The sequence below is a fragment of the Streptomyces sp. NPDC059255 genome (assembly GCF_042752355.1).
Taxonomy (GTDB): Bacteria; Actinomycetota; Actinomycetes; order Streptomycetales; family Streptomycetaceae; genus Streptomyces.
On record NZ_JBHYZP010000020.1, the window covers coordinates 124,669 to 172,294 of the forward strand.

General features: G+C 72.6%; 40 protein-coding genes. 27 read left to right on the plus strand and 13 right to left on the minus strand.

Annotated elements, in window-relative coordinates; translation table 11 throughout:
* Nucleotides 1-157 precede the first annotated feature (157 nt).
* Complete coding sequence (locus ACFXKG_RS23380) at nt 158-562, plus strand: VOC family protein (protein ID WP_384842261.1); 405 nt, start codon at nt 158-160, stop codon at nt 560-562.
* Here the strand turns inward: ACFXKG_RS23380 and ACFXKG_RS23385 are convergent.
* A complete protein-coding gene (locus ACFXKG_RS23385) occupies nt 502-1,317 on the minus strand; it encodes a helix-turn-helix domain-containing protein (RefSeq protein WP_384842264.1) in 816 nt (271 codons plus the stop codon). The genes ACFXKG_RS23380 and ACFXKG_RS23385 overlap by 61 nt on opposite strands.
* A gap of 106 nt (nt 1,318-1,423) precedes the next feature.
* Here ACFXKG_RS23385 and ACFXKG_RS23390 point away from each other — a divergent pair, with 106 nt between their 5' ends.
* From ACFXKG_RS23390 to ACFXKG_RS23405, 4 genes are read left to right on the plus strand one after another with little or no spacing between them, the layout of a single operon-like run.
* Nucleotides 1,424-1,810: a CU044_2847 family protein gene (locus ACFXKG_RS23390; protein WP_384842267.1), complete on the plus strand. Its 387-nt coding sequence runs from the start codon at nt 1,424-1,426 to the stop codon at nt 1,808-1,810.
* Nucleotides 1,807-3,663 (plus strand): trypsin-like peptidase domain-containing protein, encoded by a 1,857-nt coding sequence (locus ACFXKG_RS23395; RefSeq protein ID WP_384842270.1) that lies wholly within the window; start codon nt 1,807-1,809, stop codon nt 3,661-3,663. Before ACFXKG_RS23390 ends, ACFXKG_RS23395 begins: the two co-directional genes overlap by 4 nt.
* 35 nt (nt 3,664-3,698) lie before the next feature.
* Nucleotides 3,699-4,709: an AAA family ATPase gene (locus ACFXKG_RS23400; protein ID WP_384842273.1), complete on the plus strand. Its 1,011-nt coding sequence runs from the start codon at nt 3,699-3,701 to the stop codon at nt 4,707-4,709.
* Between the two features lie 15 nt (nt 4,710-4,724).
* Complete coding sequence (locus ACFXKG_RS23405) at nt 4,725-8,333, plus strand: SAV_2336 N-terminal domain-related protein (RefSeq protein WP_384842276.1); 3,609 nt, start codon at nt 4,725-4,727, stop codon at nt 8,331-8,333.
* On the opposite strand, the gene ACFXKG_RS23410 is transcribed toward ACFXKG_RS23405, so the two are convergent.
* Complete coding sequence (locus ACFXKG_RS23410) at nt 8,330-9,526, minus strand: YihY/virulence factor BrkB family protein (RefSeq protein WP_384842279.1); 1,197 nt, start codon at nt 9,524-9,526, stop codon at nt 8,330-8,332. The genes ACFXKG_RS23405 and ACFXKG_RS23410 overlap by 4 nt on opposite strands.
* 17 nt (nt 9,527-9,543) lie before the next feature.
* On the opposite strand from ACFXKG_RS23410, the gene ACFXKG_RS23415 reads away from it, so the two are divergent.
* From ACFXKG_RS23415 to ACFXKG_RS23475, 13 genes are all read left to right on the plus strand, one after another.
* Nucleotides 9,544-11,196 carry an acyl-CoA dehydrogenase family protein gene (locus tag ACFXKG_RS23415; RefSeq protein ID WP_384842282.1) on the plus strand — a complete coding sequence of 551 codons (1,653 nt, stop codon included), beginning with the start codon at nt 9,544-9,546 and terminating at the stop codon, nt 11,194-11,196.
* 224 nt (nt 11,197-11,420) lie between these two features.
* On the plus strand, nt 11,421-11,993 hold the full coding sequence (locus ACFXKG_RS23420) for a GNAT family N-acetyltransferase (RefSeq protein ID WP_384842285.1): 573 nt from the start codon (nt 11,421-11,423) through the stop codon (nt 11,991-11,993).
* A 207-nt stretch (nt 11,994-12,200) separates the two neighbouring features.
* Entirely contained in the window at nt 12,201-12,284 is an 84-nt protein-coding gene (locus ACFXKG_RS23425) for a putative leader peptide (RefSeq protein ID WP_365627905.1), read from the plus strand.
* Nucleotides 12,285-12,403: 119 nt separating this feature from the next.
* Nucleotides 12,404-14,101, plus strand: a complete 1,698-nt coding sequence (locus tag ACFXKG_RS23430) for a nitrite/sulfite reductase (protein ID WP_384842288.1) — start codon at nt 12,404-12,406, stop codon at nt 14,099-14,101.
* On the plus strand, nt 14,098-14,274 hold the full coding sequence (locus ACFXKG_RS23435; RefSeq protein ID WP_384842291.1) for a hypothetical protein: 177 nt from the start codon (nt 14,098-14,100) through the stop codon (nt 14,272-14,274). The genes ACFXKG_RS23430 and ACFXKG_RS23435 overlap by 4 nt, the downstream gene beginning before the upstream one ends.
* The gene (locus tag ACFXKG_RS23440) at nt 14,193-14,969 is read left to right on the plus strand and encodes a phosphoadenylyl-sulfate reductase (RefSeq protein ID WP_384842294.1); all 777 of its coding nucleotides are present in this window, start codon (nt 14,193-14,195) and stop codon (nt 14,967-14,969) included. The genes ACFXKG_RS23435 and ACFXKG_RS23440 overlap by 82 nt, the downstream gene beginning before the upstream one ends.
* A gap of 125 nt (nt 14,970-15,094) precedes the next feature.
* Nucleotides 15,095-15,640 carry an adenylyl-sulfate kinase gene (gene cysC, locus ACFXKG_RS23445; RefSeq protein ID WP_384842297.1) on the plus strand — a complete coding sequence of 182 codons (546 nt, stop codon included), beginning with the start codon at nt 15,095-15,097 and terminating at the stop codon, nt 15,638-15,640.
* A complete protein-coding gene (cysD, locus tag ACFXKG_RS23450) occupies nt 15,637-16,575 on the plus strand; it encodes a sulfate adenylyltransferase subunit CysD (protein WP_384842300.1) in 939 nt (312 codons plus the stop codon). The genes cysC and cysD overlap by 4 nt, the downstream gene beginning before the upstream one ends.
* Before the next feature lie 2 nt (nt 16,576-16,577).
* Nucleotides 16,578-17,948: a sulfate adenylyltransferase subunit 1 gene (locus ACFXKG_RS23455; RefSeq protein WP_384842303.1), complete on the plus strand. Its 1,371-nt coding sequence runs from the start codon at nt 16,578-16,580 to the stop codon at nt 17,946-17,948.
* 261 nt (nt 17,949-18,209) lie between these two features.
* The gene (locus tag ACFXKG_RS23460; protein WP_384842306.1) at nt 18,210-19,319 is read left to right on the plus strand and encodes an aliphatic sulfonate ABC transporter substrate-binding protein; all 1,110 of its coding nucleotides are present in this window, start codon (nt 18,210-18,212) and stop codon (nt 19,317-19,319) included.
* A 70-nt stretch (nt 19,320-19,389) separates the two neighbouring features.
* The gene (locus ACFXKG_RS23465) at nt 19,390-20,190 is read left to right on the plus strand and encodes an ABC transporter ATP-binding protein (protein WP_384842309.1); all 801 of its coding nucleotides are present in this window, start codon (nt 19,390-19,392) and stop codon (nt 20,188-20,190) included.
* On the plus strand, nt 20,177-21,136 hold the full coding sequence (locus tag ACFXKG_RS23470; protein ID WP_384842312.1) for an ABC transporter permease: 960 nt from the start codon (nt 20,177-20,179) through the stop codon (nt 21,134-21,136). The genes ACFXKG_RS23465 and ACFXKG_RS23470 overlap by 14 nt, the downstream gene beginning before the upstream one ends.
* The gene (locus ACFXKG_RS23475; protein WP_384842315.1) at nt 21,136-21,975 is read left to right on the plus strand and encodes a sirohydrochlorin chelatase; all 840 of its coding nucleotides are present in this window, start codon (nt 21,136-21,138) and stop codon (nt 21,973-21,975) included. The genes ACFXKG_RS23470 and ACFXKG_RS23475 overlap by 1 nt, the downstream gene beginning before the upstream one ends.
* A 39-nt stretch (nt 21,976-22,014) precedes the next feature.
* Here the strand turns inward: ACFXKG_RS23475 and ACFXKG_RS23480 are convergent, their stop codons facing one another.
* Nucleotides 22,015-23,007 (minus strand): ketopantoate reductase family protein, encoded by a 993-nt coding sequence (locus ACFXKG_RS23480; RefSeq protein ID WP_384842318.1) that lies wholly within the window; start codon nt 23,005-23,007, stop codon nt 22,015-22,017.
* A gap of 161 nt (nt 23,008-23,168) precedes the next feature.
* Between ACFXKG_RS23480 and ACFXKG_RS23485 the strand changes: the two genes are divergently transcribed.
* Nucleotides 23,169-23,714, plus strand: coding sequence for an adenylate kinase (locus ACFXKG_RS23485; RefSeq protein WP_384842321.1), 546 nt, complete (start codon nt 23,169-23,171; stop codon nt 23,712-23,714).
* Between the two features lie 66 nt (nt 23,715-23,780).
* Here ACFXKG_RS23485 and ACFXKG_RS23490 read toward each other — a convergent pair whose 3' ends face one another.
* Entirely contained in the window at nt 23,781-24,383 is a 603-nt protein-coding gene (locus ACFXKG_RS23490; RefSeq protein ID WP_384842324.1) for a peptidoglycan-binding protein, read from the minus strand.
* 372 nt (nt 24,384-24,755) lie between these two features.
* Here ACFXKG_RS23490 and ACFXKG_RS23495 point away from each other — a divergent pair, with 372 nt between their 5' ends.
* Both ACFXKG_RS23495 and ACFXKG_RS23500 read left to right on the plus strand, forming a co-directional pair.
* Complete coding sequence (locus ACFXKG_RS23495; protein ID WP_384842327.1) at nt 24,756-28,988, plus strand: molybdopterin-dependent oxidoreductase; 4,233 nt, start codon at nt 24,756-24,758, stop codon at nt 28,986-28,988.
* A gap of 61 nt (nt 28,989-29,049) precedes the next feature.
* Nucleotides 29,050-29,979 (plus strand): aldo/keto reductase, encoded by a 930-nt coding sequence (locus tag ACFXKG_RS23500; RefSeq protein ID WP_384842330.1) that lies wholly within the window; start codon nt 29,050-29,052, stop codon nt 29,977-29,979.
* 35 nt (nt 29,980-30,014) lie between these two features.
* On the opposite strand, the gene ACFXKG_RS23505 is transcribed toward ACFXKG_RS23500, so the two are convergent.
* The gene (locus ACFXKG_RS23505; RefSeq protein WP_384842333.1) at nt 30,015-30,506 is read right to left on the minus strand and encodes an FBP domain-containing protein; all 492 of its coding nucleotides are present in this window, start codon (nt 30,504-30,506) and stop codon (nt 30,015-30,017) included.
* A gap of 71 nt (nt 30,507-30,577) precedes the next feature.
* On the opposite strand from ACFXKG_RS23505, the gene ACFXKG_RS23510 reads away from it, so the two are divergent.
* Nucleotides 30,578-31,147 (plus strand): TetR/AcrR family transcriptional regulator, encoded by a 570-nt coding sequence (locus ACFXKG_RS23510; RefSeq protein ID WP_384842336.1) that lies wholly within the window; start codon nt 30,578-30,580, stop codon nt 31,145-31,147.
* A gap of 102 nt (nt 31,148-31,249) precedes the next feature.
* Nucleotides 31,250-32,449, plus strand: coding sequence for a GDSL-type esterase/lipase family protein (locus ACFXKG_RS23515; protein WP_384842339.1), 1,200 nt, complete (start codon nt 31,250-31,252; stop codon nt 32,447-32,449).
* Here the strand turns inward: ACFXKG_RS23515 and ACFXKG_RS23520 are convergent.
* The 6 genes from ACFXKG_RS23520 to ACFXKG_RS23545 all read right to left on the minus strand — a co-directional run bounded on the left by ACFXKG_RS23520 (nt 32,446) and on the right by ACFXKG_RS23545 (nt 37,939).
* Nucleotides 32,446-32,808, minus strand: coding sequence for a DUF4440 domain-containing protein (locus ACFXKG_RS23520; protein ID WP_384842342.1), 363 nt, complete (start codon nt 32,806-32,808; stop codon nt 32,446-32,448). The two genes, ACFXKG_RS23515 and ACFXKG_RS23520, sit on opposite strands and share 4 nt — an antisense overlap.
* Nucleotides 32,801-33,358 carry a DUF1697 domain-containing protein gene (locus ACFXKG_RS23525; protein WP_384842345.1) on the minus strand — a complete coding sequence of 186 codons (558 nt, stop codon included), beginning with the start codon at nt 33,356-33,358 and terminating at the stop codon, nt 32,801-32,803. The genes ACFXKG_RS23520 and ACFXKG_RS23525 overlap by 8 nt, the downstream gene beginning before the upstream one ends.
* Before the next feature lie 70 nt (nt 33,359-33,428).
* Entirely contained in the window at nt 33,429-34,643 is a 1,215-nt protein-coding gene (mgt, locus tag ACFXKG_RS23530) for a macrolide-inactivating glycosyltransferase (protein WP_384842348.1), read from the minus strand.
* A gap of 61 nt (nt 34,644-34,704) precedes the next feature.
* On the minus strand, nt 34,705-36,084 hold the full coding sequence (locus ACFXKG_RS23535; protein WP_384842351.1) for an ABC transporter substrate-binding protein: 1,380 nt from the start codon (nt 36,082-36,084) through the stop codon (nt 34,705-34,707).
* Between the two features lie 23 nt (nt 36,085-36,107).
* A complete protein-coding gene (locus ACFXKG_RS23540; protein ID WP_384842395.1) occupies nt 36,108-36,941 on the minus strand; it encodes a carbohydrate ABC transporter permease in 834 nt (277 codons plus the stop codon).
* 2 nt (nt 36,942-36,943) lie between these two features.
* Nucleotides 36,944-37,939 (minus strand): carbohydrate ABC transporter permease, encoded by a 996-nt coding sequence (locus tag ACFXKG_RS23545; RefSeq protein ID WP_384842354.1) that lies wholly within the window; start codon nt 37,937-37,939, stop codon nt 36,944-36,946.
* A gap of 171 nt (nt 37,940-38,110) precedes the next feature.
* On the opposite strand from ACFXKG_RS23545, the gene ACFXKG_RS23550 reads away from it, so the two are divergent.
* On the plus strand, nt 38,111-38,983 hold the full coding sequence (locus ACFXKG_RS23550) for a phosphotransferase enzyme family protein (RefSeq protein WP_384842357.1): 873 nt from the start codon (nt 38,111-38,113) through the stop codon (nt 38,981-38,983).
* 33 nt (nt 38,984-39,016) lie between these two features.
* Here ACFXKG_RS23550 and ACFXKG_RS23555 read toward each other — a convergent pair whose 3' ends face one another.
* Both ACFXKG_RS23555 and ACFXKG_RS23560 read right to left on the minus strand, forming a co-directional pair.
* Complete coding sequence (locus ACFXKG_RS23555) at nt 39,017-39,721, minus strand: 3'-5' exonuclease (RefSeq protein WP_384842360.1); 705 nt, start codon at nt 39,719-39,721, stop codon at nt 39,017-39,019.
* Between the two features lie 104 nt (nt 39,722-39,825).
* Entirely contained in the window at nt 39,826-41,058 is a 1,233-nt protein-coding gene (locus ACFXKG_RS23560; RefSeq protein ID WP_384842363.1) for an SAV2148 family HEPN domain-containing protein, read from the minus strand.
* Between the two features lie 375 nt (nt 41,059-41,433).
* On the opposite strand from ACFXKG_RS23560, the gene glgX reads away from it, so the two are divergent.
* From glgX to ACFXKG_RS23575, 3 genes are all read left to right on the plus strand, one after another.
* On the plus strand, nt 41,434-43,554 hold the full coding sequence (glgX, locus tag ACFXKG_RS23565) for a glycogen debranching protein GlgX (RefSeq protein WP_384842366.1): 2,121 nt from the start codon (nt 41,434-41,436) through the stop codon (nt 43,552-43,554).
* 266 nt (nt 43,555-43,820) lie between these two features.
* Nucleotides 43,821-46,163 carry a malto-oligosyltrehalose synthase gene (gene treY / locus ACFXKG_RS23570; RefSeq protein ID WP_384842369.1) on the plus strand — a complete coding sequence of 781 codons (2,343 nt, stop codon included), beginning with the start codon at nt 43,821-43,823 and terminating at the stop codon, nt 46,161-46,163.
* Nucleotides 46,164-46,335: 172 nt separating this feature from the next.
* A complete protein-coding gene (locus tag ACFXKG_RS23575) occupies nt 46,336-47,403 on the plus strand; it encodes a lytic polysaccharide monooxygenase (RefSeq protein ID WP_384842398.1) in 1,068 nt (355 codons plus the stop codon).
* Nucleotides 47,404-47,626 lie beyond the last annotated feature (223 nt).

Consider the following 47,626-nt stretch of genomic DNA (forward strand, 5'->3'; position numbering starts at 1 on the left):
CCGACCCCGCTCCGCCCCCCCCCGGCGGCCCGCGCTGCGCAGCGCGGCCCGCCGTTCCGTTCTCCGCGGTGAGTCCGCGCCCGATGCGTTTCTCCGCGGGGAGACCGCGTCCGATTCGTTCAAGACCGGCCGGGAGCGGCGCCCCTACGGTGGGCGCATGACGAGAACCCCCGCTCCACGACTCGACGCGATCGGCCTGGTCGTCTCCGACATGGCCGCCTCGCTCGCCTTCTACCGCCTGCTCGGCCTCGAACCGCCCGCCGGGTCGGAGGCGGCGCCGCACGCCGAGGCGACGCTGCCGAACGGGCTGCGGGTCCTCTGGGACACGGAGGAGACCATGCGCTCCTTCGACCCGCAGTGGACCAGGCCCGAGGCCGGCGAGCGGATCGGGCTCGCCTTCCGCTGCGACGGTCCGGCGGCGGTGGACTCCCTGTACACCGCGCTGACCGAGGCCGGGTACCGCGGCCATCTCAAGCCGTGGGACGCGGTCTGGGGACAGCGTTACGCCGTTGTCCTCGACCCGGACGGCTGCGGGGTCTCGCTGTTCGCGGACGCCGCGTAGGCGCGCTCGTAGGCGCGGAGGGTGAGTCCGGCCAGCGCGCGTGTCTCCCTGGCGAGATGCGCCTGGTCGGCGCAGCCCGCGGCGAGCGCGGCGGCGGCGTACGGCACACCGCGCCGTACCAGCTCCAGCGCGCGCTGGAGCCGCAGCACCCGGGCGAGGGTCTTGGGGCCGTAGCCGAAGGCGTCCAGGGAGCGGCGGTGCAGTTGCCGGGCGCCGAGGCCGACGGCGTCGGCGACCGCCGCGACCGGGCGCCCCGCGTTCAGCCCGGTGACGACGGCCCGCAGCAGCGGGTCGGGCGGATCGGCCCCGGCGGCGCAGCGGAGCGCCACCGTCTCCAGCGCGGTGGCCGGATCGGTCGCGGCGGCGACGCGCGCGGTGAGGTCGGTGACGGCGCGCGCCTTCGCCGGTGACCAGAGGTCGGTGAGTTCGACCCGCCGGTCGCGCAGCTCGTACGCGGGCACCCCGAGCAGCGCGGGCGCGGTCCCGGGCGCGAAACGTATTCCGGCGCAGTGCAGCCCGGACACGCCCTCGGGGGTGTAGGCGTGGGTGTCGGGGCCCGCGACCAGCAGTCTGCCGCCGATCCACAGCAGATCCATGCAGCCGTCGGGGAGTACGGGATACGGCACGGCCTCGGGGTCCCGGGCGCTCTCCGCCGTATCCGTATCCGTATCCGCATCCGTCGGCGTCGGCGTCGGCGTCGCCGACCGGGTCCAGACGATCGCACCGTCGAGCCGCGATGTCCGTTCCTCATACATACGATTCAGGCTAAAGCCTCGCCCCACCGGCGGCCATTGATCCAGAATGGTCGCTCTGCGGGGTGTCCGGACGGGGATGCCGCGGGGTCTATCGCGGGGGCGACCGATGACTGCACTGATGGAATTCACCACGGACAGCGGGGCGACCGTCACGGTCGAGGTGGCGCAGGACGCCCCCGGTGCCCGGCCGGTGTCGCGCGCCAACTCCCTGACGCAGGCGGGCCGCAGCTTCGACGCGGCGCTCCAGGGCATCCGCGCGGCGGCCGAGTCGGCGCTCACCGTGTTCCGGGACGGCTCGCTCCGGCCGGACGGGGTGGAGCTGGAGTTCGGCGTGAAGATGATGGCCGAGGCGGGCGCGGTGATCGCCAAGACGGCCACCGAGGGCCATCTGACGGTGAAGCTGTCCTGGAACCCGGGCGCGGCTCCGGTCCCGACGCCGGATCCGGGCGCGGACCCGGCCCCGGCGGGGGACCCGGGAGCGGCGGGCCGGTGACGCGTTCGCCCGCCTGGCACGCGCGGATCGATGTCGCGGGGCTGGCCGAGGGCTCGGGTTTCCTCGTCTCCGACCGTACGGTGCTGACCTGCGCGCATGTGCTGGGCCACCACGACCGGGCCGAGGCCGTCTTCCCCGGCGCCCCCGGGCTCGCCCCGCTCGCCGCCCGCGTCGTGGCCCGGGGCGCGTGGGCCGGCGGCGACCGCGATCCGGGGGATCTGGCCGTGCTGGAGCTGGAGCGCCCGGTGGCCATCGCGCCCGCGGTCTTCGCGGCGGTCGACGCGCCGCACGCCTCGCCGTCGCCGAAGCTGGTGGCGTACGGCTTCCCCCACGGATACGGGGAGGAGGGCGTCCAGAGCGAACTGGTCGCCACCTCACGCCAGTTGATCGGTGCCGAGTGGGCGCAGCTCGAATTCGCGCGGGGGTACGGGCAGCAGACCGACCGGGGTTTCAGCGGCGCCGCCGTGATGCTGGAGGGCAGCGGGACGGTGGCCGGCATGGTCGTCTCGCACGACCCGGTGACCCGTAACAGCCGGATGATCCCGGCGACGGTGCTGGCACGGCACTGGGCGCCGCTGGGCGATCTCGTCCCCACGCCCGGCTATCCGGCGGAGGAGAAGCGCGGACTGCGCAGGCTGGTCGCCCGCTCCCCCGCCGTCCCGGGCCCGCTGGACCGGCTGCTGCGCGACGCGGCGGGACCGCTCCGCGTCGACCTGCCGCCCGGCGAGCCGCGCTCGCTGTGGGAGGCGGTCTGGTACCTGCTGTCGGAGTCGACGCCCACCGCCGGCGCGCTGCCCCTCGCCGAACTGGCGGTACGGATCGGCGGGCTGGTCGGGGACGAGGCGCTGGGGCGGGAGCTGCGGGAGTGGGCCCGCGCGCACCGGGCCCGACACGACGCGCCACGGCCGTGGTCCTTCGCCCCGCCGGGCCCGGTGCCACCACCCGCGCCTCCGTCCGCGCCTGCGCCTGCGCCACTGTCCGCGATACAGCCTCCCGCAGTGGCGATGCCGGTGCCGGTGCCCGCGGTGCCGGTCGTCCCGGCCGTGCGCCGCTGGTCACCGATCCTGGTCGAGATCAGACGCAGCGGCGCCGGCCGCAACGCGCTGCTGGTGGAGGTCTCGGCCTACCGCGACGGCAGCCGCCGGCTGGTCGGTGAGGAGCGGCTCGCGGAGCGCGAGGTCCGCTCCTGGGTGCTCGACCGGATCGACGACGCGTTCGCGGAGATCGACCCGGAGGGCCGGGAGCTGATCGCCTTCGCCCTGCCGCGCGGCTGGCTGAACAAACCGGTCGACCGGTGGGCGGGGCGCAAGGCGATGAGCACACCGCTGGGGTGTATGGCACCGGTGGTGGTGATGGACCACGACCGGCGCGCCAGCGGCAGGCTCCAGTTCCGGCTGAAGAAGATCTGGGACGTACTCGACCGGCAGCCCGGCTCGGCCGTCCACCGGATCTCCTGCACGGGACCGGTCAGACCCGAGCGGCTGACCGTACAGCTCCAGGACGTGACCGGCCCGGTGGCGCTGACCAGACCGCCGAAGGCCCCGCGCGACCGGGCGCTGCACGGCGCGGTACTGGACGCCCCCGCGCCGATCGTGCTCTGGCCGCGCACCGGATGCCCCGGCGGGGCGGAGTGTGACGGCGCGTGCCGCGGGGAGGAATTCCTGGACGCACTGGCCGAGCGGTTGGCGGCGCTGCCACCGGGCGAGCTGCCCGAGCAGATCCTCGCGTTGCGCAGGACGGCGTTCGCGCACGACGGTCCGGAACCGCACTGGGCGGCGGAGCTGTCGTTCGTCTGGGAGGATCCCCGCTGGTTCCCCGCCGTCCCCCGGCTGAGCGGGACCCCCGTCGGCTGACCGATCCCCCCCTCCCCCCAGAGCTGGAGCCCCGAATGTCCCTGTGGCCGGTCTACACCGGAGCCGATGAACCGCACGACGGCGTAGGGCAGTTGCCCGCGCCGCCGCCGTGGCGCGACTTCGACGGCGGCCCCGTGGTCATGCCGCCCCAGGACGACGTGGCCTCGTCGCCGGACCGTGAACACCGGGCGCGGGCGTACCGCGCTACGGACGAGAGCGTCCAACTGGTCAACGCGGCCCTGTACTTGCGCCGTCCGCTACTGGTGACCGGGCCGCCAGGCAGTGGCAAGTCGAGCCTGCCGTACGCGGTGTCGCGGGAACTGAGGCTCGGGCCCGTACTGCGCTGGAACATCACCAGCCGGAGCACGCTGGGCGACGGGCTCTACCAGTACGACCCGCTCTCCCGGCTCTACGCGGCGGGCCAGGGTCCGCAGAGGCCGGGGAGGGAGAGCGGCGGGCGCATCGAGGACCATCTCCGGCTGGGCCCGCTCGGCACGGCGCTACTGCCGTACGAACAGCCCCGTGTGCTGCTGGTCGACGAGATCGACAAGAGCGATCTGGATCTGCCCAACGATCTGCTGAACGTCATGGAGGAGGGTCAGTACGAAATACCCGAACTGGTCCGCGCCGCCAGGACCCGCCCCCGCGCACGGGTGCTGACCGCCGACGCGGACCAACTGGTAGCGGTGGAGCGCGGCCGGGTGCGCTGCCGGGCGTTCCCGTTCGTGGTGCTGACGAGCAACGGGGAACGCGAGTTCCCGCCGGCGTTTCTGCGGCGGTGTGTGACCCTGGAGCTGAGGCAGCCGGTCGCGGTCCATCTGGAGGAGATCGTCCGGGCCCACCTCGGGGAGCTGGACGCACCGGGCAGAGAGCTGATCCGTACGTTCCTGGAGCGCGGCAGCGGCGGCGAGCTCGCGACGGACCAGCTGCTCAACGCGATCTACCTGACGCGGACTTCGGGGCTTGCCGGGGCCTCGCGCGAACAACTGGCGGACCATCTCCTGCGCTATCTGAGCCGGGCGCCGGAACCCGACGACGACTTCTGACGACGGCTTCCGACCATGCCCCCTGACGACGAGACGTTCCCCGGACTGGGCGCCCTGCGCGAGGTACTGGCGGCGGCGAGCGGCGAGCCGCCGACCGGCCGCGAACTGGCGGAGCTGCTGTGGCTGGCCGCCCGGATGCGCCCCGCGCCGACACCTCCGGGCGCGTCACGTACCCCGCCCGGACCGAATGTCGGCACGGCCGAGGACGAGTGGTCGCAGGACGACATGGCGGTCGATGTGCCGTCGGTCAAGCTGCCACGTATCCACCGCCCGAGTGCCCGGGACACATCCGGTGCACCCGCGGCCCGCCCCGCCCCGCCGGTGGTGCTGCGCACCACCCCCGCGTCCTCCGCCGACGTACCCCCGGAGGAACGGGAGTCGGCGAAGCCGTCCGGGGTGCTGGCGCCCGCGCCCCCGATGATCTCCCGCCCGCTGGCGCTGCAGCGGGCCCTGCGCCCCCTGCGCAGAACGGTGCCGTCGACGAGCGAACGGGAGCTGGACGAGGCGGGCACGGTGTACCGCATCGCCTCGCTCGGCGCCCGCCGGGACCAGTGGCTGCCCGAACTGCGTCCCGCGCGGGAACGCTGGCTCCACCTGAGGCTGGTGGTGGACGAGGGGCCGACGATGGCCCTGTGGCAGCCGCTGGCCCGCGATCTGTTCACGGCGTTCGGACAGACGGGCGCGTTCCGCACGGTGGAGCTGGTCCGGCTCGCGGCGGACGGCACCGTACCGCCGCGGCAGTGGACGGCCGGGCGCACGCTGGCCCTGGTCATCAGCGACGCGATGGGACCCCAGTGGCGGGAGGGACCGGCGGGGCGGCGCTGGTACGACACCCTGCGCGGCTGGGCGCGGCGGCTGCCGGTGGCCGTGCTCCAGCCGCTGCCGGAACGGATGTGGCAGCAGACCGCGCTCGCCCCGGTGCCGGGCCTGTTCACGGCGCCGGGCCCCGGCGCGCCCAACACCGCGCTGCGCTTCGCGCCGTACGACGGTCCGGCGCGCGGCATCCCCGTACCGGTGGTGGAGCCTGCGGCGGAGTGGCTCACGCACTGGGCAGGGCTGGTGGCCTCATCGGGCGGCGCGTCGTTCCCGGGCGCCGCCGCGCTGCTCCCGGCCGGGCGGGCCCGCACACTCCCGGAGACCTGGCGAAGCAGCGCCGACGGCGCGGACACGCTGGTCCCCGAGGATGTCCCGGCCGACGAACTGGTGCTGCGCTTCCGCGCGGCCGCCTCCCCGCAGGCGGTCCGGCTGGCCGGCCACCTGGCGGTGGGCCCGGCGCACCTGCCGGTGATGCGGCTGGTCCAGGCGGCCGTCGAGGAACACCCCCGGCCGCAGCACCTCGCCGAGGTGGTCCTGAGCGGCATGCTCCGCTCCGTACCGGGCCCGCCCGGCTCGTACGACTTCCGCCCGGGCGTCCGCGAGGCCCTGCTCCACTCCCTGCCCCGGACGAGTCTGGCCCGTACGGTGGGCCTGCTCGACCGGGTGGGGGCGGAGATCGAGTCCCGCGCGGGCTCGGCACGCGGCGAGTTCCGGGCGCTGCTGGGCGGCGGGGCGGACGGTGAGCCGTTCGCACTGGTGAGCCCGGAGAGCATACGGCTTCTACGGGGACCCGAGCCGCGGGAGCCGGAGCCGGTAGCGTCCGAGCCGGTGGTGATGGTCCCCGAGCGCAAGGTGGTGGCCGGACGGTACGAGCTGCTGGAGGTCATCGGGCGCGGCGAGCGGAGTGTGGTGTGGCGGGCGTACGACCGGACGGGGAACCGCCTGGTCGCGGTGAAGTGGGTGCATGGGCCCGGTCCCGAGATCGACGCGGTGGCCACCCGGGCTCCGGCGCGGTTCCACCGCGAGATGCGGGGGGTGACCGGGTTGCGGCATCCCCACATCATCACGATCCATGACTTCGGCACGACCGACGACAGCTCCTCCTACGTGGTGATGGAGCTGGTAACCGGCCGCAGTCTCGACGCGCCGGTGTCTCCCGAGCGTCCGCCGCTCTCCGTGGCCGAGATCATCACCATCGCCCGGCAGGTGCTCGCTGCCCTCTTGTACGCCCATGACCAGGGCGTCTGGCACCGGCATCTCGCACCGGCAAACATCATTCTGCGGACGGACGGCATCGTGAAGGTCGGAGGCTTCGGGCTCACGCACGCCGGTCTCGACTCCACCCGCACCTCCCAGGTGGCCCGCGGGTCCACGGCCACCGGGGTGCCTCGGTACATGTCGCCCGAGCAGATCGCGGGCGGCGAGGTCGACCAGCTCAGTGATCTCTACTCGCTCGGCTGCATCCTGTACGAACTCGTCACCGGGGAGCCGCCCTTCGCCCACACGGACATCTGGCTGACCCTCACCGCCCACCGTGACGAGCGCCCCCGGCCGCCCCAGTTGTCGCGGCCGGGACTGCCCGCCGCGCTGGGAAACGCGATCCTGGACCTGCTCGCCAAGGACCCGCAGGAGCGCCGACGCGGGGCAGACTCACTGGCGTCGACAGTCCTTCCCGTACCCACGTGGCAGTACCAGGTGCTGGGGCCGCTGAGGGCCGTCAAGGAGGAAGGGCAGGACCGTACGCCCAGCACACCCGCCGGACGAATTGTTCTCAGCAAGCTCCTGCTGTCCAACGGCGCCTGGGTCTCCGTCCACGATCTGTGGCACACCCTGTCCGACGAACCGTCACCGCAGACGGACGTCCTGGTCATCGAGGCCCTCCACGAGCTGGTCGCGGGCGGGCATCCCGTCGAGGGGGAGGACGGCTACTGCCGGCTCGCTGTCGGCCAGGACCAAGTAGATCTGTACCGGGCCCGCCAGTTGGCGACCGAGGCCGCGCGGGAGCGGGATCCGGCACGCAGTGCCGTGCTGTACCGCACGGCACTGGCCCTCTGGCGTGGGGAACCGCTCGGTGGTATCGACGGGGAGTGGGCCGCGTCCGAGCGTCAGGCGATACGGAAGTTGCGCTCCGTACTGGAGACTCACCAGCCCGACGCACGCGACGCGGCGCACCGTCCCCCGTCCGCCCCCGGTGACGCCGTTCACCTCGACATGGTCATGTCCGACGTCCCCCCGGACAACCGATCCGCCCGGAGCCTCCTCCTCTCCGTGGTCCGGCAGGTCTGCCGGGAAGTCTTCGGCTCGCCCGGCACCCTGATGAACTACGAGACCCGGTCACCCACTCCCACGATCCCGCTCTCAGTGACGCCCGACCCCGCATCCACCGTGTCCGAGGTGCTGGACCGGCTGAGCGGCCCGTTCGCCGATACCCTCAACGCGAGGTTGTCCACGCTCGTCCTCCCCCGGCCTCCGTGGATGACCGTAACGGTCGGGGCGGCCACGGCAGCCGGAGCACCAAGGCAGCGCTTTCCGGATCCGGCAGAGTTGAACGGCCCGAAGCCTGGACAGATCAGGATCACCGTGCTGATGTCCGACGAGTTGGTCCGGCGAATCGGCGCGCCCAAGGGGTTCTTACGCGTGAACATGAAGAGGATCGTGGGCGGCGTCGCGCCGCCCATCTGGTTTCTGACCGTCAGCCATCCGCCGGAACAGCCCCACACGCGCTCCTCCTGGCTGCGCCGAATGGTCGCCGGCGGCGGCCGGGACGAGTCCCCCGCAGCAGAACCGCCGCCGGAGGAGCCCCGCTAGTCGCCCGTGCCGTTCGCCTTCCCGTTCCCGCCCTCGCCGCCACTCCCGCCCGGCTGCTTCGGGTGCCGCTGCCGCCCCCCGTGCAGCCGTGCCGTCACCCGGGACTTGACGTCGTCCGGCGGCAGGAACTTGGACCAGCGTTCCGGGAACTCCGACGGCATGTCCGGGTCCGTCACGTCGTCGTCCTGGGGGCCGTCCGTGCCCGCCGCCGCGCGGGCCACCAGTTCCGCCGCCTGCGCCGCGCGCAGCCGTTCGTTGGCGGCGCGGGCCGCGGCCGTGGAGACCGACGGCCAGACCCGGTCGATCGCCGCGTTGACCGCCGCCCCCACCAGCACCGCGAACGCGGAGACTCCTATCCAGAGCAGTACGGCGATGGGCGCGGCCAGCGAGCCGTAGATCGTGGGGCCCTCGACCGCGTTCGTCAGGTAGATCCGGAGCAGGAAGCTGCCCAGGACCCACATGCCGAGTGCGACCAGCGCGCCCGGCATGTCCTCTATCCAGCGGGATCTGACCGGTACGGAGACGTGGTAGAGCGTGGTGAGGAAGGCGATGGAGAGGACGATCACCACAGGCCAGTAGAGGACGCTGACGACCTCCGTGCCCCAGGGGATCAGTTCGACCACCCGGTCGGGGCCGACCACCGCGAGGGGGAGCACCACCGCGCCGATCACGATCGCCACCACGTAGAGCAGGAAGGCGAGCAGCCGGGTGGCGACGATGCCGCGCCGCCCGTCGAGGCCGTACATCACGGTGATGGTGTCGACAAAGACATTCACCGCCCTCGATCCCGACCAGAGCGCGATCGCGAAGCCGAGGGAGATGACGTCGGGCCGGCCGCCCCGGGTGAGGTCGGCCAGCAGGGGTTTGGCGATCTCGTCCACGCCGCGCGCCGAGAGGACCGTGCCGGAGGCGCTGAGGATGTTCCGTTCCATGGAGGCGACCGTGGTCGAGTTGGTCCAGTCGTCCACGTAGCCGAGCAGGCCGATCAGCCCGAGGAGCAGCGGCGGCAGCGAGAGCAGGGTGAAGAACGCCGCCTCGGCCGCGAGCCCGAGGATCCGGTATTCGATGCACGAGTTGACCGTGTCCTTCAGCAGCAACCAGGCCATTTTCCGCTTGGATACGTTGCGGTAGAGGACTCGGACCCGGTGGAGTCGGCCAGTCGGCCGCTCAGGTGTTTCTTTTGCTGCCTGCACCTCCTTACCGTATCGGCATGGCAGCCAGCACCCACACAGTGACCAACCAGGTTCCGCCCCTGGTGGGGTACGACGTCTTCCGCGCCGACCAGGTCCTCACCGAGGCCGTGGAGCGGCACAGCGCGCCGGATCAGCTCGACGGGACCCGCGCGGAGCTGACGGCGCTCGGCAGTGCGGCCGGCTCCGCCGAGGTCCAGGAGTGGGGGGTACGGGCCAACGAGAACCCCCCGGTCCTGCGCACCCACGACCGGTACGGGAACCGGATCGACGAGGTCGACTTCCATCCGGACTGGCATCAGTTGCTGGAGCGGGCGGTCTCCGCGGGGCTGACCGACGCCTGGGGCCGGCCGGACGGCCATCTCCGGCGCGCGGCCGGTTTCCTGGTGTGGAGCCAGGCGGAGGCGGGGCATCTGTGCCCGGTGTCGATGACGCACGCGGCGGTGCCCGCGCTGCGGGCTGATCCGGCGCTCGCGGCGGAGTGGGAGCCGCGGCTGACCGCGCACGCGTACGAGCCGGGGCTGCGGCCCGCGGCGGGGAAGGGCGGCGCGCTCTTCGGCATGGGGATGACGGAGAAGCAGGGCGGCAGCGACGTACGGGCGAACACGACGGCCGCCCGGCCGCTGGACGCGTCCGGGGCATCGGGGGCGTCCGGGGAGTACGCCCTGACCGGGCACAAGTGGTTCTGTTCCGCGCCGATGTGCGACGGGTTCCTGGTGCTCGCGCAGGCGCCGGGCGGGCTGACCTGCTTTCTCGTACCGCGGGTGCTGGCGGACGGGACGCGTAACGTGTTCCGGCTGCAGCGTCTCAAGGACAAGCTGGGCAACCGGTCGAACGCGTCGAGCGAGGTCGAGTTCGACGGGACGTGGGCGCGCCGGGTCGGTGAGGAGGGGCGCGGGGTGCCCACGATCATCGGGATGGTCGCCGCGACCCGGCTGGACTGCGTGGTGGGGACGGCGGCGCTGATGCGCCAGTCCGTGGCCCAGGCGGTGCACCACGCCACGTACCGCAGTGCCTTCGGCGGTGAGCTGATCGACAAGCCGCTGATGCGCAACGTACTGGCCGATCTGGCGCTGGAGTCGGAGGCGGCGACGACGCTGGCGCTGCGGCTCGCCGCGGCGTACGACGCGGACACGGAGGAGGAGCGGGCGTTTCTGCGCCTCGCGGTGCCGACCGCCAAGTACTGGGTGACCAAGCGGGGTACGCCGCTGGCCGCGGAGGCCCTGGAGTGCCTGGGCGGCAACGGGTACGTCGAGGAGTCGGGGATGCCGCGGCTGCTGCGCGAGTCGCCGCTCAACTCGATCTGGGAGGGCTCGGGCAATGTGCAGGCGCTGGACGTGCTGCGGGCGCTCCAGCGGGAGCCCGCGGCGCTGAACGCGTTCCTCCAGGAGGTGGGGAAGGCCCGGGGCGCCGATCACCGGCTGGACGGCGCGATCAAGGCCCTGCTGACCGAGCTGGCGGATCTGGCGGGGATCGAGGCCAGGGCCCGGCGGCTGGTGGAGCGGATGGCACTGGTGCTCCAGGGGTCGCTGCTGGTGCGGTGGGCGCCGCCGGAGGTGGCGGACGCGTTCTGCGCGTCGCGGCTCGGCGGGGACTGGGGGGCGGCTTTCGGCACCCTGCCCCACACCCTCGACCTGGCGTCGGTCGTGGAGCGGGCGCGGCCCGTGGCCTGACCTCGCGTGGAGTGGTCAGAGGTGGTGCCGCGCCGACTCGGCACCGCCTCTGACCGGTAGTCACTTTCACGCACCCGTGGGCGATGCGCCAGAGTTGCGGACCCTTGCGGAAAAATCGATACGGCACCCTGGCTCCCGGGGCCTGTCCTGCCCATGATGCGCCGGCCTCCGCGTGGACGGGGGTGGCGCGCGGCCCGTCCCGGCCCCGTGTTTTCCTGGCCCGTATGAGCATCACCGTGACCACCTGGTCCCTGGAGCAGACCTCGCCCGACGATCTGCGGCCCGCCGGGCACTTTCCGGCCGGGGTGCGGATCGTACGGGCCGAGGTGCCCTCGCCCGAGTTCAGCCGGTTCCTGTACACGGCCGTCGGCGGCGACGTCCACTGGACGGACCGGCTGCCGTGGACGTACGCCCAGTGGTCCGGGTATCTGGCGCGGCCCGGCGTGGAGACATGGGTGGCGTACGAGAACGGCACCCCGGCCGGATTCATCGAGCTGGAGGCGCAGGACGGCGGCGCGGTCGAGATCGCGTACTTCGGGCTGATCCCTGCCTTCCGGGGCCGCCGGATCGGCGGGGAGCTCCTGTCGTACGGGGTGGCACGGGCCTGGGACCTGGCCGAGCGGTGGCCCGGGGCCGAGCCGGTGAAGCGGGTCTGGCTGCACACCTGCTCCAAGGACGGCGAGCACGCCATGGACAACTACCTGCGACGCGGCTTCCGGCTCTTCGCGACAAAGACGGACGAGGAACCCGGCGGCACAGCCCCCGGCCCGTGGCCCGGCGCACACCCGGCGGTCTGACCGGAACCGTACGCGCGGCCCCGTACGCCCGGCCCGCGTCGGCCCCGGACGTACCGCCCGGCCCGCGCCCGCCCCGCGCGACCCGGAACAGGCGTTAAACACCCACACCCCGTGACAGACAACACACCGTCTCGCATAGTGGTACGTTATGGTCCATATAGCGGACAACAGTGGACTGGCCAGAGATCGGCGTGCCACGCTTCCGTCATGTCCTGCTCTGGAATCGCCTTGGTGAGTCGACGCCACGTCGACCTCTGCCGCATGTCCAGCGCCATCTGTCCGGCGAGCTGAGAGTCCCAGCACCGCCGCGTACACCTTCTCCTTCCCCTCTGCCGCGCACCCCCGCGTCCTCACGCGAAGTGTGCGGTTCAGAGCCGCCCTCCTGCATGTCTCGAATGGACGGAACAGCCATGGCCGCGACGCCGGAACAGCCGTCCCCTGCCACGCCCCGCCGCAAGGTGAGCCGTCACCGCGGCGAGGGCCAGTGGGCCAGGGGCCACTTCACTCCGCTCAACGGCAATGAGCAGTTCAAGAAGGACGACGACGGTCTCAATGTGCGGACACGCATCGAGACGATCTACTCCAAGGCCGGGTTCGACTCGATCGACCCCAACGATCTGCGCGGCCGGATGCGCTGGTGGGGGCTTTACACCCAGCGCAGGCCCGGGATCGACGGCGGCAAGACCGCGATCCTGGAGCCGGAGGAGCTGGACGACGAGTACTTCATGCTGCGGGTGCGGATCGACGGCGGACGGCTCACCACGGAGCAGCTCCGGGTCATCGGTGAGATCTCGCAGGAGTTCGCGCGCGGGACCGCCGACATCACCGACCGGCAGAACGTCCAGTACCACTGGATCCGGATCGAGGACGTCCCGGAGATCTGGCGGCGCCTCGAAGCGGTGGGGCTCTCCACCACCGAGGCGTGCGGTGACACGCCCCGCGTGATCCTCGGCTCGCCGGTCGCCGGTGTCGCCGAGGACGAGATCATCGACGGCACCCCCGCCATCGACGAGATCCAGCGCCGGATCATCGGCAACCCCGACTTCTCCAACCTGCCGCGCAAGTTCAAGTCGGCGGTCTCCGGATCGCCGTCGCTGGACGTGGCCCACGAGATCAACGACATCGCGTTCGTCGGGGTGAACCACCCCGAGCACGGCCCCGGCTTCGACCTCTGGGTGGGCGGCGGGCTCTCCACCAACCCCAAGATCGGCCAGCGGCTCGGCGCCTGGGTGCCGCTCGACGAGGTCCCCGACGTCTACACCGGGGTCATCTCGATCTTCCGTGACTACGGCTACCGCCGGCTGCGCACCCGCGCCCGGCTGAAGTTCCTGCTCGCGGACTGGGGCACGGAGAAGTTCCGCCAGATCCTGGAGGACGAGTACCTGGAGCGGAAGCTGATCGACGGACCCGCCCCGGAGCAGCCGCTCCAGCGGTGGCGGGACCACGTCGGGGTGCACCGCCAGCGCGACGGGCGTTTCTACGTCGGGTTCGCGCCGCGCGTCGGCCGGGTGGACGGCGTGAAGCTGACGGAGATCGCGGCGCTCGCCGCGGCACACGGCTCGGACCGGCTCCGTACCACCGCCGAGCAGAAGATGATCGTCCTCGATGTGGCCGAGGACCGGGTGGACTCCCTGGTGGCCGGTCTGGAAGCGCTGGACCTGCGGGTCAAGCCCTCGCCGTTCCGGCGCGGCACGATGGCCTGCACCGGCATCGAGTTCTGCAAGCTGGCGATCGTCGAGACCAAGGAGCGCGGCGCCACCCTCATCGACGAGCTGGAGCGCCGTATCCCGGACTTCGACGAGCCGATCACCATCAACATCAACGGCTGCCCCAACGCCTGCGCCCGTATCCAGACCGCGGACATCGGTCTCAAGGGCCAGCTGATGCTGGACGAGGCCGGAAACCAGGTCGAGGGCTTCCAGGTGCACCTGGGCGGCGCGCTGGGCCTGGAGGCCGGGTTCGGCCGCAAGGTCCGGGGGCTGAAGGTCACCTCGAAGGAGCTGCCCGACTACGTCGAGCGGGTGCTCGGGCGCTTCGCCAAGGAGCGCGAGGACGGCGAGCGCTTCGCCACCTGGGTCGCCAGGGCCGACGAGGAGGCCCTGTCATGAGCGAGCGCGCGGCCCCCTTCTACTGCCCCTACTGCGGCGACGAGGACCTGCGCCCCGGCGAGCAGGGACACGGCGCCTGGGAATGCGGGGCATGCAACCGGGCCTTCCAGTTGAAGTTCCTCGGGCTGCTCGCCCGGGGGCTCCGGCGGAACGACGGAGGGGAAGAGACGTGACGGCACTGACGGAGACCGACGATCCCAGGGCGCTCGCCGAAGCGGCGGGGCGTGCCCTGGAGGACGCGTCGGCCCTGGAGATACTGACCTGGGCCACGGACACCTTCGGCGCGCGCTTCTGCGTGACCTCCTCGATGGAGGACGCGGTGGTCGCGCATCTCGCCTCCCGGGTACGGCCCGGTGTGGACGTGGTGTTCCTGGACACCGGCTACCACTTCCCGGAGACCATCGGGACCCGGGACGCCGTGGACGCGGTGATGGACGTGAACGTGATCACGCTCACCCCGCGGCGGAGCGTCGCCGAACAGGACGCCGAGTACGGCCCGAAGCTGCACGACCGCGACCCGGACCGCTGCTGCGCCCTGCGCAAGGTCCGGCCGCTGGAGGAGGGGCTGACCGGATACGACGCCTGGGCCACCGGGCTGCGCCGTGACGAGTCGCCGACCCGCGCGAACACTCCGGTCGTCGGGTGGGACGAGAAGCGCCGCAAGGTGAAGGTCTCGCCGATCGCGCGCTGGACGCAGGACGACGTGGACGCGTACGTGCTGGAGCACGGGGTGCTCACCAACCCGCTGCTGGAGGACGGTTACGCCTCGGTCGGCTGCGAGCCGTGCACCCGCCGGGTCCTGGCGGGCGAGGACGCGCGCGCCGGCCGCTGGGCGGGCCGGTCCAAGACCGAATGCGGGCTGCACTGATGACGGGCCGTCAGGCGGATGGCGTCCACCAGGAACGCGGTGTCCGTCAGGCAGACGGTGTCCGTCAGGAACGCGATGACCATCAGGAACGCGGTGTCCGCCGGGAACACGACGTGGAGGAACGGTTGAGCGCGACGGAGCAGGGCGCCACGGTCTGGCTCACCGGCCTGCCGAGCGCCGGCAAGACCACCATCGCCACCACGCTGGCCGGGCGGCTGCGCGAGGAGGGCCACCGGGTGGAGGTCCTCGACGGCGACGAGATCCGGGAGTTCCTCTCCGCGGGCCTCGGCTTCAGCCGCGCGGACCGCCACACCAACGTGCAGCGCATCGGCTTCGTCGCCGAACTGCTCGCGGCCAACGGCGTCAAGGCACTGGTCCCGGTGATCGCCCCGTACGCGGACAGCCGGGAGGCGGTACGCAAGCGACACCAGGCCGAGGGCACGGGCTACCTGGAGGTGCACGTGGCCACGCCGGTCGAGGTGTGCTCCGTACGCGATGTGAAGGGCCTGTACGCCAAGCAGGCGGCCGGCGAGCTGACCGGGCTGACCGGGGTGGACGACCCCTACGAGGCACCCGAGGCGCCGGACCTGCGGATCGAGTCGCACACGCAGTCCGTCGAGGAGTCCGCCGCCGCACTCCACGCACTGCTCACCGAGAGGGGTCTCGCGTGACCACCACCGTCGCAGCCGTCACCGAGGGCACGGACGCGCCGTACGCGCTGAGCCACCTGGACTCGCTGGAGTCCGAGGCGGTCCACATCTTCCGCGAGGTCGCGGGCGAGTTCGAGCGGCCGGTGATCCTCTTCTCCGGTGGCAAGGACTCCATCGTCATGCTGCATCTGGCGCTGAAGGCGTTCGCGCCGGCGTCGGTGCCGTTCTCGCTGCTGCACGTCGACACCGGGCACAACTTCCCCGAGGTCCTCGCCTACCGCGACCGCACCGTGGCCGAGCACGGGCTGCGGCTGCACATCGCCTCCGTACAGGAGTACATCGACGCCGGAAAGCTGCGTGAGCGGCCCGACGGCACCCGCAACCCGCTGCAGACCGTGCCGCTCACGGAGAAGATCCAGGCCGAGCGGTTCGACGCGGTCTTCGGCGGCGGGCGGCGCGACGAGGAGAAGGCGCGCGCCAAGGAGCGGGTGTTCTCGCTGCGGGACGAGTTCTCGCAGTGGGACCCGCGGCGCCAGCGCCCCGAGCTGTGGCAGCTCTACAACGGCCGGCACGCCCCGGGCGAGCATGTCCGGGTCTTCCCGCTCTCCAACTGGACCGAGCTGGACGTCTGGCAGTACATCGCCCGCGAGGGGATCGAGCTGCCGGAGATCTACTTCGCGCACGAGCGCGAGGTGTTCCGCCGCAGCGGGATGTGGCTGACCGCCGGTGACTGGGGCGGCCCCAAGGAGTCCGAGACCGTCGAGACGCGCCTGGTGCGCTACCGCACGGTCGGCGACATGTCCTGCACCGGCGCCGTCGACTCCGACGCCACCACGCTCGACGCGGTGATCACCGAGATCGCCGCCTCCCGGCTGACCGAGCGCGGCGCGACCCGCGCCGACGACAAGATGTCCGAGGCCGCGATGGAAGACCGCAAGCGCGAGGGGTACTTCTAGCCATGCCGAGCACACACACGCACACCACCGGTCCGTTCGGCGGGGCGCTCGCCGCGACCACGCTGCTGCGCTTCGCCACCGCGGGCTCCGTCGACGACGGCAAGTCCACCCTCGTGGGGCGGCTGCTGCACGACTCCAAGTCGGTCCTGACCGACCAGCTGGAGGCCGTCGAGCGGGTCTCGCTGGGCCGCGGCCAGGAGGCGCCCGACCTGGCGCTGCTCACCGACGGGCTGCGCGCCGAGCGCGAGCAGGGCATCACCATCGACGTCGCCTACCGCTACTTCGCCACGCCCCGGCGGCGGTTCATCCTCGCCGACACCCCGGGCCATGTGCAGTACACCCGGAACATGGTGACGGGCGCGTCCACCGCCGAGCTGGCCGTGGTCCTGGTCGACGCCCGCAACGGGGTGGTCGAGCAGACCCGCCGGCACGCCGCGGTGGCCGCGCTGCTGCGCGTCCCGCACGTCGTCCTCGCCGTCAACAAGATGGACCTGGTGGAGTACGCGGAGCCCGTCTTCGCGGCGATAGCCAAGGAGTTCACGGCGTACGCGGCCTCCCTCGGCGTCCCGGAGATCACGGCGATCCCGATCTCGGCGCTGGCCGGGGACAACGTCGTGGAGCCGTCCGCGCACATGGACTGGTACGGCGGCCCGACGGTGCTGGAACACCTGGAGACCGTCCCGGTCAGCCACGACCTGACCGGCTGCCACGCGCGGCTGCCCGTGCAGTACGTGATCCGGCCGCAGAACGCCGAGCACCCCGACTACCGCGGGTACGCGGGCCAGATCGCCGCGGGCACCTTCCGGGTCGGTGAGGACGTGACCGTCCTGCCGTCGGGCCGTACGTCGAAGATCGCCGGGATCGATCTGCTGGGCGAGCCGGTGGACGTGGCCTGGACCCCGCAGTCGGTGACGCTCCTCCTGGCGGACGACATCGACATCTCGCGCGGCGATCTGATCGTGCCGACCGGTGACGCGCCCGCCACCACCCAGGACGTCGAGGCGACCGTCTGCCATGTGGCGGACCGGCCGCTCGGGGTGGGCCAGCGGGTGCTGCTGAAGCACACCACCCGTACGGTCAAGGCGATCGTGAAGGACATCCCGTCCCGGCTGACGCTGGACGACCTCTCCCAGCACCCGGCGCCGGGGCAGCTCGTCGCCAACGACATCGGCCGCGTCGTCGTGCGGACGGCCGAGCCGCTGGCGCTGGACGCGTACGCGGACTCGCGGCGTACCGGATCGTTTCTGCTGATCGACCCCGCCGACGGGACGACGCTGAGCGCCGGGATGGCGGGCGCGGCGTTCACCGACGGCACCGCCGCCGCCGCACCGGGCGCCGCCCCGGCCGCCGACGACGAGGGCTGGGACTTCTGATGGCGGGCGTTCCGCACGACGTCTACGCGACGTTCGCGAAGGAGGGCGGCCGGGTGGGCAGCGGCGCCCTCGGCGCGGGGACGGGCGGGGTGGCGCGATGTGCGTGATGACGTACGCGCACCGCTCGCGCGCCCGTATGCCTCACCGGCCACACCCGTACCACTCGTATCGACGAAGATCTGCCGACCTCCCGGCCGCGCCCTCCTGTCCGGTCCATCCGATCAGGGCGTGAGCACCGGGCCAACGAGAGGAACCCCTCCCGTGCCTGCCTCCCGCACTGCGACGCGCCGCCGCCTGGCCGCCGTAGCCGCCCTGCCCCTCCTCGCCGCCGTGCTCTCCGCCTGCGGCTACGGCTCCGCCGCCGACTCCTCGGATGAGTCCACCGCCGCCCCCACGGGCAAGGCGCTGTCGGCCGACACGGTACGGCTCGGCTACTTCCCGAACCTCACGCACGCCACCGCCCTGGTCGGCACCGAGAAGGGCCTGTTCCAGAAGGAGCTGGGCGGCACGAAGCTGTCCACCACGACCTTCAACGCCGGGCCCTCCGAGATCGAGGCGCTCAACGCGGGCTCCATCGACATCGGCTTCATCGGCCCCTCCCCCGCCATCAACGGCTACACGCAGACCGCGGGCAAGGGGCTGCGCATCATCGGCGGCTCCGCCTCGGGCGGTGTGAAGCTCGTCGTCAACCCCGCGAAGATCAAGACCCTCGGCGACGTCAAGGGCAAGAAGATCGCCACCCCGCAGCTCGGCAACACGCAGGACGTGGCGTTCCTCAACTGGATATCCGAGCAGGGATGGAAGGTCGACGCACAGTCCGGCAAGGGCGATGTCTCCGTCGTCCGTACCGACAACAAGATCACCCCGGACGCCTACAAGTCCGGGGACATCGACGGCGCGTGGGTGCCGGAGCCGACCGCCTCCAAGCTGGTCGCCGAGGGTGCGAAGGAACTCCTGGACGAGTCGACGCTCTGGCCCGACCAGCAGTTCGTGATCACGAACATCATCGTGCGGCAGGCATTCCTGAAGGAGCACCCGGACGTCGTCGAGGCGTTCCTGCGCGGTTCGGTGAAGACCAACGAGTGGATCAACGCCAACGACGCCCAGGCCAAGGCCTCGGCCAACGAGGCGCTGAAGAAGCTCTCCGGCAAGGCGCTGCCCGCCGAGGTGCTGGACCCGGCGTGGAAGTCCATCAAGATCACCGACGACCCGCTGGCCGCGACGCTCCGCTCGGAGGCGGACCACGCGGTCAAGGCCGGACTGCTGAAGAAGCCCGACCTGAACGGGATCTACGACGTGACGCCCCTCAACAAGGTGCTGAAGGCCGAGGGGAAGACCGAGGTCGCCGACGCGGGACTCGGCGCCCCGTAGTCCCGTAGTCCCGTAGTCCCGTACACCGTGCTCTGCCGAAACCCTGCCGAATCCACACCGTTCCCAGGAGGTGACGACCGTGGCATCCACTCTCGCCAAGGCCGCCGAGGCCACCCCGGCGGTGGACCACGCCGCCCGTATCGCGCACGTCTCGAAGTCCTTCGCGACGCCCGCCGGGCAGCAGCTCGTGCTGGACGACATCACCCTCGACGTCGCACCGGGCGAGTTCGTCACCCTCCTGGGAGCCTCGGGATGCGGTAAGTCCACGCTGCTCAATCTGGTCGCCGGGCTCGACCGGCCGTCCGCCGGGGCCATCGAGACGCCCGGCGGCCGGCCCGCGCTGATGTTCCAGGAGCACGCGCTGTTCCCGTGGCTGACCGCGGGCAAGAACATCGAACTGGCGCTGCGGCTGCGCGGCGTCGCCAAGCAGGAGCGGCGCGCCGAGGCGGAGCGGCTGCTCGGGCTCGTCCGGCTCGACGGGGCGTACGGCAAGCGGGTGCACGAGCTGTCCGGCGGGATGCGTCAGCGCGTCGCGCTGGCCCGCGCGCTCGCCCAGGACAGCCAACTGCTGTTGATGGACGAGCCGTTCGCGGCGCTGGACGCGATCACCCGGGACGTGCTGCACGACGAGCTCACCCGGATCTGGCGGGAGACCGACCTGTCGGTGCTGTTCGTCACGCACAACGTGCGTGAGGCGGTACGGCTCGCGCAGCGCGTGATCCTGCTGTCGTCGCGGCCCGGCCGGGTGGCCCGGGAGTGGCGGGTGGACATCCCGCAGCCGCGCCGTATCGAGGACACCGCCGTCGCGGAGCTGTCCGTCGAGATCACCGAAGAACTGCGTGGGGAGATCCGCCGCCATGGCCAGCACTGAGACGACGTCCGGCCAGGACGCGCCGCGGGACGCGGCGGAGCAGGACACCGCCGGGCGCGGGGCGCCGCCCCGGGGCGGCGCGGCGCACCACGGCGATCTGGCCGGTCTGGAGGCCGGGCTCGACGCACTGGACACCGTCCAGACCGGGCGCACCCCGCTGCGCCGGACACTGGTCGCCAAGGTTCTGCCGCCGGTGATCGCCGTCGCGCTGGTGCTGGTGGTGTGGCAGGTACTGGTGTGGGCGAAGGTGACGGACGGCTACAAGCTGCCGTCGCCGGGCGCGGTGTGGGGCGAGGTCTCCGACGCGTGGACGCAGGGCACCCTGCTCGGCTACATCTGGACCAGTGTCTCGCGCGGGCTGCTGGGCTTCCTGCTGGCGCTGGCGATCGGCACTCCGCTGGGGCTGCTGGTGGCCCGGGTGAAGTTCGTCCGCGCGGCCATCGGCCCGATCCTCTCCGGGCTCCAGTCGCTGCCCTCGGTGGCGTGGGTGCCGCCGGCCGTGATCTGGCTCGGCCTGAACGACTCGATGATGTACGCGGTGATCCTGCTCGGCGCGGTCCCCTCGATCGCCAACGGGCTGGTCTCCGGCGTCGACCAGGTGCCGCCGCTCTTCCTGCGCGCCGGGCGCACCCTGGGCGCGACCGGGCTGCGGGGCACCTGGCACATCGTCATGCCGGCCGCGCTGCCCGGCTATCTGGCGGGGCTGAAGCAGGGGTGGGCGTTCTCGTGGCGCTCGCTGATGGCGGCGGAGATCATCGCCTCGTCGCCCGATCTCGGCGTGGGGCTCGGTCAGCTGCTGGAGAACGGCCGGACGGTCGGCAGCATGCCGATGGTGTTCCTCGCGATCTTCCTGATCCTGATCGTCGGGGTCGCCATCGACCTGCTGATCTTCAGTCCGCTGGAGCGGCGGGTGCTGCGCGGGCGCGGTCTGCTGGTGAAGAGCTGATGCCCGTACCCGTGCCGGCGCGGTCCCTGGTCCGCCGCCTCCTCCCGTACCGCGAGCCGCGGCCCGTGCTGCTGGTCGTCGCGCACGGCAGCCGTGATCCCCGGCATGCCGCGACGGTGCGCGCGCTGACCCGGCGGCTGCGCGCGCTGCGGCCGGGGCTGCGGGTGGAGACCGGCTTCCTGGACTTCGACACCCCGTCGGTGGGCGGTGTGCTGGACCGGCTCGCACGGGCGGGCGTACGGGACGTGGTGGCGCAGCCGCTGCTGCTGACGCGCGCCTTCCACGCCAAGTCCGACATCCCGGCCGTGCTGCGCGCGGCGGAACAGCGCCATCCGCGCCTGCGGATCCGGCAGGGCGAGGTGCTCGGCCCGTCGCCGCTGCTGGGCGCGGCGCTGGAACGGCGGCTGTACGAGGCGGGCCTGACGCCCGCCGACAAGAGCTCGACCGGGGTCGTTCTGGCCTCGGCGGGCTCCTCCGACCCGGAGGCGATCGCAGTGATCGCTGATATCGCGCGGGAGTGGCGGCACACCGGTTGGTGCGCCGTGCGGCCTGCGTTCGCCTCCGCATCCCTGCCCCGTACCGAGGACGCGGTACGGGCGCTGCGCGCCGAGGGCGTCCGGCGGGTGGCGGTGGCGCCGTACGTCATCGCTCCCGGCCGGCTCCCCGACCGGATCGCGGCGGGCGCGCGGGCGGCGGGCGCGGACACGCTGGCCGAGGTGCTGGGCGCGGCGCCGGAGGTGGCCAGGCTGATGCTGCGTCGCTTCGACGATGCGGCCGGTGCCGCCGGTGCGGCCGATGCCTCGGCGGCCCCGGCGTGGGAGCTGGCGCGGCCCGCGTAACGGGGCCGGGCCAAGACCGGGCCGGGCCGGCCGGGCCCGTCAGGCGTCGATCAGCGCCGTCAGTTCCGCCACGCTCATCGAGCCCGCCGCGCGGCGTTCGCGCGCGAAGGTGTTGGCGACGCGCTGGAGTGTGTCGTTGACCGGGGTGGGGACCCCGTGGAGCCGCCCCAGCAGGGCGATCTCGCCGTTCAGATAATCCGCCTCGATCGTGCCGGTGCCCCGGCTGAGGCTCTGCCACGACGAGCCGTGGCCGCGCTCGACACCGCCCGCCGGGCCGAAGGTGATGTGGTCCGCGCGCGTCTCGGCCTGCTCCTCGGGGCCCACGTACCCGATACCCGCCGCGTCGAGGACGGTTGCGCCCTCCGCCGTGGCCCGCCGTATCAGCTCCCAGCTCTCCTCGCCGGTCGCGCCGGTGACGGCCTCGATCGCGTTGACCAGGTTGGAGAGCAGTTTGGCGTACTTCCAGCGCATCACGTCCGGCACGACCGGGGCGAGGAGTCTGCCCTTCGCCAGCCCGGCGGCGATCGCGGTGGCCGTCGCGTCCGTCCCCGACGGGTACCGGCCGATGTGCAGCATGCCGGTGTACGGGGCGCCTCCGGCGCTCACCGCACCCGGTTCGACATACGTCGAGGGCAGCCAGACGCACATCCCGTACACCTGCCGGAAGCGCCGCAGGGCGAGCCGCTCGCTCTCGACCCCGTTCTGCGCGCAGACCAGCGGCAGCACCTCGCCCGCCGTGCCGCCTCCCGCGACCGGCCGGGCCGACCAGGCGTCCAGCGCGGCCGTGCTGTCCTGGGTCTTCACGGAGAGCAGCAGGACGTCGTCCGGGCGCAGTTGGAGCGCCTCGGGTCCGTCGACCACCGGCAGCCGGTGCGCGCGGGTGCCCTCGGGGGTGGTGAGCCGCAGGCCGTGTTCGCGCAGCGCCGCGTGGTGCGCGCCCCGGGCGACGAGGACCACGTCCTGGCCCGCCTCGGCCAGCCGGCCGCCCACACTGCCGCCGACCGCTCCCGCCCCGATGATGACGTAACGCATCCCGACCCCCTTCCGTACGACGCCTTCAGCATAGGCGAGCCCTGTGACACCACCGTGAGCGGCGTCACGACTGGGCCTCCTGCGCGCCGGGTATAACGACGGGACGGTCCTCGCAGGTGGCGCAGGACACGACTCGACCCGACCCGCGAAGGATGCCCACCGTGCGACTTGTGCTTCTGGGCCCGCCCGGCGCCGGCAAAGGCACCCAGGCCGGCCTGCTCGCCACGAAGTTCGGCGTGCCGCACGTCTCGACCGGCGATCTGTTCCGCACCCATGTCGCGGAGGAGACCCCGCTGGGTCTGGAGGTGCGCGAGTATCTGAGCGGCGGTGAGCTGGTCCCCTCCGAACTGACCGTCGCCCTGGTGGCGGAGCGGCTCGGCACGGCGGACGCGGCCCGGGGGTTCGTGCTCGACGGCTTCCCCCGCAGCGTGGTGCAGGCGGACGCGCTGGCCACGATCCTCACCGGGCTCGGAAAGCGGCTGGACCGGGTGCTGGAGTTCCGGATCGACGACGAGATCGTCGTCCGCAGGCTGCTCGCGCGCGGACGCACCGACGACACCGAGAGCGTGATCCGGCACCGGCTGCGGGTCCACCACGAGCAGACCGAATCGCTGCTCGCCTACTACGCGGGACACACCGCCGTCATCGACGCGCTGGGCGAGGTCGAGGACGTCGCGCGGCGCGTGCTCGACAGCCTCGGCGAATAGGGCGCTCAGGCGAACAGGTGAACAGGCGCACAGCGAACCGTTGAACATCGGCCCCGTCCGCGCCCGCTACGCGGCCGGCGGCACCGCCTTCGGGAAGGCCGGCCACGTTCCCGGGTCCGTGTGGTCGTTCTCCGGCACGTGGGCGTGGGCGTACCAGCCGCCCTCCACCGACCAGACGCTCTCGTCGCGCCGGCTGTCGAACCCGTCGGGCCGCCCCATCGGCCAGGAGTCCGGGACACCCCAGGAGGCGATCCAGGCGTGCAGTGCGCGCCACCCCGCGCACGGGGTGTCCTTGAGGGACTCGTACGCCTTCCCCTTCACCACGCACCAGGGGAAGAAGAGCGCCTCGATCTGGAGGACGACCGATCCGGCCCGGTTGGTCCGAGTGCCGCCTTCCAGGTCGGCGAGGGACTTCGACCGGGAGTCGGCGGGCACGAACTGGCAGCAGGCGCCGGTGAACGGGTCCCAGAGCAGATGCGGGGCGACGCCCTGACCGCTGCCGGAGAAGTACGACCTGAGGTTGGCGTACGGCACGAGGTCCAGGGGCTCGGCCTCGGTCGCTCTCCGGTCCCAGGTGATGTGGGCGACGGCCTTGGCCGGGCCGCCGTCGGTGGGGGCGTGGTCCCTGATGTCGAGTCTCTCGGCTCCGGGCATCCAGAGGTCGGGCATGGTGACTCCTCAGTGGTCGGCGCGGGAACAGCGTGACCGGGACCGGGGGCGGGCGGGGCGGAAGCGGGCCGGTGCCACCTGATCGGGTGAGGTGATCGGCAGGGAGCTGATCGGGGGCGGTCCGCACCCGGTCCTGCGGTCCTCACCGAGCGGCTCGGGCGGCTGTGTGGCAGGTGTAACTCTTCAAACGCGTTCGACGTGACCTCCGGGTAACGGACACTTCGTACGGTCGAGTGCCCGACGTCCCACGCCCCCACACCCCGCCCCGCACACCGCCCCCTACGCCCCACCCCGGACCGCCGGACCCGGACGACCGCCCCGGACCCCCGGGCCGCCGGACCCCGGATCCCGTGTCCACGAAAGAGGCCGCCCGTGACCGCACCGCCTCCCCAGGACGGCTCCACCGCCACCGCCACCCAGCTGCGGACCGTCTGTTCGTACTGCGGTGTCGGCTGCGGGATCCTCCTCGACATCGGCGCGGGCCCCGACGGGCGCAGGAGCGTCCTCAAGGCGTCCGGCGACCCGGCCCACCCGGCCAACCGCGGCCGGCTCTGCACGAAGGGCGCGACCTCCGCCGCCCTGCTCACCGCCCCCGGACGGCTGACCACCGCGCTGGTACGGGCGGAGCGCGGCGGCGAGCCCGTACCGTCCCCGACGGAGGCGGCGGTCAAGGAGACGGCGCGGCGGCTGCGCGGGATCCTCGACGAGCACGGCCCGGACGCGATCGCGTTCTACGTGTCGGGGCAGATGAGCCTGGAGGCGCAGTACCTCGCCAACAAGCTCGCGAAGGGGTTTCTGCGCACCAACCGGATCGAGTCCAACTCGCGGCTGTGCATGGCGAGCGCGGGCAGCGGCTACAAGCTGTCGCTGGGCGCGGACGGCCCGCCCGGTTCGTACGAGGACTTCGAGCACGCGGACGTCTTCCTCGTCACCGGCTCCAACATGGCCGACTGCCATCCGATTCTCTTCCTGCGGATGATGGAGCGGGTGCGGGCGGGCGCGAAGCTGATCGTGGTCGACCCGCGGCGCAGCGCCACCGCCGCCAAGGCCGATCTCTTCCTCCAGATCAGGCCGGGCACGGACCTCGCCCTGCTCAACGGGCTGCTGCACCTCCTGGTCGAGAACGGCCGCACCGACCCGGAGTTCATCGCGGAGCACACCGAGGGGTGGGAGGAGATGCCCGCCTTCCTCGCCGACTACCCGCCCGCGCGGGTCGCGGAGATCACCGGCATCCCGGAGGCGGACATCCGGCGGGCCGCCGAGTGGATCGGCGGCGCGGGTGAGTGGATGAGCTGCTGGACGATGGGGCTGAACCAGTCCACGCACGGCACCTGGAACACCAACGCGCTGGTCAACCTGCATCTCGCGACCGGGGCGATCTGCCGTCCCGGCAGCGGCCCGTTCTCCCTCACGGGCCAGCCCAACGCCATGGGCGGGCGCGAGATGGGGTACATGGGCCCCGGGCTGCCCGGCCAGCGGTCGGTGCTGGTGGCGGGAGACCGGGCCTTCGCCGAGGAGTTGTGGGGCGTCGAGCCGGGGACCGTACGGGCCGACGGGTTCGGCGAGGGCACGGTGGACCTGTTCCGGCGGATGGCCGAGGGCGACGTCAAGGCGTGCTGGATCATCTGCACCAACCCCGTCGCGTCGGTGGCCAACCGCAGAACGGTCATCGAGGGGCTGGAGCGGGCCGAGTTCGTCGTCACGCAGGACGTCTTCGCCGAGACCGAGACCAACGCGTACGCGGATGTCGCCCTGCCCGCCGCCCTGTGGGCCGAGTCCGAGGGCGTCCAGATCAACTCGGAGCGCACGCTCACCCTGAGCCGGCAGGCCGTGGAGCCGCCGGGCGAGGCCTGGCCCGACTGGCGGATCATCGCCCGGGTCGCCTGCGAGATGGGGTACGAGGACGCCTTCGGCTACGCGAGCGCCGAAGAGATATTCGAGGAGATCAAGCGCGCCTGGAACCCGGCGACAGGCTACGACCTGCGCGGGGTGAGTTACGAGCGGCTGCGCCGGGCCCCCGTCCAGTGGCCCAGCGCCGCCGCCGACGGCCCCGACCGCAATCCGGTCCGCTACCTCAACGACGGCGTCAGCCAGACCCTGGCCGAGCGCCCCGACGGCAGCAGGCCGCGGCTCTCGTTCCCCACCGCCTCCGGCCGGGCCGTGTTCCACGCGCGCCCGCACCTGCCCGCCGCCGAACTGCCGGACGACGACTTCCCGTACGTCCTGAACACCGGCCGGCTCCCGCACCAGTGGCACACGCTGACCAAGACGGGCAAGGTCGCCAAGCTCAACAAGCTCAACCCCGGGCCCTTCGTGGAGATCCATCCGTCGGACGCACGGGAGCTGGGGATCGCGGAGGGCGACGCGGTGGAGGTGGCGTCGCGGCGGGGCCGGGCCGTGCTGCCCGCCGTGGTGACCGAGCGGGTACGGCCCGGGGGCTGCTTCGCGCCCTTTCACTGGAACGACCTGTTCGGGGAGTACACCTGCGTCAACGCGGTCACCAACGACGCGGTCGACCCGATCTCCTTCCAGCCGGAGCTCAAGGTGTGCGCGGTGTCGCTGACCCGGCTCACCACCGCGCCCGCCGCCGCGCCGGCCACCGCCCCCGCCGTTCTGACGGGCGACGCCCCGGCGGGGCGCGACGGGAGGGTGGCGGAGCTGGCGGGCGTGTTCGGTACGGACGGTCTGACGCCGCCGGTGCTGAGCGACGAGGAGCGCCGCTATCTGGCGGGGTTCCTCGCGGGGCTGGGCGCCACGACGGGAACGGGCGGGGCGGGGGCGCCGGGGGCCGGGGCGGGCGGCAGCGTCACCCCGGTGCTGCCGGTGCACGCGCCGTTCGCCCCGGCGCACGCCCTGTGGGTCAACGGTGTCCTCGCCGGTATGTACTCCCGTACCCCGGCCACCGCCTCCCTGCCCGCCGCGGGCTCCTCCGGCTCCGCCGCCCGTGAGGTCGTCGTCCTGTGGGCCTCGCAGACCGGGAACGCCGAGGAGGCCGCCGCGCTGGTGGTACGGCGGCTGGCGGAGGACGGACACGCGGCGCGGCTGCTCAGCATGGACGACACGGCGCCGGACGCGGTCGGGCGCGGCGCGGATCTGCTCGTCGTGACCAGTACGTTCGGCGACGGCGACGCCCCCGACAACGGCACCGGGTTCTGGGCGGCCCTCAGCGCCCCGGGCGCCCCCCGGCTGGACGGCGTGCGGTACGCGGTGCTGGCCCTCGGCGACTCCTCGTACGACGACTTCTGCGGCCACGGCCGCCGGCTCGACGCGCGCCTCGACGAGCTGGGCGCCGTCCGCCTGGTGCCCCGTACCGACTGTGAACCCGAGTACGAACAGCCCGCGGGGCAGTGGCTCGACCACGTACGCGCGGCGCTGCGTACGGAGCCGACGGCCGACGGCGCGGGGACCGCCGAGGCGGCGGTGACGGCCGGGACGGCGGAGGCGGCGCCGCCCGCCGCCACCCCCGTACCGGCGTCGGGGCCCGGCAGGGTCGCGTCCGCCACCGGGCGGCTCACCGGGAACCGGCTGCTCAGCCTCCCGGGCGCCACCAAGGAGGTGCGCGAGTTCACGTTCGACACCGGCGACAGCCCCGTCCCACTGGTCTACGAGGCGGGTGACGCGCTCGGCGTGCAGCCCCTCAACTGCCCGGATCTCGTCGCCGAATGGCTCGCCGTCACCGGACTCGACCCCGCCACCCCCGTCGAGCTGCCCGGCCCCGGGGAGGTCGCGCTCGGCGAGGCCCTGCACCGCCATCTCGACATCGCCGCGATCACCCCCGGGCTGCTGCGGCTCGTCGCGGAACGCACCCACGACCGCACCCTCAAGAAGCTGCTGCGGCCGGACAACAAGGGCGAGCTGGCCCAGTGGGCCTGGGGCCGCCAGTGCGTCGACGTCATCGCCGAGTACCCGGTACGGGCCACGGCGGACGAGTGGACGGCCGCCCTCACCCGGCTGCGGCCCCGCCTCTACTCCATATCGTCCAGCCCCCTGGACGACCCCGCGCTCATCCGGCTCACGGTCTCCGTGGTCCGGTACGACAACCGCCACGGCCACCCGCGCAAGGGCGTCGCGTCGGCCTTCCTCGCGGACGCCGCGCCCGGCAGCCCCGTACCGGTCCACGTGCGGCGCTCCCCGCACTTCCGCCCGCCGGCCGATCCGGCGACCCCCATGGTGATGGTGGGCCCCGGCACCGGCGTCGCCCCCTTCCTCGGCTTCCTCCAGGAACGCCGGGCCCGCGGCCACCGGGCGCCGAACTGGCTCTTCTTCGGCGAGCAGCGGCGCGCCACCGACTTCTACTACCGGGAGGAACTGGCCGGGCTGCGCCGGGACACCACCCTGACCCGGCTGGACACCGCCTTCTCGCGCGACCAGCGGGCCAAGGTCTACGTCCAGGACCGGATACGCGAGCACGGCGGCCGGCTGTGGTCCTGGCTCCAGGACGGCGCCCACTTCTACGTGTGCGGCGACGCCTCCCGGATGGCCAAGGACGTGGACCGGACCCTGCGCGAACTCGCCGTGGCCCACGGAGGTCTGGACGAGGACGGGGCGGCGGCGTACGTCAAACGGCTCGCCGCCGAGAAACGGTACGTACGCGACGTCTACTGACCCCGCGAGCACCGGTCCCGCGGCCGGACGCCGTCCGGGGAGGGCCGGATACCGTCCAGGAATGACCGAACAGAAGACCGGACACCCGAACCCGAACCCGGACCTGAACCCGAACCCGGGCCCGGACCCGATCGCGGAGACCTTCACGCTGGGCGGCGGACTCCCCGTACGGCGGCTGGGGTTCGGTACGGCGCAGCTCACCGGGCCCGGCTACTGGGGCCCGCGCGGCGAGAGGGCGGATGCCGTCGCCGTCCTGCGGCGTGCCGTCGAGCGCGGGGTGACCCTGATCGACACGGCGGACAACTACGGACCGGATCTGGCGGAGGAGCTGGTCGCGGAGGCGCTGGCACCGTATCCGGCCGGGCTGACCGTCGCGACCAAGGGCGGCGTCGTCCGGACGAGCGCCCGTGCCTGGCATGTCGAGGGCCGTCCCGAGCGGCTGCGGGCGATGTGCGAGGCGAGTCTGCGCAGGCTGCGTACCGGGACGATCGGCCTGTACCAGCTCCACCGGCTGGACCCGGCGGTGCCGATGGAGGAGCAGCTGGGGGCCCTGGACGAGCTGCGGCGGGAAGGGAAGATCCGGTACATCGGCCTGGACTCCGTCACCGCCGAGCAGTTGGAGCGGGCGCTCCCGCTGACCGGGATCGCGTCGGTGCAGAACCGCTTCAACCTCCTGGACCGCGCTTCGGCAGCGGTGCTGAGGCTGTGCGAGCGGCACGGGCTCGCGTTCCTCCCGTGGTTCCCGCTGGCCAACGGCGCGTTGACGGGTACGGCGGCCTCGGCTCTCGACTCCGTCGCCGGACGCCACGGCGCCACGCGCGGGCAGATCGCCCTGGCCTGGCTGCTGCACCACTCCCCCGTGCTGTGCCCGACCCCGGGCACCGGTTCGCCGGTCCATCTCGACGAGAACCTGCGCGCCACGGAGATCCGGCTGTCCGCCGAGGACCTGCGCGCCCTGGACACGCTCGCCTCACCCGCCCCGCTCGGCTGATGCCCGGTCGATGACCGACGCGGCGGGCACCCCGGTCACGCGGTCACCTTGGCCAGGAACGCGGCGACGTTCGCCACGGTCCGCCCGATCCGCTCCTCCACCGTGAGCGACTCGGGGAGCCGCGAGCCGACGCCCGCGTCCTTCTTCCCGCGCACGTACAGCGAACAGGCGAGGTCGCCGCACATGTACGTGCCCACCGAGTTGCCCTGCTGCCCGGCCTTCCCCGCCTTGGGGGCGACCATCAGACAGACGCCACCGGTGTGGAGGGTCAGGCACATCGAGCACATGCTGCGCCGCGTCTGCCAGGAGGCGGGACTGGGAGAGCGCAGCGCGAGGGCCCGGAGGCGGCCGTCCAGCTCGATGGCGAGGTAGGCGCGGTCGGGCGCCTGCGGATCCCGCCAGCCGAGGTAGTCCAGGTCCTCCCAGGGCCGGTCGGCCAGGTCACGCGGTACGGACAGGCGCTTCGCCGCGCCCTTGGTGCAGTTCACGAACGCGGCACGGATTTCTTGTTCGGTCAGCGGCTTCATGAAGAGTAAGCTAATTTGCCTAAACCTTATAGGCAAATGCATAATCGATTCAGGTCGATGAAGGAGGGGTTATGGCACGTGCCGGACTGACCACGGAACGCCTCGTCCGGGCCGGCGCGGAGCTGGCGGACACGGTCGGCTTCGACCAGGTGACCGTCTCGGCGCTCGCCCGGCAGTTCGACGTCAAGGTGGCGAGCCTGTACTCGCACCTGAAGAACTCCCACGACCTCAGGACCAGGATCGCCCTTCTCGCACTGGAGGAACTCGCCGACCGGGGCTCGTCCGCGCTGGCCGGGCGGGCCGGCCGGGACGCCCTGACCGCCTACGCCGACGTCTTCCGCGACTACGCCCGGGAGCACCCCGGCCGCTACGCCGCCGCCCAGTACCGGCTCGACCCGGAGGCCGCGGCGGCGAGCGCCGGGGGCAGACACACGCAGATGACGCGGGCGATCCTGCGCGGCTACGACCTGCCGGAGCCGGACCAGACCCACGCCGTACGGCTGCTGGGCAGCGTCTTCCACGGCTTCGTCAGCCTGGAGCTGGCCGGCGGCTTCAGCCACAGCTCTCCCGACTCGGCGGAGTCGTGGTCGTGGACGCTCGACCGCCTCGACGCGCTGCTCCGGGGCCGGCCGGCGCCCTGAGCCGGACGCCGTCACGGACACCAGGCACCAGGCACCAGGCACCAGGCACTTCACGGCATCCCGCATCCGGCCCCCTCCCCTCCGATCAACAGGTTGAGACCCATGAACGCCCCGGACATGAACGCCCAGAACGCCCTGATCACCACACCCGTCACCGCGGAACTCCTGCGCGGCGCCCTCGAAGTGGAGCGCACCGAGCACGGCGTGCTGCCGCACCGGCTGCCCGCCCGGGCCCGCGCCCAGTGCGCCGACGCGCAGCTCGCCCTGGCCGAGTCCCAGCCCTCCGGCGTACGGCTCGCCTTCCGCACCCGGGCCACCGTCCTGGAGCTGGACACGCGGCGCACCAAGCGTGTCTACGCCGGCGCCCCGCCCCGTCCTGACGGCGTCTACGACCTGCTCGTGGACGGGCGCCCGGCCGGCCGGGCCGGGGTGACCGGCGGCAACACGCTGACCATCGACATGGCCACCGGGTCCGCGCAGACCTCGTACGGCCCGGTCGGCACCCTCCGCTTCGACGACCTGGCCGAGGGGGTCAAGGACATCGAGATCTGGCTGCCGCACAACGAGACCACCGAACTCGCCGCGCTGCGCACCGACGCCCCCGTCGAGCCCGCGCCGGACCGGGGGCACCCGGTGTGGCTGCACCACGGCAGTTCGATCAGCCACGGCTCCGACGCCGCGAGCCCCACCACCACCTGGCCGGCACTGGCCGCCTCCCTCGCCGGGGTGGATCTGATCAACCTGGGGCTGGCCGGCAGCGCCCTGCTCGACCCATTCATCGCCCGCGCCCTGCGCGACACCCCCGCCGACCTGATCAGCATCAAGATCGGCATCAATCTGGTCAACGCCGACCTGATGCGCCTGCGCGCCTTCGGCCCCGCCGTCCACGGCTTCCTCGACACCGTCCGGGAAGGCCATCCCGCCACCCCGCTGCTGGTCGTCTCGCCCCTCCTGTGCCCGATCCACGAGGACACGCCCGGCCCCGCCGCCATGGACCTCTCCGCCCTCGGCGAAGGGCGGTTGCGGTTCGTGGCCACGGGCGATCCCGCGGAGCGCGCCCAGGGGAAACTGACCCTCGGCGTCATCCGGGACGAGCTGGCCCGGATCGTGGCCCGGCGGGCGGCCGAGGACCCGCATCTGCACCACCTCGACGGCCGCGCCCTCTACGGCGAGGCGGACTCCGCCGAACTCCCGCTGCCCGACGGTCTCCACCCGGACGCCGCCACCCACCGCCGCATCGGCGAACGCTTCGCCGCACTGGCCTTCGCCCCCGACGGCCCCTTCAGGAACGACAGGCCCTAGCCGTACGGCGTCCCCTGGTGGAAGTAGAGCAGCCAGTGGTCGCCGGTCAGCCGCCAGAGCGAACTGCGGTGGGCCCGGCGGCCCTCGGACTCCGTGTCGAAGGTGAGGTGCACCACGTCCGGAGCAAGCCGTACGCCGCGCATCTTGGAGGTGGTGATCGGCCGCTTGGCGGGCCCGCCCCACGCCATGAGCGCGGTGATGATCGCGTCGCGCTCCCACTCCCGGCCCGAGGAGCCGAACTCCCGGAAGTCCGGGTGCAGCAGCTCCGCGAGGAGCGCCGGGGAGGCGCGGACGGCCGGGTCGAGGAGGCGCAGTTCGGCGTCGATGGCCGCGGCGATCGCGGAGGTGCGGTCAGTCACGGGACAGCTCCACCAGTTTGACGACGGTGTTCCAGTTACGGCTGGTGGCCGTGAGGCCCTTGAACAGGGCGGGCCTGGCGAGCGCCTCGGCGAGCTTGGAGCGGCCGAGACCGTCGGGTGCGTACAGGTACAGCGCCCGGTCCCCGAGGCGGAACTCCTCCGGGAGATAGCCGGCCGGATCGAGCGACGCGAACCGCTCGGGGGCCACGGGCCCGGAGAAGCAGGTGAGATGGAGCTGCCGGCCCTCCAGCGTCCCGGCCGGAAAGGGACAGGCGTCGGCCACGGCCCGCAGATACGCGGCGTTCCGTACGAGGCAGTCGACGGTGAAGCCGAAGCGCTCCTCGATGGCCCGCTCCAGGGCGGTGGCGAGGGCGTTCTCCGGGTCCTCGTCGTCGGAGTCGCTGGTGAAGACGGCGTTGCCGCTCTGGAGGTACGTACGGACCCGGCCGTGGCCGAGTCCGGTGAGCAGCGCCCGGAGTTCCGCCATGGGAACTTTCCGGTGGCCGCCGACATTGATGCCGCGCAGGAGCGCCACATAGGTCGTGGTCATGGGCCCCACGATAGGGCGGGGCCGCGCCCGGGGCACCCGGCGGCGTGCTCCGGGCGCGGGGCCCGCGCGGTCATCGGGCCAGGTCCTGCGGGAGTTCGGCCTCGATGAGGTCGGCCGCCCGGCGGGTGCCGCCCTCCGCGGCCATCCCGGCCTGGATGCCGGCGAGCCTGCGGGCCACCTCCGGGTCGGCGGCCAGCGTGAGGACGGCCTCGCGCAGTGCCTCCGGGGTGGCCTCCGCCGTGTCGATCCGGCGCGCGACACCGAGGGCGACGAGCGTGTCGGCGTTGCCGAACTGGTCGACTGCCTGCGGTACGGCGACCATCGGGGTGGCCGTGGCCAGGCCCTCCTGGCTGCCGCCCGCGCCCGCGTGGGTGATGAAGGCGTCGGCCTGGCGGAGGACGGAGAGCTGCGGCACCCAGTCCCGTACCTCGATGTTGGCCGGGATCTCGCCCAGCTCCGAAGCCTCGACGTTCTTGCCGATCTGGAGCACGACATGCCAGCCGGGCACGGTGCCGAAGGCGGCGACGCACGTCCGGTAGAACGCGGGCTGCTTGGTGAAGGACGAGCCGAGCGAGACGAGGAGGACCTTCTCCGCCCCGGCGGGCCGCTGCCACTCCCCCTGGTCGGCGCGGTCGCCCTGGCAGGCTCCGACGAAGGTGAAGACGGCCTCGTCCACGTCGTCGGCCCGGGGCTGCAGGGCCCTGGGGATCAGGACGAGGGAGCGCCCCGGTTCGGCGCCGAACCGGTCGGGGTCGGCGTGGTCCATCTGCTGGTCGATGAGCCATTGGGCGAGCCGTGCCCGGTACGCCCTGCCGCGCTCCGACGCGTCCAGCTCCGCGAGCATCGGCTCCGCGACCTCTTCGTGGTAGCCGTTCCAGGCGACCATGTGCGTGGAGATCTGGAAGAACGGCACGCCCCAGCGGTGGGCGAGGACGGGCGCCGGGTAGGAGGTGGTGTCGCCGAGGACCAGGTCGGGGCGGTCGTCCTCGAAGGCGGCGGCGAGTTGCGGCAGGGCCTGGATCGCGTCGTCGAGGAACGGCTCCAGGTTGTCGATGAGTTCCGTGCCCCACGCCTCGGGGTCGTCGTCCGGGGTGGGCAGGAGGGAGCTGTAGATCACGGGGTGGGCGCCGGTGGCCGCGACCTTCTCCGCGAAAATCGCGGGGATCGCGTAGCTGACGCGATGCCCCCGGTCGACGAGTTCCCTGATGACGTCGAGGCTCGGGTTCACATGGCCGTGGGCGGCGATGGAGAACATGGCGATGTGGGCGGGCTTGGCTGCGGTCATGCCCTCAACGTAGACGAGACGAGACGTCTCGTACAACTTATTTCCGGGAGGCCCCGGCCGCCTACCGCTGATAGCGGGCCAGCACTCGATTACCGTCCTCGACCAGGCGTTTCTCCAGTTCCTCCCGGTCGATCGCGCCGCTGTAGTACTCCTGGAGCGCGGGGGTCGCCACCTTGTCCTTCCACTCCGGGTAGCCGCGTACGGACTGGGCGGGGGCCGGGCGCAGTCCGCGCGCGAGCGCCGCGCCCGTCGCCCAGCCGTGCTCGGCGGTGCCCAGGGACGGGTCCGCGAGGGCCGCCGTACCGGTGGGCAGCATCCAGTCGCCCTTGGCCAGGCGCACCATGTTGGCGGGGCGCAGCAGGAAGTCGAGAAAACGCGCCGCCTCCTTCTTGTACGGGCTGTCCCGCGCGATGGAGAGCGTCTGCGGGCTCACCCCCTGCGCGGGTTCGGCGCCGGCGCTCCCGTCACCGGCGGGGGCCGGCAGGACGGTCCACTCGAAGCCCTCCGGGGCCTGCTGGATGACCTGCTGACGGTACGAGAACCCGAGCGGGACCATGGCGTACCGGCCGCCGAACAGTCCCGGCAGGGTGTCGGAGCCGCCCATGCCGAGGGTGGCGCCGGACGCGCTGCGGTCCGTGGTGACCTGTCGCCGGACGGTGTCGGGCACCACGGCGTCGGCCTCGGTGAACCGGACCGTCACCTTCCCGTCCGGGCCCCGGTGGAAGAGCCGACCGCCGGTGGAGAGGCCGAGGTTGAGCGTCGCGGAGACGGGGTCCTTGAGCGGCCAGGCGACCGCGAACCGTCCCTTCGCCTGCCCCTGCCCCTGCCCCTGCCCCTGCCCCTGCCGCATGAACGCGGTCAGCTCACCGCTGATCCGCCGGAACTCCGGCCAGCTCCAGGGGTGGCGCGCGGTGGGGATCCGGACGCCGGAGGCCTCCAGGATCTTCTTGTTGGCGATCAGGACGCGGGGTTCCTGGAGGAACGGCACCCCGTAGACGCCGTCCCCGAAGGTGGCCGTCTCCCAGCTGCGCCGCGGGATGTCGCGGGTGAGCCGGCCGGAGAGCAGGGGGCGCAGATCGGCGAGGTGCCCGCCGTAGGCGAAGTCCGCGAGATCGTCGGAGGCGTCATGGATGACGTCGGGCGCCTCGCCGCCCTCGAAGGAGGTGAGGAGCTGGTCGTGGACGCTGTCCCAGCTTCCCTGCACGTACTCGACCCGGATGCCGGGATGGGCCGCGTTCCACTCCTTCACCAGCTCCTTGTTGACGCGGACGGACTCCTCCTGCCAGGCGAGGGACTGGAAGCGCAGGGTGATCCGGCCGTCCCGCGCCCGGTCGGAGCCGTCGCCCGAGCAGCCGCCGAGCAGCAGGGCGAGGACGGTGGCGAGGGCCAGGGCCGGGCCCGTCCACGGTCCGCGGGTCGGCCCGGGTGTCTGCCCGCGCATCAGCCCGGGTGTCCGCCCGCGCATCAGCTCTTCACCGCCCCGGCCAGCGTCCCGCCGGTGATCCGGCGCTGGATGAGCGCGAAGACGAGGAGCGAGGGGAGGGTGGCGAGGAACGCGGCGGCGGCGAGCGGCCCGAGGTCCGCGGCGCCCTCCGCCCCGATGAAGTGGGTGAGGACCACCGGCAGGGTCTGTCTCTCCGGGGACTTGAGCAGGACCAGCGCGAAGAAGAACTCGTTCCACGCGGTGATGAACGCGAAGAGCGCGGTGGCGACGATGCCGGGCGCGAGCAGCGGCGCGACGACGGAGACGAGGGTACGGATCCGGCCCGCGCCGTCCACGGCGGCGGCCTCCTCCAGTTCGGCGGGCAGGGCGCGGACGTACCCGGTGAGCATCCAGAGCGCGAACGGCAGCGACCACACCACGTACACCAGGACCAGGCCCCCCGGGGAGTTGACGAGGCGGAGGTTCTTGAGGACGAGGAAGAGCGGAATGATCACCAGAACGAAGGGGAACGCCTGGCTCACCACCACCCAGCCGGATGCTGCTCTCGCGAGTCCGCCGCGCCGACGGGCCAGCACATAGGCCGCCGGGGTCGCCACGACGACGGCGATCACCGCGGCGGCGAGGGCGACGGTCAGGCTGTTGGCCGCGGCCCGCAGCAGCGGCTGTTCGCCGAACGCCTGGCGGAAGTTGTCGAGGGTGGGGTGGTCCGGGATCCAGGTGGGGTGGAGGCTGCCCAGCTCCCGGGGCGGTTTGAAGGCCGTGGACATCAGCCAGAGGAACGGGAAGGCGAGGAAGACGAGGTAGCACAGGAGCGCGGCGTACTGTCCGGCGCGTACGGTGCCACTGACGCGCATGCTCATGCCGCGGCCCCTTTCGTGAGCCGGCCGGCGAGACGGAACGCGAGGAGCACCGAGATCACGGCGACCATCACGCATCCCATCGCGGCGGCGTAGCCGAACTGGCCGTACCGGAACGCCTCCTCGTACGCGAAGAGCATCGGCAGCCGGGTGCGGCCGCCGGGGCCGCCGCTGGTCAGCACGTAGACCAGGGCGAACGAGTTGAAGTTCCAGATGAGGTTGAGCGCGGTGATGGCGAGGGCGACCGGCCGGAGCGCCGGCCAGGTGACGGTGCAAAAGCGGCGCCAGGCGCCCGCGCCGTCGAGCGCGGCGGCCTCGTGGAGTTCGCGCGGCGTGTTCTGGAGGCCGGCCAGCAGGGCGACGGTGGTCTGCGGCAGGCCCGCCCAGACGCCGACGACGATCACCGCGGGCAGGGCGGTGGAGAGACCGGTCAGCCAGTCCCGCCCCTCGCCCAGGCCCAGATCGCGGAGCGTCTCGTTGAGGACCCCGGCGTCGGAGTGGTAGACGAGCCGCCACATGACGGCGACGACGACCTCGGGCATGGCCCAGGGGATGATCGCGAGGGCCCTGGCCAGCGGGCGCAGCCGCAGCTCCGCGTCGAGGAGCAGCGCGAGGCCGAGGGCGAGCGCGAACTGCGGCACGGTCACCCCGGCCGCCCAGAGCAGGCCGATGCCGAAGGAGTCCCAGAAGAGCGTGTCGTGCAGCAGGTCCTGGAAGTTGAGGGCGCCGATCCACCGGGTGGGTTCGGTACGGCCGGACTGCGCGTCGGTGAAGGCGAGCGCGATGCCGTAGAGCAGCGGGCCGACGCTGAGGACCAGGATCGGCAGCAGCGCGGGCAGCACCAGGAACCAGGCGCCGTGGTCCAGCACCCCCCGGCTCCGCTCCCGGCCGGGCCGCTCCAGGCCGGACCGGCGCCTGCCGAACCGCGGCCCGCCGGGGCGGCCACCGCCCGCCCGCTCTGCCGCTGACCGCGTCGTCGCGGTGGCCGATGTCACGGATGCGACTCCTTCGGTTGGGGCCGTCGGCGCCGTCCTGTCCGCCCTCGTCATCGTGGTGACGCCCCCTCGGTACGTCAAGCACGCACACGCGTCCGGATGCGACACTTCGCGGTGGCACGGGGCGCGGCGGAACGCGCGAGGCGACGACCGGAAGTAAGTGGGCAGAGGATGGACGAGGCGCGGGCGCGGGGGATTCTCGCCGCGGCGGGGCTGCCGCACGACGCGGAGCTGCTGGCCCTGGGCGAGAACGCGGTCTTCGGGACGGCCGGGCTGGTCGTCAAGGTCGGCCGGGACGCGCGGGACCACCCCGAGCTGCTGGAGCGCGCCCGGCGTGAGGTGGCCCTCGCGTCCTGGCTCGCGGAGTGCGGGGTGCCGGCCGTCCGGGCCGCCGAGCCCGGGGCCCGGTCCGTGGCGGGCCATCCGGTGACGCTCTGGCACCGGCTGCCCGAGGCCGTGCGCCCGGCGGGCCCCGCCGATCTCGCCGCGCTGCTGCGGCTCGTCCACGCGCTGCCCGCCCCCGATCCCGCCGTGCTGGCCCTTCCCCGCCGTGAACTCCTCGGCGGGGTGGAGCGCTGGCTGCGGATCGCGGGCGACACGATCGACCCGGCGGACGCCGACTATCTGCGCGGGCGCAGGGACGGCTTCGCCGAGGCCGCCGCCACCCTCACCCCGCATCTGCCGGCCGGCCCGATCCACGGCGACGCGCTGCCCCGTAACGTCCATGTCGGCCCGCGGGGACCCGTGCTGGTCGACCTGGAGACCTTCTCCGCGGACTTCCGCGAGCACGACCTGGTGGTCATGGCGCTCTCCCGGGACCGGTACGGGCTGGCCCCCGAGGCGTACGACACGTTCACCGCGGTGTACGGCTGGGACGTCCGCGCCTGGTCCGGCTGCCCGGTGCTGCGCGGTGCCCGCGAGACGGCCAGCTGCGCCTGGGTGGCGCAGCACGCCCCGGCCAACCCCAAGGCGCTCGTGGAGTTCCGGCGCCGGGTCGCCTCCCTGCGGGACGACGACCCCGAGGTCCGCTGGTACCCCTTCTGACCGGCCGCCCGGCCCGCCGTCCGGGGCCCCGGGTCAGGTCGCCGTCACCGCCGGCTCGCGCAGCGGCCACCCCGCGTCGACGACCGCGTCCGTGTTCCCCTTCCCGCGCAGGAAGCGCTGGAAGTCCACCGCCCACTCCTCGTACCAGGCGATCTGACGCTCATGCAGCTGCGCCGGGGTGAGGGCGGCCACCTCGGCGTGCCGCTCGGCTATCGCGGTGGCCACCCGGGCCGCCGCCAGCGCGTCCGCTCCCGCGTCGTGGGCCGCGTCCAGCACCACGCCGTACTCCCCGCAGACCGCTTCCAGGTTGCGCTTGCCCCGGCGGTACTTGTCGACCGCCCGGTCGATCGTGTACGGGTCGATCACCGGGCCGACCGGGCGGAGCTCCGGCAGTCCGTGGCGCCGCAGTTCCGCGGCGAGGAGCGTCAGGTCGAACGGCGCGTTGTACGCCACGACCGGCACCCCGCGCGCCCAGTAGCCGCGCAGGACCTCCGCGATCTCGCCCGCCACCTCGGGCGCGGGGCGCCCCTCCGAGGCCGCGCGCTCGCTGCTGATGCCGTGCACCGCGGACGCCTGGGCGGGGATCCGGATGCCCGGGTCCGCGAGCCAGCTCCGCTCCCGTATCACTTCGCCGCCCTTGACCTCGACGACCGCGGCCGTCACGATCCGGGCCTCCAGCGGCTCCGTACCGGTGGTCTCCAGGTCGAAACCGACGAGTGTTTCCCCGTGCCAAGTCATGGTGTGGCCCTCCTTCGTGGTGCGGTGGTGCTTCCCCCGCTTCCCCCCGTCGGATCTCCCCGCCGGACTTTCACCCTGCCACGCCCCACTGACAACGCCCCGGTTCAGGAGACCGGCCGGGAGTCCGTCCAGACCGAGTCGAACTCCTCGCGGTAGGTCTGGAAGAGTCCGTGCTCCGTGTCCTGCCCCGCGCGCACGACCTCACGCCCCCCGCCCCGCAGGACCAGCACCGGGGCCTCCATCCCGCGCGCGCGGCGCAGATACGACTGGACGACGGCGAGGCCGTCGGGGCCGTCCCCGTCCACCAGGTACGCGGTGAAGCGCGGCGTCTCGTCGAAGACATGGATCTCGAAGGCGCCCGGGTCGCGCAGCTTGGAGCGCACCCGGCGCATGTGGAGGATGTTCATCTCCACCGAACGGCTCAGCTCCCCCTTGCGCAGCCCCAGCTCGCGCTCCCGGCGCTTGACCGCGCTGCTCGCCGGGTTGAGGAAGACCAGCCGCGTCCGGCAGCCGGACTCCGCGAGCCGGATGAGGCGGCGTCCGGAGAAGTTCTGGACGAGGAGGTTGAGGCCGATGCCGATGGCGTCGAGCCGCCGGGCGCCGCCGAAGAGGTCCTCCGCGGGGAGCTGCCGCTGCAGCCTGACCCGGTCGGAGTGGACGGAGACGACGTCCCCGTACCGGTCGCCGATCAGGTCCTCCACCGCGTCGACGGGCAGCCGCTGCGACGGCGGTATGCCGCTGCCGCCGCCGAGGATCTCCAGCAGCCTGGCGGAGGCCCGTTCCGCCTGGGCGAGGACGGTCTCGGAGAGCGCCCGGTTGCGGGAGACGACGTTCCGCGCGACCTCCAGCTCGTCGAGGGCCAGCTCCACGTCGCGGCGGTCGTCGAAGTACGGCTCGAAGCACGGCCAGTGCTGGACCATCAGCTCCCTGAGCTGCGGGAGGGTGAGGAAGCTCAGCACGTTGTCGTCGGCCGGGTCGAGGAGGTAGCCCTTGCGCCGGGACACCTCCCGTACGGCGACGGCGCGCTGCACCCACTCCTGTCCCGCCGGTCCCGCGGCGGCGACCACCCACTCCTCGCCGTGCACGGGCTCGTAGATGGGCCGCAGTACCGCGGCGACGACCGCGCGCAGCCGCTGCTCCACCAGATTCAGCCAGATGTAGGCACGCCCGGCCCGCTGTGCGCGCGTACGGACCTCGTTCCAGGCGTCCGCGCCCCAGTCCAGTTCCGCCCCGATCTCCATCGGTCGCGCCAGGGAGACCGCTCCGGGCGGGATGTCGCCGGACTCCCCCGCATGACCTGCGTCACCGGGGGGCAGCTCCAGCCCTCCCGAGCTCACCCGCGCACCGCCTTCTCTCCCTTTTCAACGATCAAGGAAGGGTACTCCGCCGACCGGACCAGGTGCAGCAGGATGCACAGGCTCCTTTCTCAACTCCCTTGTTCGAGAGGCTTGTTCCGGGTGCCGACTTCTGCCGGAGTGAGATGGTTCATAGGGATTACGCCCGGTCTTCACCGCGTACCGGCGGGGCGGGAAGAGCCCGGTGGGACCACCGGGAAGGATGACCGGTCCGGGCGACAGGGTGACGCGCCCGGTTGACCCTCCGGGCAAGAAGCGCCAAGAACGCCCCGGGTTCCTAGGTGCTTGCCCTACTTTCGGGGAAGATCTGGCTCAACAGCCCGCTCCACCCGGATCAGAAATGGAAGAGTCCTATCTATGCAGGTCTGGCCGGGACAGACATATCCCCTCGGCGCCACGTACGACGGCGCCGGTACGAACTTCGCGGTCTACTCCGAGGTCGCGCACCGGATCGAGTTGTGCCTGCTGCACGACGACGGATCAGAAACGGCGGTGGAGCTCCGCGAGACCGACGCCTTCGTGCGCCACGCCTACCTGCCCGGCATCATGCCGGGCCAGCGCTACGGCTTCCGGGTCCACGGTCCGTACGAGCCGGAGCGCGGGCACCGCTGCAACTCCGCCAAGCTGCTCCTCGACCCGTACGCGCGTGCGATCAGCGGTTCCGTCGAGTGGGGCGAGTCGGTGTACGGCTATCACTTCGGCAAGCCGGACTCGCGCAACGACATGGACTCGGCCCCCCACACGATGTCCTCGGTCGTCGTCAATCCGTACTTCGACTGGGGCGACGACCGCCGCCCGCGTACCGACTACCACCGCACCGTGCTCTACGAGGCCCATGTGAAGGGCCTGACGATGCTCCACCCGGAGCTCCCCGAGGAACTGCGCGGCACCTACGCCGGGCTCGCCCATCCGGCGGTGATCGAGCACCTGACCGAACTGGGGGTCACGGCGCTGGAGCTGATGCCGGTGCACCAGTTCGTCAACGACCACCGGCTGGCCGACGCCGGGCTGGCCAATTACTGGGGGTACAACACCATCGGCTTCTTCGCCCCGCACAACGCCTACGCGTCGTGGGGCGACCGGGGTGAACAGGTCCTGGAGTTCAAGCAGGCCGTACGGGCGCTGCACCAGGCCGGCATCGAGGTCATCCTCGACGTCGTCTACAACCACACGGCCGAGGGCAGCCATCTCGGCCCGACGCTCTCCTTCCGCGGCCTGGACAACGCGCAGTACTACCGGCTCTCCGAGGACCAGCGCTACTACACGGACACCACGGGCACCGGGAACTCGCTGCTGATGCGCAGCCCGCACGTCCTCCAGCTCATCATGGACTCGCTGCGGTACTGGGTGACCGAGATGCATGTCGACGGCTTCCGCTTCGACCTCGCGGCGACCCTGGCCCGCCAGTTCCACGAGGTGGACCGGCTGTCGTCGTTCTTCGACCTCGTCCAGCAGGACCCGGTGGTCAGCCAGGTGAAGCTGATCGCCGAGCCGTGGGACGTGGGCGAGGGCGGCTACCAGGTGGGGAACTTCCCGCCGCTGTGGACCGAGTGGAACGGGAAGTACCGCGACACCGTACGGGACCTGTGGCGCGGCGAGCCCAGGACCCTGGCCGAGTTCGCGTCCCGGCTGACCGGCTCGTCCGACCTGTACCAGGACGACGGGCGCCGGCCGCTCGCCTCCATCAACTTCACCACCTGCCACGACGGCTTCACCCTGCGCGATCTCGTCTCGTACAACGAGAAGCACAACGAGGCCAACGGCGAGTCCAACCGGGACGGCGAGAGCCACAACCGGTCCTGGAACTGCGGGGTGGAGGGCGACAGCGAGGACCCGGAGATCGTGGAGGTGCGCAACCGCCAGATGCGCAACTTCATGGCGACGCTGATGCTGTCCCAGGGCGTGCCGATGCTCAGCCACGGCGACGAGTTCGCCCGTACGCAGCACGGCAACAACAACGCGTACTGCCAGGACAACGAGGTCTCCTGGGTCCGCTGGCCGAAGCCGGGCGAGAAGACCGACCGGACGATGCTGGCCTTCACCCAGGCGATGGTGTGGCTGCGCCGGGACCATCCGGTCTTCCGGCGCCGGCGCTTCTTCCACGGACGCCCGGTGGAGGGCACGCACGACGACCTGTCGGACATCTCGTGGTTCACCCCGGAGGGTGAGGAGATGACCCAGCAGGACTGGCAGGCGGTGCACGCCAAGGCGATGACGGTGTTCCTGAACGGCCACGCGATCTCCGAGCCGGGGCCGCGCGGCGAGCGGATCTCGGACGACTCGTTCCTGCTGCTGTTCAACGCGAGCGGGGAGGAGCTGGAGTTCAAGGTGCCGGTGAACCACGGGCGGCAGTGGCAGGTGATGGTGGACACGGCGCGGCCGGAGGGTGTGGTGCGCGGGCAGGGCGAGATGGTCGACGCGGGCGAGCGGCTCAAGATGATCGGCCGCAGCATGACGGTGCTGATGCGCCCGGCGTAGCCCCTGAGGCCCTGTTCTCCAGCCGCGCCGGGCCCGTCCGGCCGACGTCCGGGCCCTGTAACCCAGCCGCGCCGGGCCGGTCCGGTCGGTCCGGGCGCCCGTCGGGCCTGGCGGGCGTCCGGACCGACCGGACCGGCCCGGCTTCGCCGTCCTGAGCGCGTCCACGCCATCCGCCCCCACACCGCGGGCCGCAGGGCCTACGGTGGAGACGGAACACGCGTCACTCCCATGACACAGAAGCCGAGAAGCGGGGTACGTACGACCGTATGACGCCCACTGCGACCTACCGGCTGCAGCTCCAGCCGGAATTCCCGTTCTCGGCCGCCGAGAGGGCCGTGCCGTATCTCGCCGCGCTCGGGGTCTCGCATCTGCACCTCTCACCGGTGCTGGAGGCCGTACCGGGCTCCACGCACGGCTACGACGTGGTCGACCACTCCGCCGTACGGGCCGAGCTGGGCGGCGAGAAGGGGCTGCGGCGGCTCGCCGGCACCGCGCGCGAGCACGGCCTCGGGATCGTGCTGGACATCGTGCCCAACCACATGGCCGCCGCGCCCGTCCACAACCGGGCCCTGTGGGAGGTGCTGCGGGAGGGCCCCGCGTCGCCGTACGCCCGCTGGTTCGACATCGACTGGGCCGCGGGCGACGGCAAGGTCCTCCTGCCGGTGCTGCCGTCGCCGGTCGGCGACGAACTGACGGCGGGCACGCTCCGCGTCGAGGACGGCGCGCTCCACCACGGCGACCGGCGCTTCCCCCTCGCGCCCGGGAGCGAGGAACTGCCGCTGCCCGCCCTGCTCGACGCCCAGCACTACCGGCTCGCGTGGTGGCGGCTGGCCCGCACCGAGCTGAACTACCGCCGGTTCTTCACCATCCCCGAGCTGATCGGGGTCCGCGTGGAGGACCCGGAGGTCTTCACCGCCACCCACGCCAAGATCGTCGAGCTGGTACGGGACGGTGTCGTCGAGGGGCTGCGCGTCGATCACCCGGACGGGCTCGCCGACCCGGAGGAGTACCTGCGCCGCCTCAACGAGGCGACCGGCGGCTGCTGGACGGTGGTGGAGAAGATCCTCGCCGACGACGAGGTCCTCCCCGCGGGGTGGGCGGTCGCCGGCACCACCGGCTACGACGCGCTGCGCCACATCGACGGGGTGTTCACCGACGGGGCGGGCGCGGAGGTCCTGGAGCGGCGCTACCGGGACGTCGCGGGCCCGGCGGGCGACCGCGGCGGCTACTGGCACGGAACCGCCCGGCGCGCCGCGTACAAGGTGGTCTTCCACGAACTGGCCGCCGAGACCGAGTTCCTGGTCCGTACGGCGCGGCGCGTCTGCGCCGCCGACCCCGCGCTGCGCGACCACGCGCCGTGGGCGCTGCGCACGGCGGTCCGGGAGCTGCTGGTCCGGATGCCGGTCTACCGCCCGTACACGACCGCGGGCGGGCCCTGCCCCGAGGCGGCGGAGGCCGCGGTCTCCGAGGAGGCGGTGCGGCAGGCGAAGACGGCGTTCGCGGTGGAGCGGGAGGCGACCGCCGTGGACGTGGTGCGGGAGCTGGCGCTGGGCCGGCTCGGCACGGGCGAGGACCAGAGCGAGTTCTGCGCCCGGTTCGCGCAGACCGCGTCCGCGCTGCGCGCCAAGTCGCTGGAGGACACGGCGTTCTACCGCTATGTGCCGCTGCTCTCGGCGAACGAGGTGGGCGGCGACCCGGGCAGCCCGGCGGTGAGCCCGGAGCGGTTCCACGCGTACTGCCTGCGGCTGGCGCGCGACTGGCCCTCCACCGGCACCGTACTGACCACGCACGACACCAAGCGCAGCGCGGACGTACGGGCCGGGATCGCCATCCTGGCCGAGTGCCCCGAGCGGTGGGACCAGTTGCTGGAGCAGGTGGCGGGGGTCGCGGCGCCGGACCCGCAGGTGGCGTGGCAGGCGTGGCAGACGGCGGTCGGTTTCACCCCGGCCGTGGACGGGACGCCGCCGGACGGGGCGCGGATGGTGCCCGCGCTGCTGAAGTCGGTGCGTGAGGCGGGGCTGCGGACGAGCTGGACGGAGCCGGAGCCGCTGTACGAGCAGGCGGTGGCGGCGTTCGTCGAGGCGGGCCCGGCCGGCCCCGCGCGGCGGACGGTCACCGCGTTCAACCGGGCGCTCGCGCCGTACGTACGGGCGAGCGCGCTGGGCGCGGCGCTGGTGCACCTCACCATGCCGGGGGTGCCGGACCTCTACCAGGGCACGGAGCGTGAGTATCTGGCGCTGGTGGACCCGGACAACCGGCGGCCGTTCAGGACGGGCCCGCCCGACGACCGTACGGTGGTCACGACGGCGGCGCTGCGGCTGCGCCGGGAGCGCCCCGAGCTCTTCGCCGAGTCCGGTACGTACACCCCGCTGCACGCGCTGGGCCCGGCCGCCGCGCACGCGCTGGCCTTCGTCCGCACGGGCGCCGCGCTCACCGTGGCGACGCGGCTGCCGTACGGTCTGGAGCGTGCGGGCGGCTGGCGTACGACGGAGCTGCCACTGCCGCCGGGGCCGTGGCGGGATGTGCTGACGGGGCGTGAGGTCTCGGGGACGGTACGTCTCGCGGAGCTGTGCGACCAGTTCCCGGTGGCGTTGCTGACCGCTGTCTGAGGGGGCCGCGCGGGGCCGGTCCCGGGGCCCTGCGCGCGGCCTGTTGCCGGAAGTTCGGCGCACGGCGTTTACAGAGTGGCCGAGCCGCGCTACGTTCCGAAATGGGAGCGCTCCCATCACCCGCCAGTCACAAGATTGTCATGATCATGCCGAAGGGACCCGCATGACCCGCATGATGAAACGCCCCCCACCGTGGCTGTCACACCCCCGCAGAGCCGTACTCCTCGCACTTCTCGCCGTGCTCCCCGCCCTGCTCCTGGTCGTCACGGACAGTCAGCCGTCCGAGGCGCACGGCACCCCGATGAAACCCGCCAGCCGCACCTTCATGTGCTGGCGGGACGGTCTCACCAGCACCGGCGAGATCAAGCCCGTCAACCCCGCGTGCAAGGCCGCGGTCGCGGAGAGCGGCACGACCCCGCTCTACAACTGGTTCTCCGTACTGCGCTCCGACGGCGCCGGGCGGACCAAGGGGTTCATCCCCGACGGCCAGTTGTGCAGTGGCGGCAACGCCACGTTCAGCGGCTTCAACAAGAACCGGAGCGACTGGCCGCTCACCCACCTGACCTCGGGTGCGTCCCTCGACTTCTCGTACAACGCGTGGGCCGCGCACCCCGGTTGGTTCTACGTGTACGTCACCAAGGACGGCTTCGACCCCACGAAGACCTTCACCTGGGACGACCTGGAGTCCACACCGTTCCTGACGGTCGACCACCCCCAGGTCACCGGCAGCGTCGGCACCGTGGAAGGCGCGTACAAGTGGACCGGCAACCTGCCGACCGCCAAGAGCGGGCGCCACATCATCTACATGGTGTGGAAGCGTTCGGACAGCACCGAGACCTTCTACAGCTGCTCGGACGTGGTCTTCGACGGCGGCAACGGCGAGGTGACCGGCATCGGTGAGCCGGGCAGCCCGAACGACCCGCCGACCGATCCCACGGCCACCTGCACCGCCACCCGCAGGACCACCAACTCCTGGTCGGGCGGCTACCAGGCCGAGATCACCGTCAAGAACACCGGCGCCAACCCGATCCTGGGCTGGATGGTCGAGTTCACCCTGCCGTCCGGCCAGAAGGTCGACAGCCTCTGGAACGGTAACGCCACCTACGGCGGCCAGGAGGTGATGGTCCACAACGTCGACTGGAACGGATCCCTGGCGGCCGGCGCCTCCACCACCTTCAGTTACGTCGCCTCGGGCGGCCCGCCGGACACCGCCACCTCACCACCCTGCTCCGTGCACTGACCGGCACGCCCGCGCGCCGACGGGCGTCCCCCGGGCGCCGACAGGCGCACCCGCACACTCCGGTGTCCGGCCCCCACCCGGACACCGGACAACACCCGGCCCGCCGTCACACCCCCACACCGGGCGGCGGGCCGGGCCCGGACCGCGGCACCGCACAGAGCCGGGTGGCACAGGCCCTAGTGGGAGGAGAGCCGGAAGCTCATCTGCCCGAAGGTCACCATGT

Coding starts and splice junctions, on each gene's coding strand:
- ACFXKG_RS23380 (WP_384842261.1), top strand. CDS start 158: ATGACGAGAACCCCCGCTCCACGACTCGACGCGATCGGCCTGGTCGTC.
- ACFXKG_RS23385 (WP_384842264.1), bottom strand. CDS start 1,317: ATGTATGAGGAACGGACATCGCGGCTCGACGGTGCGATCGTCTGGACC.
- ACFXKG_RS23390 (WP_384842267.1), top strand. CDS start 1,424: ATGACTGCACTGATGGAATTCACCACGGACAGCGGGGCGACCGTCACG.
- ACFXKG_RS23400 (WP_384842273.1), top strand. CDS start 3,699: ATGTCCCTGTGGCCGGTCTACACCGGAGCCGATGAACCGCACGACGGC.
- ACFXKG_RS23405 (WP_384842276.1), top strand. CDS start 4,725: ATGCCCCCTGACGACGAGACGTTCCCCGGACTGGGCGCCCTGCGCGAG.
- ACFXKG_RS23415 (WP_384842282.1), top strand. CDS start 9,544: ATGGCAGCCAGCACCCACACAGTGACCAACCAGGTTCCGCCCCTGGTG.
- ACFXKG_RS23420 (WP_384842285.1), top strand. CDS start 11,421: ATGAGCATCACCGTGACCACCTGGTCCCTGGAGCAGACCTCGCCCGAC.
- ACFXKG_RS23425 (WP_365627905.1), top strand. CDS start 12,201: ATGTCCTGCTCTGGAATCGCCTTGGTGAGTCGACGCCACGTCGACCTC.
- ACFXKG_RS23430 (WP_384842288.1), top strand. CDS start 12,404: ATGGCCGCGACGCCGGAACAGCCGTCCCCTGCCACGCCCCGCCGCAAG.
- ACFXKG_RS23435 (WP_384842291.1), top strand. CDS start 14,098: ATGAGCGAGCGCGCGGCCCCCTTCTACTGCCCCTACTGCGGCGACGAG.
- ACFXKG_RS23440 (WP_384842294.1), top strand. CDS start 14,193: ATGCAACCGGGCCTTCCAGTTGAAGTTCCTCGGGCTGCTCGCCCGGGG.
- ACFXKG_RS23455 (WP_384842303.1), top strand. CDS start 16,578: ATGCCGAGCACACACACGCACACCACCGGTCCGTTCGGCGGGGCGCTC.
- ACFXKG_RS23470 (WP_384842312.1), top strand. CDS start 20,177: ATGGCCAGCACTGAGACGACGTCCGGCCAGGACGCGCCGCGGGACGCG.
- ACFXKG_RS23475 (WP_384842315.1), top strand. CDS start 21,136: ATGCCCGTACCCGTGCCGGCGCGGTCCCTGGTCCGCCGCCTCCTCCCG.
- ACFXKG_RS23480 (WP_384842318.1), bottom strand. CDS start 23,007: ATGCGTTACGTCATCATCGGGGCGGGAGCGGTCGGCGGCAGTGTGGGC.
- ACFXKG_RS23490 (WP_384842324.1), bottom strand. CDS start 24,383: ATGCCCGACCTCTGGATGCCCGGAGCCGAGAGACTCGACATCAGGGAC.
- ACFXKG_RS23500 (WP_384842330.1), top strand. CDS start 29,050: ATGACCGAACAGAAGACCGGACACCCGAACCCGAACCCGGACCTGAAC.
- ACFXKG_RS23505 (WP_384842333.1), bottom strand. CDS start 30,506: ATGAAGCCGCTGACCGAACAAGAAATCCGTGCCGCGTTCGTGAACTGC.
- ACFXKG_RS23510 (WP_384842336.1), top strand. CDS start 30,578: ATGGCACGTGCCGGACTGACCACGGAACGCCTCGTCCGGGCCGGCGCG.
- ACFXKG_RS23515 (WP_384842339.1), top strand. CDS start 31,250: ATGAACGCCCCGGACATGAACGCCCAGAACGCCCTGATCACCACACCC.
- ACFXKG_RS23525 (WP_384842345.1), bottom strand. CDS start 33,358: ATGACCACGACCTATGTGGCGCTCCTGCGCGGCATCAATGTCGGCGGC.
- mgt (WP_384842348.1), bottom strand. CDS start 34,643: ATGACCGCAGCCAAGCCCGCCCACATCGCCATGTTCTCCATCGCCGCC.
- ACFXKG_RS23535 (WP_384842351.1), bottom strand. CDS start 36,084: ATGCGCGGGCAGACACCCGGGCCGACCCGCGGACCGTGGACGGGCCCG.
- ACFXKG_RS23540 (WP_384842395.1), bottom strand. CDS start 36,941: ATGCGCGTCAGTGGCACCGTACGCGCCGGACAGTACGCCGCGCTCCTG.
- ACFXKG_RS23550 (WP_384842357.1), top strand. CDS start 38,111: ATGGACGAGGCGCGGGCGCGGGGGATTCTCGCCGCGGCGGGGCTGCCG.
- ACFXKG_RS23555 (WP_384842360.1), bottom strand. CDS start 39,721: ATGACTTGGCACGGGGAAACACTCGTCGGTTTCGACCTGGAGACCACC.
- glgX (WP_384842366.1), top strand. CDS start 41,434: ATGCAGGTCTGGCCGGGACAGACATATCCCCTCGGCGCCACGTACGAC.
- treY (WP_384842369.1), top strand. CDS start 43,821: ATGACGCCCACTGCGACCTACCGGCTGCAGCTCCAGCCGGAATTCCCG.
- ACFXKG_RS23575 (WP_384842398.1), top strand. CDS start 46,336: ATGATGAAACGCCCCCCACCGTGGCTGTCACACCCCCGCAGAGCCGTA.